Raw genomic sequence first — 55,310 nt, 5'->3', positions numbered from 1 at the left:
CAGTCCCGATACAAAGGCATACCAGCTGACAAGACGCCGGGTGCAGGCATACCTGGTATGGCGGCTGTGCTGCTCGAGCCGTTCTACTGCGTCGAATCCTCGCGCAGCCGCGCCACCGGCGGGGTCGGCATGGGGTTGTCGATCGCGGCCGACATTGCCGCGCGCCATGGCGGCGAGCTGACCCTGAGCAACCGCCCCGAAGGCGGCCTGCCCGCGCGCCTGTCCCTACCGCGCGGCTGACGCCGCCAGCGTGACGTACTGCGAGCCGCGCTGCCCGTGCGTGAAGTCGAGCGGGAAATCGCCCACGTCCACGCGCCCCTGCAGTGCCCGCCGCATCTCGGCCGCGCCGCTGCCGCGCAGGCCGGCCAGCGCGCGCGCCAGCCATGCCGCGCCGATATAGCCGGCCAGCGTGGCCGGCGACGGCGGCTCATCCAGGTATTGCTTCATGCGCGCCACGTGTTCCTTCACCACCCGCAGCGTGGCCTGTTGCGGCCCGGGCGCGACCTGGGTCAGCACCATGCCGCCGTTGTAGCCAGCGCCCAGGATTTCGCGCGCGGCGGTGGCGCTGACCGACGACAGCCCGACCAGGAAACCGTACCAGCCCTGCACCGCCAGCGCGCGGCCCAGTCCGGCGTAGGCGAGGGTATCGCCCGCCACGATCACCGCGCCCGGGCGGGTGGCGGCGATGCGCCGGGCGGCGGCCTCGGGATTGGCGTCGAGCGGCACCGCGCGCGTCCCGGTCTGCGCCTCCAGCCGGGCCAGCGACGGGGCGGCGAAGTCCGGCGCCAGGGCCAGCGCGATGCTGGTCATGCCGTAGCTGCGCAGCTGGCGTACCGCCGCGTCCAGTTCGGCCTGGTAGTCGGCACGGGTGAACCAGACGTTGTCGGCCGTCAGCGCAAGGCCCGACAGCGGCGCCACGATCTGCACGCCGCGCCGGCCCAGCTCGGCCGATGCCGCCAGCGCCGGCAACAGCCGGTCGCCCGGGCCGAACAGCAGCTCGGCGCGGTCGGTATCGGCCAGCGACACCGCCTGCGCCAGCGCGCGGCGCGGGTCGGGATCGGCGTCGCGGACCACGTGCGCGATGCGCACCGGGCCGTTGCCGGCGTTGACGGCGTCGAACATGACCTTGGCCCCGGCCAGGTAGTCGCGCGCAAGGTCGGCTTGTGCGCCGCCGCGGTCGAGCAGGTGGCCGACCACGATCGTGCGGCGCGCCTGCGACAGTGCTGGCCAGGCGGGCAGGGCCAGGGCCGCGCCGGCGGCGGCAAGCAGGCGGCGCCGGTGCCGGGCCGGTGCTGCCAGGTGCCTGCGCAGCGGTAGGTACGGCGGAAACATCGGAGTCTGGTCGGGAGTTGGCATTGCAGGGGGCAGGTGACGCGCGGGCCGGCGGTGGCGCGCAGCGTATCCGCCGCACATGACACCAATGTGACGCCTGCCGCCCGCAGGGTCCAATGCCCGCGCTTGACGGCGGTCAACGCGTCGGCGGCGGTGCGGCCCTACGATGGGCCGTCATACACTCATACCCCCGCGCCCCCATGATCCCGTCTGCCATAACTTCCCCTGCGCCCGACCGCCGCGCGCTGTCCGACTTCCGTGCGCTGGCCGGCCGCATCGACGGCAACGGCCCGCGCTATACCTCGTACCCGACGGCCGACCGCTTCCACAACGGCCCCGACCTGTCGCTGTACCACGACGCACTGGCCGCCTGCCGCGCCGACGCGCCGGCGCCGCTGTCGCTGTACCTGCATATCCCGTTCTGCGAGAACATCTGCTACTACTGCGGCTGCAACAAGATCATCACGCGCGACCATGGCCGCAGCGCCCGCTACGTCAACTACCTGGGCCGCGAAATGGCGCTGGTGGCAGACCGGCTCGGGCCGCGCCGCCAGGTGCTGCAGTCGCACTGGGGCGGGGGCACGCCGACCTTCCTCGACCCCGGCGAGATGCGCCGCGTGATGGCGCTGCTGCATGAGCATTTCGAGCTGGCGGCCGAGGGCGAGCATTCGATCGAGATCGATCCGCGCCGCGTCGACCACGCCCGCATGGCGCTGCTGGCCGAACTGGGCTTCAACCGCGTCAGCCTGGGCGTGCAGGATTTCGATCCCAAGGTCCAGCAGGCCATCCATCGCATCCAGCCCTTCGAAGAGACCCGCGCCGTGGTGGATGCCGCACGCACGCTGGGTTTCCGCTCGGTCAGCCTGGACCTGATCTACGGCCTGCCGCACCAGACCGCGGCGCGCTTTGGCCGCACCATCGATCAGGTGCTGGCGCTGCGCCCCGACCGGCTCTCGGTCTATAGCTACGCGCACCTGCCGCATGTGTTCAAGCCGCAACGCCGCATCGATGAAAACGCCTTGCCGCCCGCCGGCGAGAAGCTCGACATCCTGGTCTCCACCATCGAGCGGCTGAGCGCCGAGGGCTACGTCTACATAGGTATGGACCATTTCGCGCTGCCCGACGACGACCTCGCCGTGGCCCAGCGCGAAGGGCGGCTGCAGCGCAACTTCCAGGGTTACTCAACGCATGCCGGCTACGACCAGGTCGGGCTCGGCATTTCCGCGATCGGCGCGATCGCGGGGCGCTACGTGCAGAATGCGCGCACGCTGGACGAGTACTACGGCGCGCTCGACCACGGCCGCCTGCCGCTGGCGCGCGGCGTGGCGATGAGCGCCGACGACCACCTGCGGCGCGAGATCATCGGCGCCCTGATGTGCAATGGAGTGCTCGATATCCCGGCGCTGGAAGCGCGCCACGGCATCCGCTTCGGCACGGCCTTTGCGCCGGAACTGGCCGACCTCGCCGCGCTGGGCGCGGACGGACTGGTGCAATGCGCGCCGGACCGCATCACCGTGACGCCGCTGGGCCGGCTGCTGGTGCGGCGCGTGGCGATGGTGTTCGACCGCTACCTGCGCGAAGACGCCGCGCGGCCAGCGTCCACGGGTGCCCAGGCCGTTGCCGCCAACGATGGCGCGCAGCCGGTGCGCTTCGTGCCGCGGGCGCGGTACTCGCGCGTGGTGTAGCGGCCGCGCAAGCGGTACGGACGAAAAAAAGCCCGCGCAATGTGCGCGGGCTTTTTGTTTGCAGCAGGCGGACTTACTTGGCGGCGTTGGCCATGTAGTCCGAGGCGGCGATCACGTCGGCGTCCGGGCCGGCGTAGCCACCCTTGGGCGGCATCACGCCCTTGCCCTTGAGCGCAAAGTTGTGGACCGCGTCCATGCCTTCCTTCAGGCGCGGCGCCCAGGCGGCCTTGTCGCCGAACTTGGGCGCACCGGCCACGCCGGCGGCGTGGCAGGCGGCGCAGACCTGCTCGTAGACCTTCTTGCCCACGTCGGCCGAGGCGGCCGGCGCAGCAGCGGGTGCGGCGGCAGCAGCTGCCGGGGCCGCTGCCGAGGGAGCTGCCGGTGCAGGCGCGGCACCGGCGGCCGGAGCGGCGGCTTCAGGGGCTGCGGCAGTCGCCGGCGCGGCGGCAGCCGGGGCAGCCGGTTCCGGGAACTTGGCACCGCCGGCGTCGGCCATGTAGACCACGGCACGGGCCAGTTCGTAGTCGGCGTAGTCGTCCGGCGTGGTGCCGGCACGCGCGGCCATCGCGCCCTTGCCGTTTATCACCGACTTCATCAGGCCGTCAAAGCCCTGGCCGATGCGCGCGGTCCAGTCGCCGGCGTTGGCGTACTTGGGTGCGCCCGCTGCGCCGGTGGCGTGGCACGCGGCGCAGATTTCCTTGTAGACCTGCTCGCCCGTCTTGAAGACGCGCGGCGCGTTGGGATCCTTGATTTCGAGCGAGGCAACCGGCTTGATGCGGTCGTTGACGGCTTCCGCCGTGGTGGCGGCGCCGGCGCTTTCAGTCGAGCCGTGTCCGACAAAGTTGACCAGCAGAATGATCACGATGATCGGCACCAGGAAAGCCGCGATCACAACTGCGATCAGTTGCTTCGGGGTCTTGATGGGAGACTCGTGTTCGTCGTGTTCGTTGTGGACGTCGCTCATACAGAACTCTCAGTTTTGCAGGAAACCTTCTGGCCGCTTACGCTCGGCTTGCTTATTCTGGCCCGGTCTTGGTCACTCGCTGACCGCTGTCCGGCCCCATGCGGACCGCCCGTGCTGGCTGCGGCCCTTGCCTGACTTGGGTCTGTTGCTATTTGCGCGCTGCGGACTGTCTCCCGGACCGGACCTGATTGTCGCCGACAACAAGCCGCGCGGCCTTGACCCCGGTCGACTCATTGCATCGGCGGTGTGGCGGGCACGATTTGACGCAAATAGCTGGCGATTATAGCGCCAAAGGCCCCCCGCCAGTGCCAAAAAGCGGCGGTTGCGAGACGTTCCCTAAAGCCCCTGGCGGGCCCGCATGGACGGCACGGGGCAAACGCGGTATCCTATGCGACTTTCCTGCGGCGGCACTCGCCCGCCGCAACCGCTGTACCCACAAACCGGTTGCAAAACCGTCCTGTGCGCCCGTAGCTCAATGGATAGAGTACTGCCCTCCGAAGGCAGGGGTTGCTGGTTCGATCCCAGCCGGGCGCGCCAAAATTCCTCCCGAAGTTTAGTGCGACGACACTGGCCAGCTTCCGCAGCCCGCGTTCGCCGCTGGCGTGGCCCCAGTTGTCGTTGATGCGCTTGAAGCGGTCGATATCGATCATCAGCATCGACATCGGCGTCTTGTCGCGCAGGCAGTGCTCGTACTCGATGCCGAAGCGCGCCTCGAACTCGCGGCGGTTGGTCAGGCCCGTCAGCGAGTCGGTCTCGGGCAGCGCGCGCAGCGCTTCGCCGCGCGCCAGGCAGTGCGAGAACAGCTTGCCGATGCCCTGCAAGGTGACCCACAACAGCAACGCCAGCGCCAGCGCGCTGGCGGCCAGCACGGCGCTCAGGTGCAACGCAGTGCGCAGCAGCAGGTCGGCGGCGGAGAAGTAGTCGACCAGCGCCAGGGTGCTGTTGCCGATGCGCTGGAACATGATGCGGCTGCCGTCGGCTGCGCGCAGCGTGCCCGAACCGCGCCGGAACATTTCACATCAGCGGGTCAGCACAGCGGGCGCGGCTTTAAATCGCGCCCTGAAAACTCTCAGCACGCACCTCGCCGTGCCGCGCGACAGTGCTGATAGATTCACTCGATCCACGCAATCTCGCGCGGCGGGCCGTGTGCCGCGCTCCCGGAAACCACCATGGCAATTTCGACAACGCCCCTGCGCAAGCTGGGCGGCGTGCTGGCAGCACTGCTGCTCGCCGGCGCAGCAACCTCGGTGTCCGCTGCGCCGCTGAGCCTGCCGGGTTCGCTCCCCAATATGGCCGGGCTTGGCATTGGCTCTACCACCGAGTTTGCCGGCGGCAAGGACCGCATGATCGGCGTGGTGCCGGGCCTGCGTTATGTCACGCCGGGCGGCCGGCTGCTGGAATGGTATGGCCCGTATGCGCAGTTCAACTTTGGCGGGCTAACCGGTTTCCAGTGGGGACCGGCAGTGGGGTTGCGCCTTGGACGCAACGACGTTGACGATCCGGTGGTCTCGCGCCTGCACGAGATCGACACCACGTTCGAGGCCGGCGGCTACGTCGGCTATGAATACCTGAACCAGGGCCGTGTCCCCTGGCGCTTGCGCGGCGGCGTCAACGTGATGACCAATGCCGGCATCATCTACGGCGGCACGCATATCGCTGCAACGGGTTCGCTGTGGGTGCCGCAGCACCCGCGGGTCTATGCGGGAGCCGGCCTGGGCGCGACGTGGGTCAGCGGCAGTTTCAACCGCACCTATTTCGGCGTCACCCCGTCGGATTCGGCGGCCAGCGGCCTGCCTGTCTATAGCCCGGGCGGGGGCCTGGAACAGTTCACCGGCTGGCTGGCGTTGCTCTACCAGTTCGACAAGCACTGGTATGGGGGGCGATGGTGTACGGCCAGCGCCTGACCGGCGATGCCGCCGACAGCCCCATCGTGACCCAGCGCGGCACGCGCAACCAGGTCACTTACGGGGTTGGCATCTGCTATGCGTGGCGGTAGTGCCACCAGCGCTTGCTATGATCCCACCATGACCGACGACCTCGTCATCCCCCATCACGAATACCTGATCACGGCGATCCGGGCGCAGGGTGCGGGCGGCCAGAACATCAACAAGGTGTCCAATGCCGTGCACCTGCGCTATGACGTGCATGCCTCCTCGCTCGCGCCTGACCACAAGGAACGCCTGCTGGCGCTGCACGACCACCGCATCACGCGCGACGGCGTGGTGGTGATCAAGGCGCAGCAGTTCCGCAGCCTCGACCAGAACCGCGACGAAGCGGTGCGGCGGCTGCACGAACTGGTGCGCAGCGTGGCCACGCCGCCGCGCGTGCGCCGTGCCACGCGGCCCACGCTGGCATCCCGCCGGCGCCGGCTGGAATCCAAGAGCCAGCGCAGTCAGGTCAAGGTGCTGCGGGGCCGGGTGGTCGACTAGCGCCGCAGCAGTCCGGCTTCAGGTCCCGGTCTTGAATGCCGCGAGCGCCGGCACGTTGTCGCCGGCATCCGCCTGCGGCGGCCCGAAGCGCGCGCCCGGGCGCCGGTAAGCCGGAAAGAAGCCACCCAGGTCATACAGCGTGGCTTTGTCACCGCCGGACAGCGCCACGTACCGGTCGGGGTTCACCACAAGGCGCTGGGTCCGGTACACATGCGTATCGTGCGAAAAGCCGCGCTTGAACTCATACAGCGAGTCTTTGACCGAACCCAGCCCGCCGCCCAGGTGCAGGTAGCGCAGGCCGTTGGTGCGGCCCCATTCGCGCGCGGCATGGATCACGGTCTTGGTCGGCTGGAGGTGGCGGTACGCCCAGTCCCAGGCGGACAGGTGATATTGCATGATGCCCGTCCCCCGGGCCACGGTGAACAGCGCCGCGCCGAGCATGCAGCCGTCTTCCTCAGCCACGAACAGCAGCAGGTCGTCGCCCAGCGCGCGCACCAGGGTGCGGTAGTACTGCGTGTCGAAGAAGTAGTAGGGCAACGCGCCCAGGCGCGCCATGGTCGCGTTGTACAGCGCGATAAAGCGCGGCAGCCTGGCGAAATCACGGTCCAGGCGTGCGCTCACGCCGGCACGCCGGGCGCGGTTGATGCCCTGCCTGTGGCGCGCCTGCGTTTCGTGCCATAGCTGCTCGGCACTCTTGGTCAGGTCGACGGATACCGTCTCGCCCTGATCCACCACCAGCCCGAGGCGGCTGTCCCAGTCGGCATTGAGCAGTGGGTGCAGGCGGATAAACCACGACACGCAGCCGCACTCGCGCAGCAGCGCGAGCGCCGCGCCCAGTGCCTCCTCGGCAAAGCCGGCCGGGACATCGGTGCTCAACACCGGGCCGCCGTAGCCATAGGCCGAGGTGGCATCCCAGCTGCCGCAGCCAATGGGCCGGCGCACCAGCGGAACCAGCAATTCGTGGGCGCCGTCACGCACCAGCACCGCGGCGGCGCTGCCGTGGTCGCTACGCTCAGCGGCAGTATGCCAGCCAGGCGTGTGGTAGCAATCATGGCGACATCGCGCCAGCGTGTCGCGCCACGCGGGGCTTGTCGGTTCCAGCACGCTCGATCGCATCGAAAACTCCCTGTCAGGTAGCCGGCGCCGCGCCAGAGTCAGGCCGCGGCGCCGGGCATTGCTTGCCCCGGGCTTCAGCGCGCGGATTGCAGCGCGGCAATGCGCTGCTCAATGGGCGGATGGCTCGAGAACAGCGCCATCCACGACTTGCCGCCGGCGATGCCCATCGCCTGCATGTTCTGCGGCAGGCCATCCGGCTCCAGGCCGCCCAGGCGGCGCAGCGCCGCCACCATCGGCGTGGGCGTGCCCATCATGCCGGCCGCGCCCGCATCGGCACGGAACTCGCGGCGGCGCGAGAACCACGCCACGATGATGCTGGCCAGGATGCCGAACACGATCTCGCAGACGATCACCGTGACCATGTAGCCGATGCCAGGGCCGCTCGATTCCTCATCGTTCTTGCGCAGCATCGAATCGACGAAGTAGCCGACCACGCGCGCCAGGAAGATCACGAAGGTGTTGACCACGCCCTGGATCAGCGTCAGCGTGACCATGTCGCCGTTGGCCACGTGCGCGACCTCGTGCGCCAGCACGGCTTCCACTTCTTCATGGGACATCGATTGCAGGAGGCCGGTGGACACCGCTACCAGCGAGCTGTTCCTGGTCGCGCCGGTGGCGAAGGCATTGGGTTCGCCATCGTAGATGGCAACTTCCGGCATCGGCAGGCCGGCGCGCTGCGCCAGCTTTTCGACGGTCTGCACCAGCCACAGCTCGGTGCTGGTGCTGGGATGGGTGATGACCTGCGCGCCGGTCGACCATTTGGCGATGGTCTTGGACATCAGCAGCGAGATAAAGGCGCCACCGAAGCCCATCAGGGCGGCGAACGCCAGCAGCGTGCCCAGGTTCAGGCCATTGGCGGTCAGGAAGCGGTTCACCCCCAGTACGCTGGCGGTGATGCTGAGGACAAGCATGACGGCGAGGTTGGTCGCCAGGAAAAGCAATACGCGTTTCATGTGTATGGAGCAGTGGTGTGTAGGGCGGTACAGCCAGGATGCGGACGGGCCGCAGACGCGCGCCGCACGCTCAGACGCGGCACGCAGGAACAGGCGGGCGCGGCCAGGCCGCGCCGGTGGGACTCAGGCGCTCGGCGGACGCGGCAGCCGCGGCAGGTCGGGTTCGGGCAGCGGGGCGCCGGCATAGCGCGGCGGCCCGGCGCGGCCGCCCCAGGTGGCCAGGCACAACGGAGATGCCGGCAGCAGTTGCTCGGCAAGGTCGGCGCCGGGCTGCCACCGCGGCTCGGCGGCTTCGGAGGCGGGCGACGGCTCGCCCGTTGCGGCAACGCCGGCAGCGTCGTCGTTGCCGATGTTGGCCGCTGGCGCGGCCGACATTTCGCCGGTGGCCACCTCGGCGTGCGCGAACGCCGCCGCCCAGCCCGGCAGGGGCAGGAAGGCCAGCATCATGACCAGCAGGAGTAGCCGGAGGGAGCGCACGAAGGGGGACGGCTTATCGGTAGATGTAGGAGGAATTCTACAGGATGCGGCAAGGCACAGGCGCCGCCCTGCAGGGTCCGTCACACGTCGGCGTCACTCGCTCAATATGTGCCGTATCAGTAACTCCTGCAAGACCTGCCAGACTGGCCTACACTGTCGCCTACCCTGTAGTAGTTACAGGGTAGAAAACGAGGGCCAGGCACCATGCGCATCGGCGAACTCTCCCGTACCAGCGGCTGCGATGTCGAGACCATCCGCTATTACGAACGCGAAGGCCTGCTCGACGCGCCCCGGCGCGAGGCCAACGGCTATCGCCGCTATGACGACGGCCACCTGGTCCAGCTGAATTTCGTGCGCCACTGCCGCTCGCTCGGCATGGGCCTGTCGGATGTGCGGCGGCTGCGCGAGTTCGAGCGCAATCCGTCGCAGGACTGCGACGACATCAATACGCTGCTGGACCGCCAGATCGCGCAGATCCATGCGCAGCGGGTGGCGCTGGAGGCGCTGGAAGGGCAGTTGCGCGCGCTGCGCGAGACCTGCCACCACCACCAGCCCGCCAGTGAATGCGGCATCCTGCAGAACCTGCAGCAGGCCGCCGCCGGCGCGGCCTGCGAATGCCATGCGGGCGCGCACGAGGCCGGGCCTGCTGCCAACGGGTGAGGCGCGCAGGCACGTCGCTGTGCTACGATGGCTGTTCCCGTGATCGCACCGCTGCGGTGCACGGGCCCGGCGGCAGCGCAGCCAGTGAGCGATGTAGTGAGCAACGACTTACACGGCTCGCCTGTTCAGAGAACCATCCGCTGCCCCTTATCCACCCTTCTGCATGACCATGACTGATCGCCTTACGCCGATGCCCGATGCGCCTGTCCGCCTGATGCGGACCGGCCGCGCGCACGCGTGCGCGATCGTCACGGCCAACATCCTGCCCCAGCGCGCCACGCGCGCGGTCTCTCCCCGCCGGATCAGCGCACCGCCTGATTCCGCCCGGTTCCCAGCCTGATTCGTCTCCATAGCGGGGCCCGGGCCGAACCGGGCCCGAGCCAGCGTTTTCAGTTTTCCGGCCGCTGCCGCAAGGCCCGCGCCGGATTCGTTGATGTCCGCGCTGCTGCGCAAACGCCAGACCTGCAAGACCTGACCGCCGCCGCCTGCCATGCTGGCCGGGCCGCGCCAAACCACCTGACTGCCGGAGGACCCGCCATGACGGCCACCAAAACGAATACCGCCACCCTGTACCTGACCGAACTCGACGTGACCCGCCTGGAGCGCATCGCCAGCCGCGCCGGCTCGGCGCAGCTTGAGGACATGCTCGACAGCCTGCTGGCGCGCGCCACCATCGTCGCGCCAGAAGAGATCCCGACCGACGTGGTCACCATGAACACGCGCCTGGTCTGCAACCTGCCGGGCGAGCAGGCCCCGCGCAACTGGACGCTGGTGTACCCCGACGCGGCCGACTTTGATGCCGGCCGGCTGTCGGTGCTGTCGCCGGTGGGCCAGGCGCTGCTGGGCGCGCGCGCCGGCCAGACCGTCAGCTACCGGCTGCCCGACGGCCGCGAGCAGCAGGTGAGTGTCGCCGGGATCGCGTTCCAGCCGGAAGCCAGCGGCCAGTACACGCTTTGAGCCGCATCCCGAGCCAAATCCCGGCCGCCTGAGGCGTGCTGCCGGGGCCACGCAGGCGCGTCCTGCGCCGCGTGTGCCCGGCAATCCATCGACACCATTCATCGGCAAGCCAGACGTTTCACGACTCGCAACGCACCATTCGTCGCAGCGGTATTTCTGCTTGCGCGGACTGTGACTAATCTTCAGTCCGTGCTCGCATCGCAACATAGATTGCAGGGCGGCCGGAGTCTCATCCCGGTCCATACAAGAAAGAACGACGAAATCAGTTGAAGGAGTCCCAAATGATCGCCAGACGTATCCTTGGCGGCGCGCTTGTGTTCGCGGCGGTCGCCGCGTCCGCTGTGGCGTTGGCTGCCCCCGCTGCCAGCAAGGTTGGCAAGTTTGATGTGTACGCCGATGCGCTGAAGGCCGGCAAGTATGATGTGTATACGGACGGCGCCAAGCAAGGCAAGTTCGATACATACACGGACGGAGCCCGCACCGGCCGCTTCGACCCGTACTCGGAAGGCTCGCGCCGCGACGGCAAGTTCGACAGCTTCACCGAAGGCTCGCATAGCTTCAGCGGCGAGATCTCGAAGAAGGACAAGTTCGATACCTTCAGCGAAGGTGCGCACACCTTCACCGGTGATATTGCCGATCGTGCGCTCGACAATTCCCGCACGGGTGACGGCTCGCTGTACGGCTATCGCGTCTGATCCTCGCAGGTCTTCCCAAAGACCTCGTGCGGCCACTGCGGTGGCCGCAAGTTTTCTCTCCCGCCTGCCCGGCTGACCTCCTCCTCCTTCTCTCTTCGCCAGGCAGGCGCTTTTCTCTTCCCTCGGCTCGTGACCGCGTTAGCGCGCAGGCATGCTCCTCATGCCGAAGGCGGCTGCGTGGCGGTCGAGTCGTGTCCGGGCTCCGGCTGCGCGCGCGGCAACCTGCGCGCGATCGCGGCATAGAGCAGCGGCACCGCCAGCGTACCCAGCACCGTCGCACCCAGCATGCCGCCCAGTACGCCGGTGCCGACCGCCTGTTGCGCACCCGCGCCCGGGCCGGTGCTGATTGCCAGCGGCACCACGCCCAGCACAAAGGCCAGCGAGGTCATCACCACCGGCCGCAGGCGCTGGCGCGCCGCGCGCGTGGCGGCCTCCACCGCGCCCATGCCCGCGCCGCTGCGCCGCAACTGCTCGGCATATTCGACGATCAGGATCGCGTTCTTGGCCGCCAGCCCCATGATCACCACCACACCCACCTTGAAGTAGACATCGTTGGGCATGCCGCGCAGCCAGATCGCCGCGGCCGCGCCCATCAGGCCGGTCGGCACGATCGCGATCACCGCCAGCGGCAGGGTCCAGCTTTCATACAGCGCCACCAGGCACAGGAAGATAAACAGCAGTGACAGCGCGAACAGCCACGGCGCCTGCGTGCCGGTCTGCTCCTGCTCGAAGGCGCGCCCGGTCCAGCGCACGTCGTATTCCGGCCCCAGCTCGCGCACCAGTTCGGCCAGCCGCGTCATGGCCGCGCCGGTGGTGTGGCCCGGCGCGACCTCGGCATTGATGCGCACCGAGCTGAAGCCGTCGAAGCGCTCCAGCGTGACCTCGCCGCGCCCCCATTCCAGCGAGGCGAACGCGGCCAGCGACACCATCGCGCCCTGTGCGTTGCGCACGTGCACGCGCGCGAGCTGGTCCGGCTGCATGCGGAACGGCGCGTCGGCCTGCAGGATCACGCGGCGCACGCGGCCCTCGCGCGCGACTTCGTCGATATAGCGCGAGCCCAGCGTGGCCGACAGCGTGTGGTGCACGGTATCGGCATCGACGCCGAAGGCCTCGGCCTTGCGGTAGTCGATTTTCAGGTCCAGCGCCGGCACCGGCTGGCCGGTGGTGGCGCGCACCTCGCCCAGCACCGGGTCCTGCCTGGCGCGCTCAAGCAGTTTGTCGCGCGCGGCGAAGAGCGCCTCGCGCCCCACCGGCTGGCGCGCCACCAGGCGCATGTCCAGGCCGCCGATGCTGCCCAGTTCCGGCAGCGCCGAGCTGTTGTACGCAAACAGCTGCGCCGCGCCGCGGCCTGCCCAGGTTTCCAGCCCGGCCGACAGCCGCTCCAGCACGGCCTGGGCCGTGTGCTTGCGTCCGCGCGCTTTCCAGTCGGTCAGGCCGATAAACAGGCTGGCGCGCTGCTCGCCGCTGCCGCCGCTGGACCAGCCCAGCACGGCAAAGCTCGAATGCACCGGGTAGTGCTGGTCGCGCATCCACTGTTCCAGCCCGGCCACCAGCCGGCGCGTGTCGGCCTGCGTGCTGCCGGCGGGCAGCTCGACATCGACCACGATCTCGCCGGTATCCTCTTCTGGCAGGAAGCCGCTGGGCATCTTCCACAAGGCGTAGCCGCATGCCAGCGTCAACGCCAGGTAGACCGCCAGCCAGCGCAGCCGCCTGCGCTGCAGCGCCTGCACCCAGCCGGCATAGCGCCCGGTGAAGGCGGCAAAGCGCGCATCGAACCAGGCCAGCGGCCCGCGCGCCGGCGCCGCGCTGTGGCGCAGCAGGCTGGCGCACATGGCCGGCGCCAGCGTCAGCGCAAAGAACAGCGAGAATGCGATCGATACCGCCAGCGTCACCGCGAAGTGCCGGTAGATCACGCCCACCGCGCTGCCGAAGAACGCCATCGGCACGAACACCGCGCACAGCACCAGCGTCACCGCCACCAGCGCGCCCGAGACCTCGCGCATCGAGCGCGCCGCGGCCTGCATCGCGCCCACGCCGTCGGTGCGCATGATGCGCTCGACGTTCTCGACCACCACGATGGCGTCGTCCACCAGGATGCCGATCGCCAGCACCACGCCGAACAGCGTGATCACGTTCAGCGACAGCCCCAGCGCATACAGGCACGCGACCGTGCCCAGCAGCGATACCGGCACCACGATGCACGGGATCAGCGTGGCGCGCAGGTTGCCCAGGAACAGGTACAGGATCAGGAATACCAGCACCGTGGCTTCGACCAGCGTCAGCACCACGCGCGAGATCGACGCCTGCACGAAGGTGGCGCCGTCGTAAGAGATTTCATAGCGCACGTCGCCGGGGAAGCCCTTGCTGGCGGCATCGAGCGCGGCGCGCACGGTGCGCGAGGTCTGCAGCACGTTGGCGCCGTCGGCCAGCTTCAGCCCGATCGACGCGGCGTTGCGAGTGTTCAGCGTGGAGCCGTAGCGGTAGTCGCTGGCGGCCAACTCCACCCGCGCCACGTCGCGCAGCAGCACGGCCGAGCCGTCGGTGGCCGCGCGCACCACGATGCGCCCGAACGCCTGCGCATCGCTCATCGGCGCGGGCGGACGCACGATCGCCTGGAACGGCTGGCCCGGCAGCGCCGGCGCGGCGCCCAGCTGGCCGGGGGTCACGTTGCCGTTGCGCGCGCGGATGGCGGCCTCGACCTCGGCCGTGGTCAGGTTGAAGGCGTGCAGCTTGTCGGGATCGAACCAGATCCGCAGCGCGTACTCGGCGCCGTATGGCTCGGCCTTGCCGATGCCGGGCAGGCGGCGCAGCAGCGGCAGCACCGAGCCCGCGGCAAAGTCGCCCAGCGCGGTCTCGTCCAGTTGCCCGCTGTCGGACACCAGCGACACGTACATGAAGGCGCTGCTGCTGGCCTGGTCGACATAGACGCCGCCGCGGCGCACCGCCTCGGGCAGCAAGGGCTCGGCCTGCGCCACGCGGTTGCGCACGTTGACCTGCGCCAGCTGCGGGTCGGTGCCCTGGCGGAAGCCCAGCGTCACCGTGGCGGTGCCGCCCTCGCTGCTGGAATCCAGGTAGAGCAGGCCGGGGATGCCGTGCATCTGCTGCTCCAGCACCGCGGTGACGCGGTCCTCCACCGTGCGCGCTGACGCACCCGGGTAATCGGCATAGACGATCACCGTGGGCGGCGCCACCGCCGGGTACTGGGCGATGGGGATGCGGTTCAGGGCCACCAGGCCCGCTACCACGGTCAGGATGGCCAGCACCCAGGCAAACGCCGGGCGCTTCAGGAAAAACGACGCCATGTCAGGTCAGGGCTGGCACGGGCGCACGGCAAGTGAAGATCGGCCGTGGCTCCGGTGCGGTTGGAACGGAACGGCTTGGGTGTGGAGACGCCGCAAGGCTTAGCGGCAAGAGGCGTCGAGTCGCGGCAAAGCCGGGCCGATGTTGCTGATGGTGCAGATCTGGCCGCGTGTCGGGTCGCCTGTCGGTCAGGGGGCGCGTGGCCCGCAGACCGGGGCCGGCGTGCACCGCGGCGCTTGCAGGGGTCCTGAGGGGAGAACCCGGCGCTGCGGCAGGAAGGATCGGTGAGGATCGACGCCGGCGACTGGCCGTCGCAATGCGGCCTTGCCGGCGATTATAGACAGGGAACAAAGTCCGGGCAACGCAAACATCACATTGTCGGCACCCTTCCCACGTCGGGGGTGGAGCCTGCGCTTACAGGTCGCGCGAGGCGAAGGTATCGCACTTGCGGATATCGCCGGACTCGATGCCGCGGCGCAGCCAGCGCACGCGCTGCTCGCTGGAGCCGTGGGTAAAGGCCTCCGGCACGACATAGCCCTGCGACTGGCGCTGCAGCCGGTCGTCGCCGATCGCGGCGGCGGCCTTCAGGCCTTCTTCGATATCGCCGGGCTCCAGCAATTGCTGGTTGGCGCGCTGCGCGGTGGCGGCCCAGACACCTGCCAGGCAGTCGGCCTGCAGTTCCATGCGCACCGAGAGCTGGTTGGCCTGCGCCTCGCCCATGCGGCGGCGCGCGCTGTCGACCTTGTCCGATACGCCCAGCAGGTTCTGCACATGGTGGCCGATCTCGTGCGCGATCACATAGGCCTGGGCAAAGTCGCCGCTGGCGCCGAAGCGCTGGCGCAGCTCGTCATAGAAGGCCAGGTCGATATAGACCTTCTGGTCGCCGGGGCAGTAGAACGGACCCATCGCCGACTGGCCGGTGCCGCATGCCGTGGGTGTGGCGCCCGAGAACAGCACCAGCGTGGGGGGCGCATAGCGGCGGTTCAGCTGGGCTTCAAAGATGTGTTGCCAGGTGCGCTCGGTATTGCCCAGCACCTTGCGCGTGAACACCGTCATCTGATCCGTCGCCGGCGGGCGGTTCGCCTGCTGCTGTTGCTGCTGCGGGCCGGAGCCCTGCAGCACCGAGGCGCCCTGCATGATCAGCATCGGGTCGATGCCGAAGAAATAGGACGCCGCCAGCGCGACGATGACCGTGCCGATGCCGATGGTCTTGCCGCCGACACCGCCGAATCCGCCGCGGCGGTCTTCAACGTGCTGGCTTTCGGCTTCGTCATCTAGGCGCATGGGGGACTCCGGGGGGGAGGGGAAATTGCGGGGTGGGAGGATGGCAAGCAGTATAGCAATCCGGTGTCAGCTGCTGTTTTCGGTGCCGGACACCAGGCCCAAACAAAAAAACACCACCCACTCGCCCTGGAGACGGGCAACGCAGGCGGTGTGCGGCAAAACAAAGAAACCGGGTCTGCACCCGGTTCCGTCATGACGCGAACGTTCCGGGACGGGAACGCAAGCAGCGCGGTCAGGCCAAGGCGGCCTCGCGCGCAGCCGGTGCGGTTGCCACCGCGCTGGCGCCAACTTCAGCCACGCGCAGCAGGTTGGTGGTCCCGCCTTGCCCGAACGGCATCCCCGCGGCGATGGTGATCTGGTCGCCAGGCACGGCATAACCTTCGGCCACCGCCGCGCGCGTGGCGGCTTCGACCATTTCATCCACGCTCTGCACATCCGGGCTCACGGTGGAGTGGACGCCCCAGGCAATGGCCAGGCGGCGCGCGATTTCCAGGTTTGGCGTGATGCTGACGATCGGTGCGCACGGCCGCTCGCGCGCGGCGCGCAGCGCGGTGGCGCCCGAGGACGTGTAGGTCACGGTCGCGACGGCGCCGATGATCTGCGTGACTTCGCGCAGCGCCGCGCAGATCGCATCCTGGCGCGTGTTCAGCGGGGTCTCGTGCTGGGCGTCGAGCAGGTTGCGGTACAGCGGGTCGCGTTCCACCTCGGTGACGATGCGGTTCATCATCGACACCGCCGGCACCGGGTAGCGGCCGTTGGCCGACTCGGCCGACAGCATCACCGCGTCGGCGCCTTCATAGATGGCGCTGGCCACGTCCGACGCTTCGGCGCGGGTCGGCACCGGCGAGTCGATCATCGATTCCAGCATCTGCGTGGCGATCACCACCGGCTTGCCCAGCTGGCGGCACACGCGCAGGATGCGCTTCTGCACGCCGGGCACGCGCTCGGGCGGCAGTTCCACGCCGAGGTCGCCGCGCGCCACCATCACGGAATCGGACACGCGCACGATCTCTTCGAGCTGCTGCAGCGCGGCCGGCTTCTCGATCTTGGACAGGATGCCGGCACGGGTACCGACGATCTCGCGCGCTTCGACGATGTCGGACGGGCGCTGCACGAACGACAGGCCGATCCAGTCAGCGCCCAGCGACAGCGCGAAGTCCATGTCCTTGCGGTCCTTCTCGGTCAGCGCGGGGATGGGGATCACGGCGTCGGGCACGTTCACGCCCTTGCGGTCGGACAGCGTGCCGTTGTTGACCACGCGCGTGGTGATGGTGCCGGTGGTCACCGCCTCGATCGACAGGCGTACCTTGCCGTCGTCGATCAGCAGCGACTGGCCCGGCTGCGCGGCGGCGAACAGTTCGGGGTGCGGCAGGTAGACGCGGGTGCCGTCGCCCGGGGTGGGATCGCTGTCGAGCACGAACACATCGCCCGCGCGCACCGCGACCTTGCCGGCGGCGAAGGTGCCGATGCGCAGCTTCGGGCCCTGCAGGTCGGCCAGGATCGCGATCGGGCGGCCGGTTTCGGCCTCGATCTTGCGCACGGCATCGTAGCGCGCGCGGTGGTCTTCGTGCGTGCCGTGGCTGAAGTTCAGCCGGAACACGTCGGCGCCCGCCTCGAACAGTTCGCGGATTACCGCGATGTCGGTGCTTGCGGGTCCAAGCGTGGCAACGATCTTCGCTTTGCGCTGGCGTCTCATGATGTCTCCTCTTCCATTCGCGGACGGCGCGCCATGTGGCGCGCCGGGTAATGCTGTTCAGGTGAACGACTGCTTCGGTATGGCGGTACTGCGCTGACGACTGCAGGACCTACACAATCAGGATGGCGCGGAAGTCATTCACATTGGTGCGGGTCGGGCCGGTGACGATCAGGTCGCCCACGCCGGCAAAGAAGCCGTAGCCGTCGTTGTTGTCCAGGTGCGCGCGCGCCGACAGACCGCGCGCGGCGGCGTGGGTCAGGGTGTCGGGCGAGAGCAGCGCGCCGGCGTTGTCCTCGGAGCCGTCGATGCCGTCGGTGTCGCCGGCAATTGCGTGCACGCCGGCCAGGCCGTCGAGCGCCACCGCCAGGGCCAGCAGGAACTCGGCATTGCGCCCGCCGCGGCCCTTGCCGCGCACGGTCACGGTGGTCTCGCCGCCGGACAGGATTACGCAGGGCTTGCTGAAGGGCTGGCCGCGCTGCGCCACCTGGCGCGCGATGGCAGCGTGCACTTCGGCCACTTCGCGGGCTTCGCCTTCGATGCAGTCGGACAGGATGTGGGCCTCGTAGCCCAGTTCACGCGCGCGCGCGGCCGCGGCTTCCAGCGATTGCTGCGCGGTGGCCAGCGTCACGTTGCGGTGGCCTTCGAAGCGGGCATCGCCGGGCTTGGGCGTTTCGCCGGCGCCGCTCTCCAGGTGGGCGCGCACGTTGGCGGGGACTTCAATGCCGTACTTGGCGATGACGGCCAGCGCGTCGGCGCAGGTGGTCGCGTCGGGCAGCGTCGGGCCGCTTGCGATCAGGGTCGGGTCATCGCCGGGGATATCGGAAATCAGCAGGGTCTCGACGCGGGCCGGGGCGCAGTGCAGCGCCAGGCGTCCGCCCTTGAGCGCGGACAGGTGCTTGCGCACGCAGTTCATTTCGCCGATGCTCGCGCCGCTCTTGAGCAGCGCCTTGTTCACGGCCTGCTTGTCGGCCAGCGTCAGGCCCGGCGCGGGCGCGGCCAGCAGCGCGGAGCCGCCGCCGGAAATCAGGCACAGCACCAGGTCGTCGGCGGTCAGGCCCTGCACCAGTTCCACCATGCGCTGCGCGGCGCGCTGGCCGGCTTCGTCGGGAACGGGATGCGCGGCTTCGACCACTTCAATGCGCTGGCAATCGGCGCCATGGCCGTAGCGCGTCACCACCAGGCCCGACAGCTCGCCTTGCCAGTTCGCCTCGACCGCCTGCGCCATCGCGGCAGCGGCCTTGCCGGCGCCGATCACCACCGTGCGGCCCTTGGGCGGCGTGGGCAGGTGCGGCGGCAGGCAATGGCTGGCGCTGACGGAGGCGACCGCGGTGTCGAACAGGTCGCGCAACAGCGCGCGCGCGTCGGACTGTGCGGGATGCGCTGCGGCGCGCTGGGGCGAGAGCAGGGCGGCTTGAGGTTCGGTGGCGAGCATGAAAAGTCCTGGTGCTGACGGGGAAAGCTAGTCGTCCCCGCAGGGCGGGGACGACGTGGTTGCTGCTTACTTGGCGATCTGGTGGTTAGACATGATCTCGATCGCGCGGCACAGGGCCGAATGGTCCTGCTTGCCCAGGCCGTTGGCGGCGCAGGTGTTGAACAGCTCCTGCGCGGTGGCGGTGTTGGGCAGTGCCACGCCCAGTGCCTTGGCACCCTGCAGCGCCAGGTTCAGGTCCTTCTGGTGCAGTTCGATGCGGAAACCCGGGTCGAAGGTGCGCTTGACCATGCGCTCGCCGTGCACTTCCAGGATGCGCGAAGCCGCAAAGCCGCCCATCAGCGCCTGGCGCACCTTGGCCGGATCGGCGCCGGCCTTGGAGGCGAACAGCAGGGCTTCGGACACGGCCTGGATGTTCAGCGCGACGATGATCTGGTTGGCCACCTTGGTGGTCTGGCCGTCACCGTTGCCACCGACCAGCGTGACGTTCTTGCCCATCAGGTCGAACAGCGGCTTGACCTGGTCATAGGCTTCCTGCGGGCCGCCGACCATGATCGTCAGCGAAGCAGCCTTGGCGCCCACTTCACCGCCCGACACCGGAGCGTCCAGGTACGAGGCGCCCAGCTTGTTGATGCGCGCGGCGAAGTCCTTGGTGGCGATCGGCGAGATCGAGCTCATGTCGACCACGATCTTGCTGTGGCTGGCTTCCTTGCCGGCAGCCTTGAACGCGGCGGCCACGCCCTTTTCGCTGAACAGAACGGCTTCCACGTGCGGGGTGTCCGGCACCATGATGACGATGATGTCGGCACGCTTGGCGACTTCCTCGGCGCTGGTGCAGACGGTCACGCCTGCATCGACCAGCGCTTGCGGGGCCGGGTTGACGTCATGCACGAACAGCGTGTGGCCGGCGGCGCGCAGGTGGCCCGCCATCGGTGCGCCCATGATGCCCAGGCCGATGAAGCCGACGTTGCGTTGGTTTGCCATGTTGATGTCTCCTTGAATGAGATTAAGTCTGTCTTGGTTGGCGTAGGTGGTAACCCGTTACTGCACGCCGTGCTCGGCGCGCCAGCCCAGGCCGGCTTCGGTGGTGGTCTTCGGCTTGTACTCGCAGCCGATCCAGCCGTTGTAGCCGATCTCGTCCAGGAACTTGAACAGGAAGCGGTAGTTCAGCTCGCCGGTCCCCGGTTCATTGCGGCCCGGGTTGTCGGCCAGCTGCACGTGCTTGATCTTCGGCAGGTTGGCCTTGATGGTGTTGGCGATCTCGCCTTCCATCCGCTGCATGTGGTAGATGTCGTACTGCACGTACAGGTTGGGCGCATTGACCTGGTTGATCAGGTCCACCGCCTGCTGCGTGCGCGACAGGAAGAAGCCGGGGATGTCGAAGGTGTTGATCGGCTCGACCAGCAGGTCGATATGCTCAGCGGCGAGCGCGCTGGCGGCGAAGCGCAGGTTTTCCACCAGCGTTTCCTGGGCCTGCTCGCGCTTGACGTTCTGCGGCTGGATGCCGACCAGGCAGTTCAGCTGGCGCACGCCCAGCACCTTGGCGTACTTGATGGCCTCGCCCACGCCGTCCTGGAACTCGCCGACGCGGTCCGGGTGGCAGGCAATGCCGCGCTCGCCCGCTTCCCACTTGCCGGCGGGCAGGTTGTGCAGCACCAGGTCCAGCTGGAAGCGGTTCAGGCGGTCAGCGATCTGGTCCGCATGGAAGGCATAGGGGAAGAGGAATTCCACGCCGCGGAAGCCCGCGCGCGCGGCGGCTTCGAAGCGGTCGAGAAAACCGACTTCGTTGAACAGCATGGTGAGGTTGGCCGCAAGTTTAGTCATGAGTCTCTCCGGTTTAGTTGTGTTGTCGTTCTGCCGGTGCAGAACCGGTGATGCAGGGGCGCTGGATTTGCGCGGGCCGTGGCCCGCGCTTCCATGTTGGAATGGTGCCGCTTACGCCGTTTCCACTTCTTCCTTCAGGATCGCTTCCTCGATGTCCTCGAGGTCTTCGATCGGCTCGAATTCGTTGACGTTGTCGATCTCGGTGCCCATCGCGATATTGGTCACGCGCTCCAGGATCACCTCGACCACCACCGGCACCGAGAACTCGGCCATCAGGTCGCGCGCTTCGGCGAAGGCCGGGGCGATGTCTTCCGGCTTGAACACGCGGATCGCCTTGCAGCCCAGGCCCTCGACCACCTTGACGTGGTCCACGCCGTAGCCGTTCAGTTCAGGCGAGTTGACGTTGTCGAAGGCCAGCTGCACGCAGTAGTCCATCTCGAAGTTGCGCTGCGCCTGGCGGATCAGGCCGAGGTAGGAGTTGTTCACCACCACGTGGATGTACGGCACCTTGAACTGCGCGGCCACGGCCAGTTCTTCGATCATGAACTGGAAGTCGTAGTCGCCCGAGATCGCCACCACATCCGAATCCGGCGAGGCGGTCTTCACGCCGATCGCGGCCGGGATGGTCCAGCCCAGCGGGCCGGCCTGGCCGCAGTTGATCCAGTGGCGCGGCTCGTTGACCGACAGGAACTGGGCCGCGGCGATCTGCGACAGGCCGATGGTGCTGACATAACGCACGTCGCGCGGGAAGTACTGGTTCATCTCGCGGTACACGCGCTGCGGCTTGACCGGCACGTTGTCGAAATCGCTCTTGCGCTGCATGGTGCGGCGGCGCTTCTGCACGTCGGCCACCCACGACTTGCGGCACGGCAGGCGGCCGGCCATCTTCATTTCGCGGGCAACTTCAACGAACAGTTCCAGCGCGGCCTTGGCGTCCGACACGATGCCCAGGTCAGGTCCGAACACACGGCCGATCTGGGTGGGTTCGATATCGACGTGCACGAACTTGCGGCCCTTGGTGTAGACATCGACGCTGCCGGTGTGGCGGTTGGCCCAGCGGTTGCCGATGCCCATCACGAAGTCCGAAGCCAGCAGCGTGGCGTTGCCGTAGCGGTGCGAGGTCTGCAGGCCGACCATGCCGGCTTGCAGCGGGTGGTCGTCGGCCAGCACGCCCCAGCCCATCAGGGTCGGCACCACTGGCACGTTGACCAGTTCAGCGAACTCGACCAGCAGATCCGCCGCGTCGGCGTTGATCACGCCGCCGCCGCACACGATCAGCGGGCGCTCGGCCGCGTTCAGCATCGAGATGGCCTTCTCGATCTGGGCGCGCGAGGCTGCCGGCTTGTACGGCTGCAGCGACTGGTAGGTGTCGACATCGAATTCGATCTCGGCCACCTGCACATCGAACGGCAGGTCGATCAGCACCGGACCCGGGCGGCCCGAACGCATGATGTGGAAGGCTTGCTGGAACACTTGCGGCACCAGGGCCGGCTCGCGCACGGTCACGGCCCACTTGGTCACGGGCTTGGCGATCGACTCGATATCGACGGCCTGGAAGTCTTCCTTGTACAGGCGGGCGCGCGGGGCCTGGCCGGTAATGCAGAGGATGGGGATCGAATCGGCCCAGGCCGAGTACAGGCCGGTGATCATGTCGGTGCCGGCGGGGCCCGAGGTGCCGACGCAGACGCCGATGTTGCCCGGCTCGGCACGGGTGTAGCCTTCGGCCATGTGCGAGGCGCCCTCGACGTGGCGGGCCAGCACGTGGTTGATGTTGCCCGACTTGCGCATTGCCGAGTAGAACGGGTTGATGGCCGCGCCCGGCACGCCGAATGCCGTGGTCACGCCTTCCTTCTCCAGCACGGCGATTGCCGCGTCGATTGCTCTCATCTTTGCCATGATCTTGTCTCCAGTGATGGTGTGAATTCCGTTGGAGTCGATCCTATTCCCGCAGGCGGGGTGGGATAAACAGAAGGGAGATCAGTTGATTCGATACCTGGGGTACGCAATATCGCCTTGGAAGCCAGATCGGACGGTCGGCGGGGGTACGCCGGGGTACGCAATTGGATATGTGGTGTGACGGTGCGGGCACGCAGCGCAGCGGTGGGTACGGGGCCGCGCCGGCCGGCCGCCGCAGCGCAGTGCGGCAAAATGGCGGGATTCCTCGCCATCCGGGCCGACCATGTATTCCAGGCTGCCGTCTACTTACGAACTGCTTGAAGCGCTTGCCGCCGTCCCGCCCGGGCCGGCCGCCTACCCTCCGGCGCCGGGCGGCCGCCTCGGGCGCGCGCTGTGGGTGGGCTTTATCGCGGCGCTGGTCGCGACCATCCTGAGTGGCGCGGCCCTGGCCGTCTGGCGGCTGTGGCTGAAGCACCCGGTGCCGCCGTGGTCGCTGCGGACCTTCGAGGCGCTGCTGGCCTTGTCGGCCGCCTGTTACGTCGGCGCCGGACTCACGCGCGCCGGCACCGTGCTGGCCACGCTGCGCCATCCGCTGCGCTGGCAGGCCGCCGAGATGGACCGCCACAGCGTGGCCGAGGATGCGCTGCTGCGCCGGTTGGCGCGCATCCCGCCACAGCAGCTGCAGGCGCGCCAGCGGCGTGTGGTGTTGCAACTGCGGTTGTGGGAAGGTGCTGCGCGCACCCTGGCAGGGCTGCTGGCACTGGCGCCGGCCGCGGCCGTGGTGGCGGCACTGCCGCGCCAGCAGGCCATGGCCGGGACGCTGCTGTGGCTCTACGGCGTGATGGTGGTGACCGGCGCGGCCTGCTACCTGTACCTGCACGTGCAATGCAGCCGGCCGCTGCGGCGGCTGGCCCATGTGCTGGGCGAAGCGGCCGAGATGAACGCGCAGGTCAGGGCGCGGGCGGCTCCGGCCGCCTGATTCCGCACCGGCTTGGGGTGACGCGGCATGCCCCTGGCAGCGGCCCTGACGCGGCCGTATGCGGATGCCGCGATCCTGCCCATCAGCCGCGCAGTGATGCCACATCCCCGGGGATGCCGCACAATGGCGCCCGGGAGACGAATATCCGATGGACAAACTCAAGCAAATCGAAGCCTTTATCGCCGTGGTGGAGCACGGCAGCATGGCGGCCGCGGCGCTCACGCAGAACGTGACGCCGGTGATGATCGGCCGCCGCATCAACGCGCTGGAAGCCCGCATCGGCGTCAAGCTGCTGCACCGGTCCACGCGCCGCATCGCCGTGACCGAGCAGGGCGCGGTGTTCATGGAGCAGTGCAAGAAGGCGCTGGCCGACCTGGACCGCGCCGAGATGCTGATCGCCGAAGGCAAGCACAAGGCCACCGGCCACCTGATCGTTTCGGCACCGGCGGCGTTCGGGCGCAAGCACGTGGCACCGCACGCGCCGGCGTTCCTCTCGGCCAACCCGGAAGTGCAGATCTCGTTCAACCTGACCGACCGCGTGGTCGACCTGGTGCGCGAAGGCTATGACGTCGGCATCCGCATCGGCGGCGCCATCGACCCGAACTTTGTCGCGATCAAGCTGGCCTCGAACAAGCGCGTGGTGTGCGGCACGCCGGCGTACTTCGCCAGGTACGGCGTGCCGCAGACGCTGGACGACCTGGCCCAGCACAACTGCCTGGCGTTCAACCTGCAGGGCGGCCAGCAGCGCGGCTGGTACTTCAGCCAGAACGGCAAGACCGTGACCGTGCGCGTCAACGGCAACCTGGACTGCAACGACGGCGAGCTGCTGCACCGCTGGACCGGCGAGGGCCTGGGCCTGGGCTGGCGCTCGACCTGGGAGATCCTGCCGCAGCTGGAAAGCGGCGAGCTGATCACGGTGCTGGACGAATACGCGCTGCCGGCCTACGACATCCTTGCCGTGTACCCGCAGCAGCGGCCGGTGCCGGCCAAGATCCGTTTCTTCATCGAGCACCTGAAGGCGCAGTTCGCGCGCCCGGGCTACTGGATGGACACGGCGGGCGGCAACTGAGGCCGCCGCCGAGCGCGATGCCGATCACAGCCTGGCTGGCCGACCTGGTGGTCATCGTGCACGGGCTGTTTATCCTGTTCGTGGTGGCGGGCGGCCTGCTGGTGTTGCGCTGGCCGCGTGTCGCATGGCTGCACCTGCCGGCGGCGGTGTGGGGCGTGCTGATCGAATGGTCCGGCTGGATCTGCCCGCTGACGCCGCTGGAAAACATGCTGCGCCGGGCCGCGGGACAGGCGGGCTACAGCGGCGGTTTTGTCGAGCGCTACCTGTTGCCGCTGATCTATCCGGCCGGGCTCACGCCCGCGGTGCAGCTGTGGCTCGGCGCGGTGGTGCTGGTGGTCAACGTGGTGGTCTATGCGTTGTGGTGGCGCCGCCGGCGAGCCGCGCGGCACCACCACTGAGCGGCTTGCTTCAGCCCGCCGGCTCGAAGCGCGGCGCGCGCTTCTGCATATTGGCCAGCACTGCCTCGCGCTGGTTGGGTGAGCCGACCAGCCGGTCCTGCTCGTCGGACTCGGCCTGCAGGATGGCGGCATTGTCGCCGCGCTCCACCACCGCCATCAGGCGCTTGGCCGCGCGGATCGCATCCGGGTTCTTCTGTGCCACCTGGCGCGCGGCTTCCAGCGCCGCGGCGCGCGGGTCGTCGGCGAGGTAGGTGCCCAGGCCCAGTTCGCAGGCTTCGGTGCCGCTCAGCACGCGCGCGCTGTAGATCAGCTCGCGCAGCACGTCGGGGCGCACCAGGCCGCGCGTGAGCACCATGCCGGCCATGTCGGGCACCAGCCCCCACTTCATTTCCATGACCGACAGCCTGGTATCGGGCGCGACGTAGCGTACGTCAGCGCCCAGCGCCACCTGCAGCCCGCCGCCGAAAGCCACGCCGTGGACCGCGGCGAAGACCGGCACCGGCAGTTCGCGCCAGACCATGCACGCGTACTGCGGCCGATTGGACATGCCGTTGGTACGCTTGCCGAGGCGGCCCGCGCCGATGCTGTCGTTGTGGGATTCGCCGCCACCGCCCGACAACATGCCCGCCATGCGGCCCATGTCCAGCCCCGCGCAGAAGGCGCGGCCCTCGCCTGACAGGACCACGGCGCGCAGGTCGGGCATGCGCGCCAGTTGCTCGCCGGTCTCGATCAGCGCGTCGAACATGGCCTGGTCGAGCGCGTTCATCTTGTCGGGGCGGTTCAGGCGGACGTCGGCGACGCCGTCTTCGATGGTGACGAGGATACGTTCGTTGCTGCTGGCGCTCATGCGCTGGCTCCTTGTGATGCGGGTTCTCAACGGCCCTTGAACTGGGGCTTGCGCTTCTCCATGAAGGCGGCTACGCCTTCCTTGCAGTCATCGCTGCGGCTGGCGCGCGACTGCAGCGTGGCTTCCACTTCGAGCTGCGCGGCCAGGTCGTTGTCGAAGCTCTGGTTGAGGGCTTCCTTGATCATGCCGTAGGCCATGGTCGGCATGGTGGCCAGGTGGCGGGCCAGCTTGCCGGCCTCGTCCTGCAGCGCGTCGTCGGCGTGGACCTTCCACACCAGGCCGATGCGCTGGGCCTCCTCGGCATCGATCTTCTCGGCCAGGATGGCCAGCGCGCGGGCGCGCATCTCGCCGGCATAGCGCGGCACGAAGTAGGTGCTGCCGGCGTCCGGGACCAGGCCGATCTTGGAGAAGGCCTGCAGGAAGCTGGCCGAGCGGGCCGCCAGCACCACGTCGCCCGCCAGCGCCAGGCTCATGCCGGCACCGGCGGCCACGCCGTTGACCGCGGTGACGACCGGCTTGGGCATCTGGCGCAGCGCCATGATGATCGGGTGGTAGCGCTCGCGCAGCAGCGTGCCGGAATCGGAGATGCCATCCTTGCCGCGCGCGGCAAGGTCGGCGCCGGCGCAGAAGCCGCGCCCCGCGCCGGTGATCAGCACGGCGCGCACGCCGGCATCGCCGGCGGCGCGCTCAACGCCCTCGCGCAGCTCGCGCATCAGGTCGCCGTTCATCGCGTTGAGCACGTCCGGGCGGTTCAGGGTCAGCGTGGCCACGCCTTCGCTGGCTTGATAGAGGACGGATGCCGTCATGGGTGGTTCTCCTTGTTGCTTGGTCGTGGTTCGGTGCGGGTGCGGAAACTTACTGCGGCTTCTTCAGCGCGTCGGCGGAGGCGTCGCCCAGCTTGCTGCCGCCGTCGCAGTCGAGGATGGTGCCGGTGACGTAGTGCGCGTTGTCGCTGCTCAGGTACATCGCGGCATCGGCGATATCGTCCTTGGTGCCGTAGTCGCGCAGCGCCAGGCGGGCCTTGTAGCGCGCCTCCATCTCGGCCGTGGGCGCCAGCCGCGCCATGCCTTCGGTGTCGGCGATCGGGCCGGGCGAGATGCCGTTCACGCGCACGCCGGCCGGGCCCCATTCCATCGCCAGGCACTTGATCAGCATGTTGATGCCGGCCTTGGCGGCGCAGGCATGGGCCTGGAACATCATGGCGTTGACCGCCTGCGGCGCGGTGATCGCGATCAGCGACGCACCCGGCTTGGCCAGGTGGTCGAAGCTGGCGCGGAACACGTTGAAGGTGCCGAGCAGGTCGATATCGACCACCGTCTTGAAGGCATTGGCCGACATGCCGACCACGGGCGCGAGGAAGTTGCCCGCGGCGCCGGAGATCACCACGTCGATCGGTCCCAGTTTGTCCTGGGCGCGTGCGAAGGCCGCTTCCACTGCGGCATAGTCGCGCACGTCGGCGGCCATGCCGATGGCGGTGCCGCCGGCCGCGGTGATGGTGTCGGCGGCGGCCTGGATGCGCTCGGCGGTGCGGCTGATCAGCGCCAGCTTCGCCCCGGCGCGCGCGAAGCCGTGCGCGATGCCGAGGTTGATGCCAGAGGAGGCGCCGGCGACGAATACGGTCTTGCCGGCAAAGGCGTCGGGGCGGAAGGCACTGGGCATGGGAAGTCCTCTCGATCGATGGTCATGCGATGCGGGCCGCGATCCGGCGTCAGGCAGGACCGTGGCGTTGTGAAATGCAGGGGAGAGCTAGCGCCGGCGGCGTGGCTGCAGCGCAGGTATCGCGCGATGGCGCATGACGGTCTCCATGTTTCTGTTCTGGTGTGCGTCCGCCCCGGATCCTGCGGGGGGCGGCGCCAGCCTCTGGCTCGGGCCTCCGGCATCCTAACCCGAAGCCGGGATTCGATCTCGCGTATTGCCGGCAATGCCGGCCACCGCGGACGCAACAATGGCGGCGCCGGGAATGCCTTCCGGGCGCTGCAACTAGCTGGCGGGAAAGGAAAAAACGGGTGCGGGACTGCGTCGCGGCCAGGCGGCGGGACAGGGCGCCATTCCGCAGCGCAAAACCCAGTCCTCAGAAAAAAGAAAGCCCGCACACCGTTGCAGCGTGCGGGCGGCCTTCCGACGATGAGGTGCCGGAAGGCAGAGTGCTCATGAAGTGCGCCCCCGCGTCTTCATGGCGGGGTCAAGTGTGCGCGCGGGCGGCAGTGGCCGCTTTGACTCACGTCAAGCAGACGCCTACGCGAGCAGCGCGGTCACCAGGTCCTTGCCGCGCGACACCGGCGCGGTTTCCTCGAAATGCAGCGCACCTTCCACGTGGCCCAGGTGGTCCACCATCAGCGTGACGGCCCGCTCGACATCGCCGGCACGGGCGGCCTCGATGAATTCGCGGTGCTCGTCCGACGAGCAGGCCGCGTCGCGGCGCGACTGGTACAGCATGGTGATGACCGCGCTGCGCGTCGACAGCTCGCGCATCATCTCGGTCAGCACGCCGTTGCCGACCACCTCGGCCAGCACGATATGGAAGTCGCCCAGCAGCCGGGTGCGCACCTGCGCATCGTTGCCACCCAGCGCCTTGCGTTCGGCCGCCAGGTGGCGGTCGATGCGCTTGTAGTCGGCCGGGGTCGCCTTGGCAACGAACTCGCGCGCCAGCGCCGCTTCCAGGATGCGGCGCACCGCGAAGACCTCGCGCGCCTCCTCGGCGCTGGGCTTGGCCACGAAGGCACCCTTGTCGGGCACGATCTGGATGACCTTGTCCTTGGACAGCATCAGCAGCGCCGCGCGCACCTTGGTGCGGCTGACGCGGTAGACACTGGCCAGGGCCTCCTCGCGCAGCTTGGTGCCGGGCGGCAGGCGGTGCGAAACGATGGCCGCGACAATGTCTTCGGCGATCGCTTCGGCGGTCATGTCAGGATCGATATGCTCGGGCATGGCAGCGCACTTGCGCAGGGGCTGCGCGGTTGGGGAGATGGCATGATTCTATCGCCCCGGCGCAGGGACCGGAGAACCGGCGGTAACGCCGTCCTCCGCCATCGCGGCCAGGCCAGCATCCAGGTCGGTCGCCTCGATGGCGCCGTTGAGCACGCCATGGGCCCGTTCGCGGTCGATATCCTTCTCCCAGGCGGCCACCACCACGGTCGCCACGCAGTTGCCGATCAGGTTGCCCAGTGCACGCGCGATGCCGATGAACCAGTCCACCGACAGCACCAGCACCAGCCCGATGGCGGGAATCGCCGGGTGTGCCGACAGCGTCGCGGCCAGGATCACGATGGCCGAGCCGGGGATGCCGTGCGCGCCCTTGGAGGTGACCAGCGCCACCGCCAGGATGCCGAGCAGGTCGCCCATCGCCAGCGGCGTGTTGGTCGCCTGCGCGATAAAAACCGCGGCCAGCGTCAGGTAGATCGAGAACGCATCCAGGTTGAACGAGTAGCCGGTCGGGATCACCAGGCCCACCACCGACTTCTTGATGCCCATGAACTCCAGCTTCTTCATCACCTGCGGCAGCACGCTGTCGGACGAGGCCGTGCCCAGCACCACCAGCAGCTCGGCGCGCAGGTAGCGGATCAGCTTGATCACCGAGAAGCCGCACACGCGCATGATGGTGCCCAGCACCACCAGCACGAACACGATCACCGCGCCGTAGAACAGGAATACCAGGAAGCCGAGCTGCTTGAGCGAGCCGATGCCGTACTTGCCCACGGTGAAGGCCACCGCGCCCAGCACGCCCAGCGGCGCCAGCTTGATGATGAAGCCCATCATCTTGAACAGCGTATGCGAGAAGGTGTCGATCAGCCTGACCAGCGGCCGGCCCGGCTCACCCACCAGAGACAGCGCGCAGCCGAACAGGATCGACACCAGCAGCACCTGCAGCACGTCGCCGTTGGCAAAGGCGCCGAACACGGTATTGGGGATCAGCTTGAGCAGGAAGTCGACCGTGCCCTGGTCCTTCACCTTGGTCGCGTTGTCGATAAATCCGGCGATGGCCGACGCATCGAGCGAACGCGGGTCGACATTCATGCCGACGCCGGGCTGAAACACATAGGCCAGCAGGATGCCCAGCGCCAGCGCGATGGTGGTGACGATCTCGAAGTACACCACCGCCTTGATGCCGACGCGGCCGACCTTCTTCAGCTCGCCGGCGCCGCAGATGCCGGCCACCACCACGCAGAACACGATCGGGCCGATCAGCATCTTGATCAGCTTGATAAAGGCATCGCCAAGCGGCTTGAGCTTGGCGGCGAATTCAGGGAATGCCAGGCCGAGTGCCGTGCCAATTACCAGGGCAATCAGCACCTGGCCAAACAGCGAACGGGTGAAGCGGATGTGCAAACGGGGCTGGGGGGCGCCGGGGCGGGGCTGCGAGGGAACTGCATGCTGCATGGTTGTCTCCGTACCGGGCCGGTCCGGCGCCTGTCCATTGGCTGGCGCTGGCTGGCCCATCTGATCCAGGAATCACCGGCGGCCCCGTACTGCTCTACTGGCGGGTGGCTGCCGGCCTTACGTTCCGTGCTGGCTTCCGGGTCGGGAGCGCGCCACTTCGCGGATGGCCCCCCTGTTGAGGCGGAATCCACGCAATCGCCTGTCCGGACCGGATTGTCCGCGGCAAATTGTCTGAACGTGGAAGCGAATATAGTGCATATCATTTTTGTATGCAATTTTTGAATTCACTGTGCTAACATGAATCGCACAGAATAGAGCTTCGGCCCGGGCGCCACGCCCGCGCCGGCAGGCCTTGCGGCAGACGCCGGCGGGTCTTGCCGGACCACCCGCCGCGGCGTTCACGCACTTCCAGCAGGAGACAACGCATGGCAGCAAATCCGTCGCCGTCCGCCGCAGAGACTGGCACGCGCATCATGGCCTGGGCCGACGCCCTGGCCGTCCACACCGAGCAGCCCGGCATGCTCACCCGTACCTACCTGACCGAGGCCCACCACGGCGCCGCCGCGCAGCTGACCGAATGGATGCAGCAGGCCGGCATGACGGTGCGGCGCGACGCCGCCGGCAACGTGATCGGCCGCTATGAGGGCACCTCGCCCGATGCGCCGGCGCTGCTGACGGGCTCGCACTTCGACACCGTGCGCGACGGCGGCCGCTATGACGGCAACCTCGGCGTGATCCTGCCGATCGCGTGCGTGGCCGAATGGAACCGCCAGGGCAAGCGCTTCCCGTTTGCGATCGAGGTGGTCGGCTTTGCCGAGGAAGAGGGCGTGCGCTTCAAGGCCACGCTGCTGGGCAGCCGCGCCATCGCCGGCACCTTCGACAACAACGTGCTGGACAACGTCGACGACAGCGGCAAGACCATGCGCCAGGTGATGCGCGAGGCCGGTTTCGACGCCACTGCCTTGCCCGCCGCCAGGCATGACAGCAGCAAGGTCGCGGCCTTCATCGAAGTCCACATCGAACAAGGTCCGGTGCTGCTCAATGAAAACCTGCCGGTGGGCGTGGTGACCGCAATCTCCGGCGCCACCCGCTTTATCGTCGAGCTCGAAGGCCTGGCCGGCCACGCCGGCACGGTGCCGATGGACATGCGCCGCGACGCCGCCATGGCCGGGGCCGAGATCGGCCTGTATATCGAGAAGCGCTGCGGCGGCAAGCCGGGCCTGGTCGGCACGGTCGGCCAGTTCAACGTGCCCAACGGCGCCGCCAACGTGGTGCCGGGCCGCGCCGTGTTCTCCATCGACATCCGCGCCGGCGCTGACGCCGAGCGCGAGGCCGCCGTCAACGACGTGCTGGCCGAGATCGAGCGCGTGTGCGCGCGCCGCAACGTGCGCACGCAGGTGCGCAAGACCCATGAGGCCAAGAGTGTTCCCTGCGCCCCGTGGCTGCAAGAGCAATGGGCCGCCGCGATTGCCCGCCAGGGCGTGCCGGTGCGCCACCTGCCGTCGGGCGCCGGCCACGACGCCATGGCCATTGCCGCCATCGCCGACGTCGCCATGCTGTTCGTGCGCTGCGGCAACGGCGGCATCAGCCACCATCCCACCGAAACCATGACCGCCGAGGACGCCGCCCTGTCCGCGCGCGTGTTCAGCGATTTCGTCGAGCACTTCCGCCTGCCGCAGTAAGCCAGCGCAGATTCCCCGGAACCCACCCGAACCCCTCCGTAGTTGAGAGAACAAGTCATGACCGCACGAGACAATATGAACCCCACTGAAACCACGCTGACGCAGTTCATCGACCAGCACCGTCCGGAACAGGAAGCCTTCCTGGCCGAACTGGTCAAGGTGCCCTCGGACAACCCCGCAGGCGACTGCGACGCCCATGGCAAGCGCGCCAAGGAACTGCTGGAGGGCCTGGGCTTCACGGTGGAGGCGCACAAGGTGCCGGACGAGCTGGTGAAGGCAGCCGGCATGATCAGCGCCACCAACCTGATCGTGCGCAAGCAGTTCGGCACGGGCGGCCCGACCATCGCCATGAACGCCCACGGCGACGTGGTGCCCCCGGGCCTGGGCTGGACCAAGGACCCGTACGGCGGTGAAGTGGCCGACAGCGAGCACGGCCCGGTCATGTACGGCCGCGGCGTGGCGGTATCCAAATCTGACTTCGCCACCTACACCTACGCCGTGCTGGCGCTGATGGAAGCAGAGAAGCAGGGCGCCAGGATCAACGGCGCGGTCGAGCTGCAGTTCACCTATGACGAGGAAACCGGCGGCGACATCGGTCCCAAGTTCCTGCTCGACAACAACCTGAGCAAGGCCGACTACGCCATCTCGGCCGGCTTCTCGTACGGCATCACCTCGTCCCACAACGGCTGCCTGCACGTCGAAGTGACGGTCAAGGGCAAGCAGGGCCACGCCGCCATGCCGCATACGGGCGTGGATGCGATCGAAGCCGCCACCCACATCCTGCAAGCCATCTACGGCCTGCGCGCCGAGCTGGCCACGCGCAAGTCGAAGGTGCCGGGCATCGACACCGCCACGCTGAACGTCGGCCTGATCAAGGGCGGCATCAATACCAACGTGGTGCCTGACCTGGTGACCTTCCGCGTCGACCGCCGCATGATCCCCGAGGAAATCGGCTTCGACGCCGAAGGCGAGATCCGCGCCGTGGTGGAAAAGGCCGCCAAGGACCGTCCGGGCATCGAAGTGAAGGTCGAGCGCATCATCCTGGCCGAGCCGCTGTCGGAACTGCCGGGCGTGGAAAAGCTGATCGGCGCGCTGAAGAGCCGTGCCGAGTCCGTATTCGGCGTGGAGATCCCGGTGCAAGGCGTGCCGCTCTACACCGACGCGCGCCACTACACCAAGCGCGGCATCCCGACCGTGCTGTACGGCGCCGGCCCGCGCACGCTGATGGAAGCCCGCGGCCATAACTCGGACGAGAACCTGCGCCTGAACGACCTGAACCGCGCGACCAAGGTGGTGGCGCTGGCGCTGTCGGACCTGATGAAGTAAGTCATTTCGATTGAGCCGGACCGCCAACAGGCAGTCGGCCAACGCAAAAGCGCCACGGAGACCCCGTGGCGCTTTGCTTTCTTGTTCTCAAGCTTTCCGCAATATCGCGGCACACCACGCGGCGGACTCTGCTTCCACCTGCTCATTCGGAATGCCGATGCCGGCACGCATCGAAGCCCTGCCTTCCTCAATCATCTGCTGGAAAAGGACCTCCTCGTCGCGTGCCTGCCGGCGCCGCGCCAGATACTCGCGCACCAGCGCTTCAGCAACCTGCGAGGTGGTAAGGCGCCCAGCCGCGGCCTCGGCTATGAATGCGTCACGTAATTGCGGGTTCAGCGTGAGAATGAACGGGGCTTCTTCCGACACCAGCATGTCCAATGTCCTTGTAATGACGAAGAATAGGCATTGTCGATACCAGGGCACCTGCGCGACTATGGGACACGTCTGAACTTGCCGCGGCCGATTCCTCCTACGCCGGCAGCGTCGTCGCCCCCACCCCCAGCACCCGCTGCATCAGCACCGTATCGATCCATTGCCCGTGCTTGAACCCCACCGCTTCCAGCCGGCCGACGGTGCGGAAGCCCAGGCGCTCATGCACGGCCAGCGAACCGGCGCCTTCGCCGCCGGCGGTGCAGGCGATCACGGCGACCATCTGGCGCCAGGGACCGGTCTCGCAGCGGGCGACCAGTTCGGCCAGCAGGGCCTGGCCCAGGCCCTCGCCGACGCGGCGGTGGTCGATATAGATCGAATCCTCGATGGCAAAGCGGTAGGCGCTGCGCGCGCGGTAGGACGATGCATAGGCATAGCCCAGCACCTCGCCGTCGCGCACGGCGACCAGGTAGGGCAGGCCCTTGCGGTGGACTTCGGCAAAACGCAGCTGCATCTCGTCCAGGCTCGGCGGCGTTTCCTCGAACGAGGCGCGGCCGTGCAGCACATGGTGCGCGTAGATGGCGTGGATGGCAGGAACGTCGGCGGGTGTGGCGTCGCGCAGGGTGAAGGGTTTGCGCGTGCCGGCGGACGGCGTCGTGGCGGAAACGGTAGTGGAAGTCATCGGGAATGGCGCCCTATGCAAGGACTTGGGGCAACGCAGGATGCGTGCCGGCCACTTGCACCAGCGTGATGCTGCGCGAGGGCCGGTGTCTTGTATATAGTGCGGATTGATTTGCACCGCATTAGTGCCAACGCCCCGGGGCGGGGCACGGCAACGACAAGAAAGGACCCTGCCATGATCACCATCTACCACAACCCCCGCTGCTCCAAGTCGCGCGAAACGCTCGCCCTGGTCCAGGCCGCCAGCGAGCGGCTGGGCGAACCGGTGGAAATCGTGGAATACCTGAAAGAGCCGCCGTCGCTGGCCACGCTGCGCCAGTTGCACACCATGCTGGGCGTGCCGGTACGCGAGATGCTGCGCGACAACGAAGCGCCGTACGCCGATCTGGGCCTGGCCGATCCTGGCCTGACCGAGGCCGAGCTGCTGGCCGCCGTGGCCGACAACCCGATCCTGCTGCAGCGTCCGGTGGTGGTGCGCAACCGCCGCGCCGCGATCGGCCGGCCGCCCGAGAACGTGGCGCCGCTGCTGGCCTGAGCCAGCCCATGCACGGCACCAAATAAAACCGGCCCCCACGTGGTGGGGGCCGGCCGGTGCTTGAGGCAAACAGCTTCAGGCGGGTCGTCTAATGAACACCCAGCCAGTGCATGGCCTCCTGACCGAAAGCGATGGCCGCCAGTACGACCAGTAGCACCACCAGCGTCACCGTGCTGACGTATAGCGTGGCCTTGGCGACTTCGGCGTCCTCATCCGAGGTGTGGCGATGGGTGATAGGTGTGGCGCCCCGCGTGGCATGCGGCCAATGGATCCGGCCGGCCAGGTCTCTCAAGTGCAGGTCGGTATGAAAACGCATGATCGACACCTCCTCGGCAGGCGCCGCGCGATCCGGGCAACATGGCTCAAACGGCATATGGCGTGGCTGCGCAAGTGCGCCGGATAGTCTGTGGCTCGTTTCGCCCGGTACGCCATATCCGCTTCTACTATAGGCGCGCTGGCGTGGGATGCGAACGCAAAGCCTGCAAGGGGCGTGCCGCCGTGGCTGCCGCGGCGCAGCAACCGTTCAGGGCTGCCCGGACGAAGGTGAGGGCTCGCTAGCGTCCGCTGCGGCATCGGACGCCAGGCTGGCCAGTGCGGCCTCGCGCTCACGCAGCGTAGCGAGCATGTTGCAGAACAGCGCACCCTGTTCGAGCGCATCGTCCAGCGCCACATGGGTGTGCGGCAGCGGATCCATCCAGGCGGCCGGGAAGGCCGCCTTGACGGTCTTGCGGTAGGGGCGCCCGGTCAGCGCAAAGCCCAGCGTCTTGATGTCGAGGGCGGCCCAGCCAAAGGGCGAGCGCCCGGCGAACCGCATCATGTACCAGAACATCCAGGTGAAATCGAAGCCGGCCGGAAAGGCCACGAAGACCGGCTTGCCGGGCAGGCTCTCGACCCATTCGACATAGCGGACCATGGCGTCCTCGGGGCGCTGCAGGTCGCGCCGGCAGGCGCTCCAGGCTTCGGGCTGGGTTTGCCACCACTGCATCTGCACCGGGTGGCCGGCGGCGCCGGGCAGGGTCTCGAGGTTGGCGGAGAACGTGCCCACCACGGTCTTGTCCGCCAGCATTGCCGCGGACGCGAACGACAGCATCGAATGCGGGCCCGGGATCGGGCCGTCGGCTTCCACGTCGGTGCTGACGTAGATCTCCGGGCGGGTGTCGGGCACCTGTCGCTTGGCCACGGCCTCAGCCCACGTCGGTCAGGTGATCGGCCACGAACGGGTTGTTGCGGCGTTCCTCGCCGAAGGTGGAGACCGGGCCGTGCCCGGGAATGAAAGTCACGTCCTCGCCCAGCGGCCACAGCCGCGTGCGGATCGAGCGGATCAGATCGGCATGGTTGCCGCGCGGGAAGTCGGTGCGGCCGATCGAGCCGGCGAACAGCACGTCGCCCACCACCGCCAGCCGGTTGGCGCGCGAGAAGAACACCACGTGGCCGGGCGTGTGGCCGGGGCAGTGGTAGACCTCCAGCGTCTCGTTGCCGAACTGCACGGTGTCGCCGTTCTCCAGCCAGCGGTCTGGCTCGAAGCTCTCGGCGTGGCCGAAGCCGAAGCGGCGCGTCTGCTCGGGCAGCTGCTCGATCCAGAAGCGCTCGTCCTGCTGCGGGCCTTCGATGGGGATATCCAGCTCGCGCGCGAGCGCTGCGGCGCCGGCGCAGTGATCGACATGGCCATGCGTCAGGAAGATCTTTTCCAGCGTGACGCCTTGCTCCCTGACCGCCTCACGGATGCGATCCAGGTCGCCGCCGGGATCGCAGACCGCGGCGCGGCCGGTGCTTTCATCGATCAGCAGCGAACAGTTTTGCTGGAAGGGCGTGACGGGAATGAGCAGGGCTTTCATGGACGATTTCTTGTGCGCCGGGCGCCTTCTGGCCGGGCGCCACGGAGTGGCCCGCACGGACGGCGGGCGGTGCCCAGCATTGTAGCGCCGGGCGGCGATTCACCGCCCGCGATGCAAGTCGTGTGCTTTATGCATTACCCGCGCGAAAGCCCCGTCTCGGGCGGGAATCCCTTGCCACAAGCGGGATTCCGGGCAGATAGGTCATGATCGTGCGAAATCGCACAGATTTCGTAACAAAATGAAAGAGATAGTCGTAAAGAGTCAATGTTAGACTGCCGCCCATGTTACGGATCTCCGCTCTCGTTAAGCGCTGGCAACGGCTGGCCAAGCTCGGCGCATGCACCGCATGTGCCGTGGTGCTGGCCGCCTGTGCCACGCCCCCTGAAGGCGACAACGCAAGCAACGACAACGCTGGCGCCGTGCCCACGCGCGCGGCAAAGAACGGCAAGGCCGGCAAGACCGATCGCACCGACGCAGACAACAAGTCCGCGCGCGCCTCGGGCGGCGGCAGCTGGAACCTGTTCGGCTATGACGCGGATGAAGGCCGCAGCGGCAGCTCGCTGGACGGCCTGCGCGCCGACATCGGCACGTTCGAGCAGCGCGGCGTTTCGTCCTGGTACGGCAAGGGCTTCCATGGCCGCAAGACCGCCAACGGCGAACGCTTCGACATGCGCGCCATGACCGCCGCCCATCCGACGCTGCCGCTCGACAGCTGGGTGCTGGTGCGCAACCTGCGCAACAACAAGGTTGCAGTGCTGCGCATCAATGACCGCGGGCCATACCACGGCAACCGCGTGCTGGACGTGTCCTACGGCGCCGCGCGCCGCCTGGGCTTTGTCGAACGCGGCGCCACCAACGTCGAAATCCGCCGCCTGACGCGCACCGAAGTGGCCGCGCTGGGTCCGCAGATCGATGCCGGCGGCACCGAGGCCGGCGACGGCAGCGGCGACGACGACGTATCCGTGCCGGAACTGGCCAACTCGCTGGCGCCCGCCAAGGCGCGCAAGTCGACCAAGGCCGGCGGCAAGACCGTCAAGCGCACACGGCGCTGACCAGGGCAGCGCCGCCGCATGCCGCCGCGCGCTGACACCTCTGCTTTACCTTCCTCCTCCCGATCCCGGGATCACGCACGCACCGCGTCAGTCCTCTGCCTGCCCCGCGCGCTGCGCCAGCGCCAGCTGGTAGAGCGCATCGGTGCCGGCGCCGGTGATGGCGGCCGCCAGCTTGGCGGCGCGCTTGGCCGGCAGTTCCGCCAGCAGCAGCGCCAGCACGCGCTGGGCCTCGGCATCCGGCAAGCCATCCGCGGCAGTTGCGGCGCCAGCGCCTTCCACCACCAGCACGAATTCCCCCTTGGCCCGGTTCGGGTCGGCGGCCAGCCAGGCCGGCGCCTGCGCCACGGGCAGCACAGCGATGTCCTCGAACAGCTTGGTCAGTTCACGCCCGACCAGCAGCCGGCGCTCGCCTGGCAGGCCCGCGGCCAGCGCGGCCAGCGTGTCGGCAATGCGGTGCGGCGCCTCGTAGCAGACCCAGGCGTGGTCCAGCGCCGCCAGCCGGGCGATGGCCTCGGTGCGCGCCTTGGGCTTGCTGGGCAGGAAGCCGACAAAGGTGAAGCGGCCTTCGCCGGCATCGAGCATGTCGCCCGCCACCGACAGCGCGGCCACCGCGGCACTGGGGCCGGGCAGTGGCACCACCGGATGGCCGGCGGCGCGCACCGCCTCGACCAGGCGCGCACCCGGGTCGGAGATGCCCGGCGTGCCGGCGTCGGAGACGTAGGCGATGCGCTCGCCGGCCGCCAGGCGCGCCGCGATGCGGCCCGCGGCCTCGCGCTCGTTGTGCTCGTGCACGGCCACCAGCGGCCGCTGCAGGCCCACGCGCGACAGCAGCTGGCCGGTATTGCGGGTGTCTTCGCAGGCCACGGCGTCGGCCAGGCCGAGCACATGCAGCGCGCGCAGCGACAGGTCGGCGACGTTGCCGATGGGCGTGGCCACGACATAAAGGGTGCCGGCCGGGTAGGACTGGCTGGCCGCCAGGGAGATCCAGTCACTCATGCTTGAGAACTTCCGTTGATGCCATCATTCAAATCCACCACGCAGTTGCAAAACACACAGCTACGCGGTGCGCAGGCGGAGGACCGGGCCCTGGCACACCTGCGGCGCCAGGGCCTGGAGCCCGTGGTGCGCAATTATCGCTGCAAAGGCGGCGAGATCGATCTGGTCATGCGCGCGCCGGACGGCACGCTGGTGTTCGTTGAGGTGCGCCAGCGCAGCGGCCGGGGCTTCGGCGGCGCGGCCGCCAGCGTCACGCCGGCCAAGCAGCGGCGCGTGCTGCTGGCAGCAGCGCACTACCTGGCCACGCTGGCGCAGGTGCCGCCGTGCCGCTTCGACGTGGTGGCCCTGGAACCCGGCCGGCTGGACTGGCTGCAGCATGCCTTTGACCAGGATGCCGCCGGGGCTGGTTCATAATGCGCGGCAGACCCTAAGGTACGATCCGCGGATCGCAATGGCAACAACAAGGCCCCAGAGCCATGAGTATCGACAGTATCCAGCAACAGTTTCTAGACAGCGCCGAGACCAAGCGACAGGCCGCGGCGGTGATGGCCCCCTATATCGACGCCGCCGTGGAACGCATGGTCGGCGCGCTGACCAGCGGCAACAAGATCCTGGCCTGCGGCAACGGCGGCTCCGCAGCCGATGCGCAGCACTTTGCCGCCGAACTGGTCGGGCGCTTCGAGCGCGAGCGCCCCGGCCTGGCCGCGATCGCGCTGACCACCGACAGCTCGATCCTGACCGCGATCGGCAACGACTATGACTTCAGCAAGGTGTTTTCCAAGCAGGTCGAGGCGCTGGGCCAGCCCGGCGACATCCTGCTGGCGCTTTCCACCTCGGGCAATTCTGCCAACGTGATCGCCGCCATCGAAGCCGCGCGCCAGCGCGAGATGGCCGTGGTTGCGCTGACCGGCAAGGGTGGCGGCACCATCGCCGGCCTGCTCGATGAATTCGATATCCACCTGTGCGTGCCGAGCGAGCGCACCGCGCGCATCCAGGAAGTGCACCTGCTGACCCTGCATTGCCTGTGCGACGGCATCGACGAGGCACTGCTCGGGGAAGCCTGATGCTGCCTTCCTCCCATTCCCAACATCCAGCCACAGCAAGGACCGCATGACGAACCTGCCCACTACGCAAGCCCCCCGGAACGGCGCCGGCGCGCGCCATCCTTCCCGCACCGCCGGCCTTGGCCGCGCCAGCCTGGCCGCGGCGGCCGTGCTGGTCTGCGCCACCCAGCTCGCCGGCTGCTTCCCCGTGATCGCCGGCGCCATGGGGACCGGCGTGGCCATGGCCACCGACCGCCGCCCGGCCGCCACCCAGACCGTGGACCGCGGCCTGCAGCTCGAGGCCGAGAACACCATCAACTCGCGCTACCGCGGCCAGGCCCGCGTCAACGTGACCGTGTTCAACCGCAAGGTGCTGCTGACCGGCGAAGCCAGCAACGACACCGTCAAGCAGCAGGTCGAGCAGTATGTGCGTGGCCTGCAGAATGCGCGCGTGGTGATCAATGAGCTCGAGGTCGTCAACTCGCCGGGCTTCATGACCCAGAGCCAGGACGCCTACCTGACCAGCAAGGTCAAGACCCTGCTGATGACCGCCGACGGCGTGCCGTCCAACTCGATCAAGGTCACCACCGAGAAGAGCGTGGTCTACCTGCTGGGCGTGGTCACCGCCGCCGAGGGCGACCGCGCCACCGACGTGGCGCGCAATGCCTCGGGCGTGACCAAGGTGGTCAAGGCCTTCGACTACGTCAACGACACCGAGCGCGCGCGCCTGGACTCGGCTTCCACCTCGCAGAACCCGTCGTTCGACGGCAATGTCGGCACGCCGGCGCCGGTGCAGTCGGTGCCGGGCGTGGGCGGTCCGATCGATGCGCCGGCCGGGGCCGCCACGGGCACCACCGCGACCACCAGCCCGGTCGCCGCACCGGTGACTTCGCCGGTGACGCTGCCGCCGGGCCGCAACCTGCCCTGAGCACGCGCCCGGCCCAGCTTCCCGGGCCGGTTCCGACGGCGTCCGCTCATGCGGACGCCGTTTGTCCTTCTGCGGTTTTCACCGCACACGGTCCCTGCCCGATGTGCTACGGTAGCCACGCCGGCCGCCCCCAAGCGGAACCCAGCGCCGGCCCTACACGGAGCGAGACCATGACAATCTTCCCCCGGCCCGCTGTGTTGCTGCGGCTGGCGCTGCTGGCCGCGGCGCTGTGCGGCGCCCAGCCGGCGCTGTCGGCAGACAGCGCCGCCCCTGCCACCGATGCCGCGCTGCGTGCGCGCAGCCAGGCCGCCGCCTGCACCAGCTGCCACGGCCCTGCCGGGCGCGCGCCGGCGGGCAGCACGATCCCGCCGCTGGCCGGCCGCCCGCAGGCGGAACTGGCCGCGCAGATGCAGGCCTTCAAGGCCGGCACGCGGCCGGCCACGGTGATGCACCAGATTGCCAAGGGTTACAGCGACGACCAGATCGCGGCCATCACGGCGTGGTTCGCCGCGGTGCGCTGACAGCGGGGACTACCATGCAAAGACGAAGCTTCCTGGGCGCCGCGGGCGCCGCAGTACTGGGTTCGGTCGGGGTCGGGTCGGCACGCGCCGCGGCGCCGGCCAGGGTGGTGGTGGTGGGTGGTGGCTACGGCGGCGCCACCGCCGCGCGCTACCTGCGCGAGTGGAGCGGCCAGGCGATCGAGGTCACGCTGGTCGAACCCAATCCGGCCTTTATCTCCTGCCCGCTGTCGAACCTGGTGCTCGGCGGCAGCCGGCAGCTGGCGGACCTGACCTTGCCGTACGACGCGCTGGTGCGCCGCCACGGCGTGCGGCTGGTGCGCGATACCGCCGTGGCCATCGACCCGGCCAAACGGACCGTGCGCCTCGCGGGCGGCGCCACGCTGCCCTACGACCGCCTGCTGCTGTCGCCCGGCGTCGAAATGATGAGCGATGCGCTGCCCGGGCTGAAGCAGCCCGGCGGCGACCAGGTCCTGCACGCCTGGAAGGCGGGCCCGCAGACCGTTGCGCTGCGCCGCCAGCTGGAGGCCATGCCGGACGGCGGCACCTATGCCATCAGCGTCCCGCTGGCGCCCTACCGCTGCCCGCCGGGACCCTACGAGCGCGCCTGCCAGGTGGCGTACTACTTCAGGCAGCACAAGCCGCGCAGCAAGGTGCTGATCCTGGACGCCAACCCCGACATCACCTCCAAGGCCGGGCTGTTCCGCAAGGTGTGGGCGTCGCAGTACCCGGGCATGGTGGAATACCGGCCGCAGTTCAACGCGGTGGATGTGGACCCCGCCACGCGCACGCTCAAGTTCGAGGTGCAGGACGACGAGCGTGCCGACGTGCTCAACGTGCTGCCACCCCAGCGCGCCGGTGCGATCGCGGTGTCGGCGGGGCTGGCCACGGCCAATGGCAAGTGGTGCGAGGTGGACTTCGTCACCTTCGAGTCGCGCGCCGCGGCCAATATCCACGTGATCGGCGATGCCATCCAGATCGCGCCGCTGATGCCCAAGTCGGGCCATATGGCCAACCAGCATGGCAAGGTCGCGGCCGCGGCCATGGTCGCGCTGCTGTCGGGCCGGGCACCCGACCCGCAGCCGCTCTACAACAACACCTGCTACAGCTTCACCTCCGACCGCGAGGCGGTGCACGTGGCCAGCGTGCATCGCTATGACGCGGCGCAGAAGACCATGGTCACGGTGCCGGGATCGGGCGGGCTGTCGGAGGCGCCGAACCAGCTCGAAGGCGACTACGCACTGGCATGGGCCAAGGGCATTTGGGCGGAGATGCTGGGGTAGGTGCAGGGCGGGCCATGCCCCGAAGGCCGGGGGCTGCTACCCTACGGGTTTTGTCCGGCACTGTGCCGGGCCGCGCCCCCAGCCCCCTCATGCAAGCCAGAGACCGTCTACTCGCCCTCGCCATCGTCTGCGTCTGGGGCGTCAACTTCGTCGTCATCAAGGTTGGCCTGGCGGACATGCCGCCGATGCTGCTGGGTGCGCTGCGCTTCCTGCTGGTGGCGTTCCCGGCGATCTTCTTCGTGCCGCGCCCGCGCGTGCCGTGGCGGCTGCTGCTGGCCTACGGCGTCACCATCAGCCTGGGCCAGTTCGCCTTCCTGTTCTACGCCATGGCGGTCGGCATGCCGGCCGGCCTGGCCTCGCTGGTGCTGCAGTCGCAGGCCTTCTTCACGCTGGCCATTGCGGCGCTGTGGCTGGGCGAGCCGGTGCGCTGGCACAACATCGCGGGCATGGCGGTGGCGGCGGGCGGGCTGGCCCTGATCGGGGCCGGTGCCGGCAGCGCCGGCGGCATGAGCGTGGCGGGCTTCGTGCTGACGCTGTGCGCGGCGTTCTGCTGGGCCAGCGGCAATATCGTCAGCAAGAAGATCGGCCCGGTCGACCTGCTGGGGCTGGTGATCTGGGGCGCGCTGATCCCGATCGTGCCGTTCGCCTTGCTGTCGCTGTGGGTCGAGGGCCCGGCGCGCATCGTGCAGAGCGTCACCCATGTGTCGGGCATGGCCGTGTTCGCCGTGGCCTACCTGGCCTTTGCGGCGACGGTGTTCGGCTACACCATGTGGGGCCGGCTGCTGACGCGCTACCCGGCCAGCCAGGTGGCGCCGCTGACGCTGCTGGTGCCGGTGGTGGGGCTGGTGTCGGCGCATGTGCTGCTGGGCGAGGACCTGTCCGGCGCGCAGTGGGCGGGCGCGGCAGTGGTAATGGCCGGGCTGCTGCTCAATGTGTTCGGCCAGCGCCTGTGGGCGGGCAGGGCGCTGGCGCGCCGCTGATCCTCCCGCCGCACTTATGCTGTGCTGCATCAGTGGGTAAACACTATATGCGCATTCACGCATATACGAATATATTGGATGCCATGGAAGAGCTGGATCGCGTATTCGAAAAGGTATCGGGCTACTTCAGCCTGTTGGCGGAGCCGACGCGGCTGAAGATCCTGCACGCCTTGTGCGATGGCGAGAAGCCGGTCAGCACGGTGGTCGAGACGGTGGGTTCGTCGCAGACCAATGTGTCGCGGCATCTCAACGCGATGTACCGCTCGGGCGTGCTGTCGCGCCGCAAGGAGGCGAACCTGGTGTTCTACGCCATTGCGGACGAAAGCGTGATCGAGCTGTGCCGCACGGTCTGCGTGCAGGTGGCGAGCCGGCTGGAGGACAGCGCCTTGCCCTCCGGCGTGGTCGACCGCTTCATGGCACAGCCGGCACCCGAAGCCCCGGCGCGCAGGCGGCGCACCGCAGGCTAGCTCAGCTCTTCCGGTAAACGGATCGCTGCCGCACCCGCTGCAGCGGCCCGATAACAGGCACGCCGACCGGTCCAAGGGCCGTGGCGAGCGCGCCGGAGGAGACCGATTTGCAGGAACGGAACCGGCCCGGGCGCATCGTGCCCGCGCCCGAGCACTTCGTCAGCGCATCGCTGCAGCAGGACATCGGCCGGCACGGCCTGGACGCGCCGCGGCGCGACTTCCTGCGCAAGAGCTTCCTGGGCGCGGCCGCGGGGATTGCCGCCGCCACGGCGGGCCGCCAGGCACTGGCAGCCGACGGCGATCCCGCCATCGTGCAGCCGCAGCCGTGGGCCACCTCGCTCGGCCAGCCGGTGGCTGCACGCCCGTACGGGCAGCCCTCCGTGCATGAGAAAAACCTGGTGCGGCGCGAGTCGCCGGGCCTGACGCGCGTCTCCGCCGCTTCGGTGGCCTTCGCGCCGCTGCAGGGCTTCTTCGGCATCATCACCCCCAACGGCCTGCATTTCGAGCGCCACCACCAGGGCTGGCACGATATCGACCCGGCCCGCCACCGCCTGATGCTCAACGGCCTGGTGCGCACGCCGCGCGTCTACACCATGGACGACCTGATGCGCCTGCCGGCGGTGTCGCGCATGCATTTCATCGAATGCGGCGCCAACACCGGCATGGAATGGGGCAACGTGGCCGTGCCCACGGTGCAGTACACCCACGGCATGCTGTCGTGCTGCGAGTTCACCGGCGTGCCGCTGCGGGTGCTGCTGGACGATGCCGGCGCCGACCTGCGCCGCGGCCGCTACCTGCTGGCCGAAGGCGGCGATGGCTCGTCGATGACGCGCACCATCCCGATGGAGCTGGCCGACGAGATCATCGTCGCCTGGGGCATGAACGGCGAGATGCTGCGCCCCGAGAACGGCTATCCGCTGCGGCTGGTGGTGCCGGGCGTGCAGGGGGTGTCGTGGGTCAAGTGGCTGCGCCGGCTGGAGCTGGGCGACCAGCCCTGGAATGCGAAGGACGAGACCATCCACTACGTGGACATGATGCCGGACGGCAAGCTGCGCCAGTACACCTCGATCCAGGAGTGCAAGTCGGTCATCACCACGCCTTCGGGCGGGCAGCAGATGGTGGGCAAGGGCTTCTACAACATCAGCGGGCTGGCGTGGTCGGGGCGCGGGCGCATCAGGCGTGTCGATGTCTCGACCGACGGCGGGCGCAACTGGCGCAGTGCGCGGCTGGAGGCGCCGGTGCTGTCCAAGTGCCTGACGCGCTTCAACCTGGACTGGGTCTGGGACGGCGGCCCCGCCATCCTGCAAAGCCGCGCCATCGACGACACCGGCTATGTGCAGCCGAAGCTGGGGCAGCTGCGCGCGGTGCGCGGCACGCGCTCGATCTACCACAACAACGCTATCCAGAGCTGGCAGGTGGCGGCAGGCGGCGAGGTGTCCAATGTCCATGTGGGCTGAACTCAGGACCGCCGCCGCCCTGGTGCTGGCAGCCGTCAGCGCCGCCCCGGCGTGGGCGGGCACGGCCGACGCGCGTGCGGCACTTGGCCGCACCGCCACGCCCGCCGAAGTCGCCGCGTGGGACATCGACGTGCGCCCGGACTTCCAGGGCCTGCCCAGGGGCAGCGGCACGGTGGCGCAGGGGCAGAAGGTCTGGGACGGCAAGTGCGCGTCGTGCCACGGCGACTTCGGCGAATCCAACGAGGTGTTCACGCCGCTGGTCGGCGGCACCACCGCCGAAGACATCAGGCGCGGCCGCGTGGCCGGCATGACCGGCAACCAGCCGTACCGCACCACGCTGATGAAGGTCAGCACCGTCAGCACGCTGTGGGACTACATCCACCGCGCCATGCCGTGGAACGCGCCCAAGAGCCTGAGCGTGGGCGACGTCTACGCGGTCACCGCCTATATGCTGCACCTGGGCGAGGTCGTCCCGGCCGACTTCACGCTGTCCGACGCCAATATCGCCGAGATCCAGCGGCGCATGCCCAACCGCGACGGCATGACCACCGGCCACGGCCTGTGGCCGGGGCGCGGCCGCCCGGACACGCGCAATACGGCCTGCATGAAGGATTGCGCCGGCAAGGTGGCGATTACCTCGTCGATACCGGATTATGCCCGCGATGCCCATGGCGAACTGGCGCAGCAGCAGCGGAGCTTCGGCCCGGTGCGCGGCGTGGCCGCGGGCAATACCGTATCTAAAAGTGCTGCATCAGCTCCTTCGGAGCCGGCCGCGCCGGGCGCGCGGCTCACCAGCCAGTACCAGTGCATGGCCTGCCATGCGATGGACCGCAAGCTGGTTGGGCCGTCCTTTGCCGACATCGCCGGCAAGTACAAGGGCCAGGACGCGCATGGCGCGCTGGCGCGCAAGGTCAAGGCAGGCGGGCAGGGCGCATGGGGCAGCGTGCCGATGCCGGCGCAGCCACAGATCCCGGATTCCGACGTGCAGGCCATGGTGGGCTGGATTCTTGAGGCAAAATAGCGGACTGGCCACCGCAGTGCCCCCGGGCGGCGGCCAGTGTGTGCCGCGAAGCCATTGCAGTACGGCCCAGCGGCCTTTGCCGTCCCCACGGCTTTACAGAGCTTGGAGAGCTTAACAATGAAGCAGTTTGTCATCGCAGCGCTGATGCTCGGCGCCGCCGCATCGGCCCACGCGGTCGATGCCGCCAAGGCACAGGAGATCGCCAACAAGAACGCCTGCATGGGTTGCCACCAGGTCGACAAGAAGCTGGTCGGACCTTCCTACAAGGAAGTGGCCGCCAAGTACAAGGGCGACAAGAACGCCCTGGCGACGCTGACCAAGAAGGTCAAGAGCGGTGGCTCGGGCGTCTGGGGCCCGGTGCCGATGCCCGCGAATGCGGCGCTCAACGACGCCGACCTGAAGACCGTGGTCGAGTGGGTGCTGGCTGGCGCCCCCGCCAAGTAAGCCTTACCGACCAGGCGGGCAGTCCGCCGATGCACCAGGCCGGGCGGTGAATGCCGCGCGGCCAGGCCAGACCAGCGGCCGGCCATGTACCGGCCGCATGAAGCAGATCCCCGAAGCGGTCATCGACCGACTGGAACGGAGTAGCCGGAGAGCAGAAACATGAATTCCAAACGACGAGAAGTGCTGCGGGTCACCGCTGTCCTGTCGCTGATGGCCGCCACCGGCCTGATCAGCGAGGCGCAGGCGGCCGAGTGGAACAAGAACGCCTTTGACGGCAAGAGCGTTGCCGACGTGATCAAGGCGCTCGGCGGCAGCGGTACCGAGAAAAGCACCGCCATCACCTTCACCGCCCCCGATATCGCCGAGAACGGTGCCGTGGTGCCGGTGGCCGTGACCAGCACCATCCCGGATACCGAGCAGATCGCGATCCTGGTGGAAAAGAACCCCAACACGCTGGCCGCCGACTTCATCATCCCGGCCGGCACCGAGCCGTTCGTCTCCACGCGCGTGAAGATGGGCCAGACCTCGGTCGTGCATGCCGCGGTCAAGGCCGGCGGCAAGTGGTACGTGGCATCGAAGGAAATCAAGGTCACGCTGGGCGGCTGCGGCGGCTGACGCCGCGCCCCGGATCGAGATTCCCAAACTGCAACAGGAGAAACACATGGCAGACCCGATGCGCGTACGCGCCACCGAAAACGGCGGCGTGGTTGACGTCAAGATTCTGATGAAGCACGACATGGAAACCGGCCAGCGCAAGGACGCATCCGGCAAGGCCGTGCCGGCCTGGCATATCCAGACCGTGACCGCCCAGTGCAAGGGCAAGGAAGTGTTCCGCGCCCAGTTCGGCCCGGCGGTGTCGAAGGACCCGTTCCTGAACTTCAAGTTCAAGGGCGGCGCCAAGGGCGACAAGGTCGCAGTGACCTGGATCGACAACAAGGGCGACAAGCGCACCGACGAAGCGACCATCGCCTGACAGCCGTTCCGCGGCCGGCAGGCCATGCCGTCCTCTGCTAAGGTTCGGGACGGATGCCGGGACTGGCCCGGCGGGAAGGAACAACATGCGGCGAGCATTTATTCGAGCATCGGCGGCACTGGCCGCCATCGGCCTGTCGGCAAAAGCCGCGGCCCAGGCCGCGCCGGCTGCGGGCAAGGGCGGGCGCATCAAGGTGGTGTACCAGCTGTCGGAAGGCATCGACCAGGCGGTGCGCGCGATGGGCAACCTGCGCAACCACCTGAACGGCGCGCCGGGAACGAAGATCGTGGTGGTGGCGTTCGGCTACGGCATCGATTTCCTGGTCGAAGGCGCCAAGGATGCGCGCGGCAACACCTTTGACGGCCCGGTGGGCGCGCTGGCCTCGGCCGGGGTGGAGTTCCGCGTGTGCCGCAACACGCTGACCGCACGCAAGATTGCGGAATCGAGCCTGTTGATGGAAGCCAAAGTGGTACCGGCCGGCGTGGTCGAGATTGCGCGCCTGCAGGCCGAAGAAGGCTACGCCTATATCAAGCCCTGAGCCGGGCGGCGTAGCTTCCGGCAACAAGAGAGAGAACGGCCCGCCACGGTGCGAGGCCGCGAGGAGAAGCCCCATGAACACCATCCGAAGCCTGGCCCGGCGCGCCGCGCTGGCCGCGGCGGCCACCGCTGCGGTGGCCTCAGCTGCCGCCGTGCATGCGCAGGGCAGCACCGCCGACGAAATCGCCAAGTACCGCCAGATGCTGGCCGAAGGCAATCCCGCCGAATTGTGGGAAGCCGCAGGCGAAGAACTGTGGAAGAAGCCGGCCGGCCCGAAGAACGCCTCGCTGGAACAATGCGACCTGGGCAAGGGCCCGGGCGTGACCAAGGGCGCCTACGCCGAGCTGCCGCGCTACTTCAAGGACGCCGGCAAGGTGATGGACCTGGAGCAGCGGCTCGCCTACTGCCGCATGACGCTGCAGGGGCTGACCAGGGAAGAGGCAACGAAGAACCCGTTCTCGTCGTCGGGCAAGCCGTCCGAGATCGAGCGCCTGGTGGCCTACCTGACCGGCGAGTCGCGCGGCGTGAAGATGAACGTGCAGCTCGGCCATCCCGAAGAAAAGCGCACCTATGCGCTGGGCGAGAAGATGTTCTTCTACCGCGGCGGCGCCTATGACTTTGCCTGCGCCACCTGCCATGCGGTGGACGGCCAGCGCATCCGCCTGCAGGACCTGCCCAACCTGCTGACCGACAAGGGCGCGCAGGCGGCCTACACCACCTGGCCCGCCTACCGCGTCTCGCAGGGCGAGGTCCGCACCATGCAGCACCGCCTGTACGACTGCCTGCGCCAGCAGCGCTTTCCCGAACCCGCCTATGGCTCGGACGTGATCACCGCGCTGACCATGTTCCTGGCGAAGAACGCCAACGGCGGGACCTACGACGGTCCGGCGATGAAGCGCTGACCAGTACGGGAGAGACAACATGCAACGACAACACCAGGCACTGGCCATCGCGGCCCTGGCCACCCTGCTGGCAAGCGGCGCCCACGCGCAGGACAGCGCCAAGGCCCGCGCGCCCAAGGGCAAGCCCGCCGCCGTCAGCGGTGCCGATATGAAGCACCTGATCGAGGACTCGTTCTCGTCGCGCGGGCCGGTCACGGTCGAGGGCGTGCTCAACCAGGACGGCATGCAGCAGGCCTGCAGCCAGTACCCGGACCGCACCAAGGTGCCGGCAAAGCTTGCCAAGAAGATCGAAGCGGCCGAGCTCAAGCAGGTGAAATACCCCGCCGAAGACAAATGGCTGGGCGACTGGAAGGAAGGCGAAAAGGTCGCCCAGAACGGCCGCGGCATGCAGTTCACCGACCAGGTCGGCGGCACCAACGGCGGCAATTGCTACGCCTGCCACCAGATGACCAAGGCCGAGATCTCGTTCGGCAATATCGGCCCGTCGCTGTACCAGTACGGCAAGCTGCGCGGCAACTCGCAGGAAGTCATCAAGTACACCTGGGGCAAGATCTGGGACTCCAGCGCCTACGCCGCCTGCTCCAACATGCCGCGCTTTGGCCACAAGGGCATCCTGACCGAGGCCCAGATCCGCGACGTGATGGCGCTGCTGCTCGACCCGGCCTCGCCGGTCAACCAGTAAGGCCGATGCGCGCGCCTGCCGTGCTGCTGCGCTGGCTGCTGGCCTTCAGCCTGACCGGCGCCGCAGCTGGCGCGGCAGCGCTGGAGGTCGGCGACACCGTGCGCCTGCCCGACGTGCGCACGCTCGACGGACGCACGCTCAGCGCTGGCGCGCTGGCCGGCAAGCCGCTGGTGGTCGAATACTGGGCCTCGTGGTGCCCGTTCTGCGCGATGCAGAACCCGCGCCTTCAGAAGCTTTACGAACGCACGCGCGGCACGCCGCTGCAGGTGCTGACCATCAGCATCGACAAGGATCCGCGCGAGGCTGCCGACTACATGAAGAAGCGCGGCTACACCTTCCCGGCGACGATGGATTCGCTCGAGCTGCAGGCCGTGTTCGGCAAGCGCAAGGGACTGCCGGAGCTGTACGTGATCGACGCGCGCGGCCGCGTGGCGCAGAAGGAAGTGGGCGAAATGCTTGAAGACGACGTGGCGGCGCTGGAGCGGTACGCGCGGCCATAGTTTTGCGATGGCGGACGCCCGCGCCAGGGCCGACCGCCAGCGCCAATTCCAGGAAGAGACATGAACCGACGCGAGTTCCTGCAGGTGCTGGCCATTGCCGGCGCCGGCGGCATGACGTTCCCCCATCAAGACGCGCACGCCGCGCAGGCCGCCGAGGCCATGTACGACCTGCCGCGCTTCGGCAACGTCCACCTGCTGCATTTCACCGACTGCCATGCGCAGCTGCGGCCGGTGTATTTCCGCGAGCCCAACGTCAACCTGGGCATCGGCGACTATGCCGGCAAGCCGCCGCACCTGGTCGGCGACGCGCTGCTGCGCCAGTACGGCATCCGCCCCGGCACGCCGCAGGCGCATGCGTTCACCTACCTGGATTTCAACGAGGCCGCGCGCCGCTATGGCAAGGTCGGCGGGTTTGCGCACCTGGCCACGCTGGTGAAACGGCTGAAGGCGGACCGGCCGGGCGCCTTGCTGCTCGATGGCGGTGATACCTGGCAGGGCTCGGCCACCGCGCTATGGACCAAGGGCCAGGACATGGTCGACGCCGCGCTGGCGCTGGGCGTGGACGTGATGACGCCGCACTGGGAGATGACCCTGGGCGCGGACCGCGTCAAGGAGATCGTCGACACGGACTTCAAGGGCAAGGTCGCCTTCCTGGCGCAGAACGTCAAGACCAACGATTTCGGCGATCCGGTGTTCGATCCGTACGTGATCCGCGAGATCAACGGCGTGCCGGTGGCCATCATCGGCCAGGCGTTCCCGTACACGCCCATCGCCAACCCGCGCTACTTCGTGCCGGACTGGACCTTCGGCATCCAGGAAGAGAACCTGCAGCAGGTCATCGACGCAGCGCGCGGCAAGGGCGCGCAGGCGGTGGTGCTGCTGTCCCACAACGGCATGGATGTGGACTTGAAGCTGGCCTCGCGCGTGCGCGGGCTCGATGCCATCCTGGGCGGCCATACCCATGACGGCATGCCCGCGCCGGTGCCGGTGAAGAATGCCGGCGGCACCACGCTGGTGACCAATGCCGGCTCCAACGGCAAGTTCCTCGGCGTGCTGGACTTTGATGTGAAGGGCGGCAAGGTCGCGGACTTTCGCTACCGGCTGCTGCCGGTGTTCGCCAACTACCTGCCGGCCGATCCCGCCATGGACGCGCTGATCAGGAAGGTACGCGCGCCCTATGAGCAAAAACTGGGCGAAGTGCTGGCCGTCAACCGCGGCCTGCTGTACCGCCGCGGCAATTTCAATGGCACCTTCGACCAGCTGATCCTGGACGGCCTGATGCAGGCCCAGGGCGCGCAGATCGCGTTCTCGCCGGGCTTCCGCTGGGGCACCACGCTGCTGCCGGGCGAGGCCATCACCATGGAACACCTGATGGACCAGACCGCCATCACCTACCCGTACACCACGGTGACGCAGATGAGCGGCGAGACCATCAAGACCATCCTGGAAGACGTGGCCGACAACCTGTTCAACCCCGACCCGTACTACCAGCAGGGCGGCGACATGGTGCGCGTGGGCGGGCTGCAGTACACCATCGATCCGACCGCCGGCATGGGCAAGCGCATCAGCGACATGCGCCTGGCCGGCAAGCCGCTGGAAGCCGGCAAGACCTACAAGGTGGCGGGCTGGGCCCCGGTGGCCGAAGAGGCGCGCCAGGCCGGCGGCGCGCCGATCTGGGACGTGATGGCGCAGTGGCTGCGCAGCACCAGGGAAGTCAGCGCCCGCCCGCTGAACCTGCCGCGCGTGCGCGGCATGGACGGCAATCCGGGCATGGCCGTCTGATGTTGTGCGGCCCCGTCACGCGCCGCGCAGAGGATTGAAGGGCGCTGCGGTATTACGCTACAATCAACCGCCACGGGCCGATAGCTCAGCTGGGAGAGCGCTGCGTTCGCAATGCAGAGGTCGGGAGTTCGATCCTCCTTCGGTCCACCAGGATTCGCCTTATAAAACAACGCACTACGTCTAGCGATGTAGTGCGTTGTTTTGCTTTGAAGAGCGTCTTTTTGCACATCGCGTGTGGCAAATTTGTGGCATTCAACCAACGTGCCACGCCGGACGCAGTGCATGACACTGCGCAACACTGCTGATAGACTTTGCGTGCCCGACAAGCGCGGGCATCTGCATCTGACACCGTGATCTCACACCCCCAAGGCCGGGCTTCGGTGTCGCCCAGGTCAACTACCGGCCAACTGCGCTTGCGTGCGGTTGGCTCGATGACTCAAGAGCCCCGTTTGCACTGCGGGCTCGACTCGACATCGTGATTTCACACACTCAAGGCCGGGCCCCGGTGTCGCCCTGGTCAATCACCGAGTAGTCCAACGGCGCTACTGCTCGATGACCCTAGCCGGCTTACTGGGTTATCGAAATGGGACAGCCTTCTGTCGCAGCAATTCCGGCCGCTCTACTGACGGTCGATCAACTGGCGAAATGCCTCCACAAGTCGGTTGCTAGCGTTCGCAGTGACGCGACGCGCAATCCACGATCCCTTCCTCCGATTTGCCGGCTGCCTGGTACGAAGCGACTGCTTTGGCGACTCGAGGACGTTGAGCACTGGCTTGCCCAGCATGTTGCGCTATCCAGCACCAGCCAAGAGTCCTCGACACATACTCGACAGCTGCCGAGACGTGGTCGTCCAACCAAGGCCGAACAGATTGCCAAGCAGCGAACACAGGCTTCGCTTACTTCGGCAGGGCGTGGTTCGGCTACCGCGAGGGGGTGAGCGATGGCCCTTGCTGGTACTGAGGTCGAAACGCATGTGCAGGGCAAAAAGCGAGATTCTCTTGCGTTCATTCATCAGATGGCTGCCGACGCAGTCGTGCGCATTGCGGCGAAAAAAGAGCAGGAGGCGGCTTCGCCGAAGCGACTCTTCTTGCCAGGCCTTGACGACTTCATGCGGGCCATGCCGAACCACATAGCTCGGTCAAGCCTGTTCGCGCCGGTCGGGAATGGAATGAAGTCACTTTACAAGGACGCTGTACTCGAGAGCCGCGCAGATGCCCGAATCATTTTTTCTGGTGAGCAACTCGACGAGTCGCAGGCTGACGTTTGGATGCAGGCTATGCATGAAGCCTCAAAAGTCCCGCTCGGGGAGCCCGTCACCATCACCCGAAAGCGGTTTCTGGAGTCAATCGGGCGCCATGTTGGCAACTGGGAATACGATTGGTTGTACCGAACGATGCGTGCGCTGAGTTTTGCCATGCTAACGATAGAGGTGCGCTCAGGCGACACGGTAAAGCTGAAAATCGGCACGACACCAAAGAGTGATGCTCTGCACATGATTGATGGCTTGGCCTTCGATCCGGAGACGGATGAATACAAGTTGCGTATTGATCCACGATGGCACGCGATGTATAGCAATCGGGAGTGGGCCAGAATCGACTGGAGCAAGCGTATGCAGTTTGCGCAGGGACAGCACATGGCAAAGGCTCTGCAGCGTCTAGTGGCGACCTCGAACGAGACTACGCAGAGACACCAGCTAGAGTGGCTAAAGCGCAAGCTTGCGTACACAAGTCCGATGCGGAAATTTAGGCGATCTCTCAAGGCGACAATGCTCGAGCTGGAACGCCTGAAGATTGTGGCCGGAGGGCGAATCGAGCGTAGCACTAAAGGGAAAGAGCAAGCCGTATGGACGAAGCTCTAGTCGTCGGGATCGCGTTCCACCTTTGGGGTAGTGTCCCGCCCTCGGGGTAGCGTTCCGGCTCTATCGGGGTAGCGTTCCTCCATATCGGGGTTGCGTTCCGTACTTTCGGGGTTGCGTTCCAGGGCGGCGGTCAGAAGCCAAGCGGCTACAGGCTTTCCACGTCGTCCGCAGCCCTCTACCTTCTTTCTACTTATCTCTACCTACCTTGATCTGTGGATCAGTCTGCCACACGCGCATAAGGCGGAGCGCGTCGCGGTATGGCGGCCCTATTTGTTCAACGCCAAGAAAGATGACGGCTTGCCATGCGTCATCTGTCACAGCGTTATTTTGCGCATCCTGCCAGGTTACAAAAGCAGACCTTGTCTTTCGCGGAGTCGCAAGAGCACTAACTTCGTGCGGACAACCGATCGACACGGCGATTGGCGCAGATGGCAAGCCAAGCGGCCATGTGTCCTTTTGAAGGACCTCGGGCTAAGCATCTGACGGATCTCTCTCTCCTCCCGGAGGCGTTCAGCCAAGTGTCTGCGAGGAATGGTCATTGAGGTTCAGTAAAGACGTAGCAAAGCATCAACAAAGTATGGATGCCGAAGGCGAGAAAGAAAGAACAAAGATGGTCTAGGAGCGGCAATGATTCTACTCCGCTTGAGATGCTGGGCTGAACCGCCCCGGATTTTGAGGAGGCTCCAATCTTTGAGAGAATGGAGCCATGAGGAAGTCAGTGAAGTTTTCCCCCGAGGTCCGCGAGCGCGCCGTGCGCATGGTGTTCGAGCATCGTGGCGAGCACGAATCGCAGTGGGCTGCCGTGGTGTCGATCGCAGCAAAGATCGGCAGTACTCCGCAGACCTTGTTGAATTGGGTTCGCCAGCATGAGCGTGACAGCGGCCAGCGCGCGGGCACAACCACGGCAGAAGCCCAACGCATCAAGGATTTGGAGCGCGAGGTTCGCGAACTGCGCAAGGCCAACGAGATCCTGAAGCTGGCCAGTGCGTTTTTCGCCCAGGCGGAGCTCGACCGCCGATTCAAGTCTTGAGGGACTTCATCGACGAGTACCGAGGCACCCTCGGGGTCGAGCCGATCTGCAGGGTGCTGCAG

General features: G+C 67.9%; 53 protein-coding genes, 2 tRNA genes, 4 pseudogenes and 1 other annotated feature. Of the genes and pseudogenes, 35 read left to right on the top strand and 24 right to left on the bottom strand.

Annotated features, from left to right (window positions below; all coding sequences use genetic code 11):
* Positions 1–45: 45 nt before the first annotated feature.
* Positions 46–240: pseudogene (locus C265_RS20885) on the top strand (ATP-binding protein); the annotation flags it as partial.
* Here C265_RS20885 and C265_RS20880 read toward each other — a convergent pair.
* Entirely contained in the window at positions 226–1,356 is a 1,131-nt protein-coding gene (locus tag C265_RS20880; RefSeq protein WP_037024928.1) for an ABC transporter substrate-binding protein, read from the bottom strand. The pseudogene C265_RS20885 and the gene C265_RS20880 overlap by 15 nt on opposite strands.
* Positions 1,357–1,532: 176 nt before the next feature.
* On the opposite strand from C265_RS20880, the gene hemN reads away from it, so the two are divergent.
* Positions 1,533–3,017, top strand: a complete 1,485-nt coding sequence (hemN, locus tag C265_RS20875) for an oxygen-independent coproporphyrinogen III oxidase (RefSeq protein ID WP_010812163.1) — start codon at positions 1,533–1,535, stop codon at positions 3,015–3,017.
* Between the two features lie 73 nt (positions 3,018–3,090).
* Here the strand turns inward: hemN and C265_RS20870 are convergent, their stop codons facing one another.
* On the bottom strand, positions 3,091–3,981 hold the full coding sequence (locus C265_RS20870; protein WP_010812162.1) for a cytochrome c5 family protein: 891 nt from the start codon (positions 3,979–3,981) through the stop codon (positions 3,091–3,093).
* 461 nt (positions 3,982–4,442) lie between these two features.
* On the opposite strand from C265_RS20870, the gene C265_RS20865 reads away from it, so the two are divergent.
* Positions 4,443–4,518, top strand: a tRNA-Arg gene (locus C265_RS20865).
* A gap of 77 nt (positions 4,519–4,595) precedes the next feature.
* On the opposite strand, the pseudogene C265_RS33220 reads toward C265_RS20865, so the two are convergent.
* Positions 4,596–4,943 (bottom strand): annotated as a pseudogene (locus C265_RS33220) (diguanylate cyclase domain-containing protein); the annotation flags it as partial.
* 207 nt (positions 4,944–5,150) lie between these two features.
* Here C265_RS33220 and C265_RS20855 point away from each other — a divergent pair.
* Positions 5,151–5,977: pseudogene (locus C265_RS20855) on the top strand (MipA/OmpV family protein).
* A 28-nt stretch (positions 5,978–6,005) separates the two neighbouring features.
* Entirely contained in the window at positions 6,006–6,410 is a 405-nt protein-coding gene (gene arfB / locus C265_RS20850; protein WP_010812161.1) for an alternative ribosome rescue aminoacyl-tRNA hydrolase ArfB, read from the top strand.
* Between the two features lie 18 nt (positions 6,411–6,428).
* On the opposite strand, the gene C265_RS20845 is transcribed toward arfB, so the two are convergent.
* From C265_RS20845 to C265_RS20835, 3 genes are all read right to left on the bottom strand, one after another.
* Complete coding sequence (locus tag C265_RS20845) at positions 6,429–7,514, bottom strand: GNAT family N-acetyltransferase (RefSeq protein ID WP_231881366.1); 1,086 nt, start codon at positions 7,512–7,514, stop codon at positions 6,429–6,431.
* Positions 7,515–7,600: 86 nt separating this feature from the next.
* Entirely contained in the window at positions 7,601–8,479 is an 879-nt protein-coding gene (gene htpX / locus C265_RS20840) for a protease HtpX (protein WP_010812159.1), read from the bottom strand.
* 123 nt (positions 8,480–8,602) lie between these two features.
* Positions 8,603–8,956, bottom strand: a complete 354-nt coding sequence (locus tag C265_RS20835) for a hypothetical protein (protein WP_246840233.1) — start codon at positions 8,954–8,956, stop codon at positions 8,603–8,605.
* Between the two features lie 204 nt (positions 8,957–9,160).
* Here C265_RS20835 and C265_RS20830 point away from each other — a divergent pair, with 204 nt between their 5' ends.
* From C265_RS20830 to C265_RS20815, 3 genes are all read left to right on the top strand, one after another.
* On the top strand, positions 9,161–9,616 hold the full coding sequence (locus C265_RS20830) for a Cd(II)/Pb(II)-responsive transcriptional regulator (RefSeq protein ID WP_010812157.1): 456 nt from the start codon (positions 9,161–9,163) through the stop codon (positions 9,614–9,616).
* Between the two features lie 537 nt (positions 9,617–10,153).
* Positions 10,154–10,573 carry a nucleoside diphosphate kinase regulator gene (rnk, locus tag C265_RS20820; protein WP_010812155.1) on the top strand — a complete coding sequence of 140 codons (420 nt, stop codon included), beginning with the start codon at positions 10,154–10,156 and terminating at the stop codon, positions 10,571–10,573.
* Between the two features lie 281 nt (positions 10,574–10,854).
* Positions 10,855–11,268 carry a hypothetical protein gene (locus C265_RS20815; protein ID WP_010812154.1) on the top strand — a complete coding sequence of 138 codons (414 nt, stop codon included), beginning with the start codon at positions 10,855–10,857 and terminating at the stop codon, positions 11,266–11,268.
* Positions 11,269–11,426: 158 nt separating this feature from the next.
* Here the strand turns inward: C265_RS20815 and C265_RS20810 are convergent, their stop codons facing one another.
* The 7 genes from C265_RS20810 to gcl all read right to left on the bottom strand — a co-directional run bounded on the left by C265_RS20810 (position 11,427) and on the right by gcl (position 22,697).
* Positions 11,427–14,570, bottom strand: a complete 3,144-nt coding sequence (locus tag C265_RS20810) for a multidrug efflux RND transporter permease subunit (protein ID WP_010812153.1) — start codon at positions 14,568–14,570, stop codon at positions 11,427–11,429.
* A gap of 412 nt (positions 14,571–14,982) precedes the next feature.
* Positions 14,983–15,852: a neutral zinc metallopeptidase gene (locus tag C265_RS20805; RefSeq protein WP_010812152.1), complete on the bottom strand. Its 870-nt coding sequence runs from the start codon at positions 15,850–15,852 to the stop codon at positions 14,983–14,985.
* A 232-nt stretch (positions 15,853–16,084) separates the two neighbouring features.
* Positions 16,085–17,548 carry a pyruvate kinase gene (gene pyk, locus C265_RS20800; protein ID WP_010812151.1) on the bottom strand — a complete coding sequence of 488 codons (1,464 nt, stop codon included), beginning with the start codon at positions 17,546–17,548 and terminating at the stop codon, positions 16,085–16,087.
* 109 nt (positions 17,549–17,657) lie between these two features.
* Positions 17,658–18,980: a glycerate kinase gene (locus tag C265_RS20795; RefSeq protein ID WP_010812150.1), complete on the bottom strand. Its 1,323-nt coding sequence runs from the start codon at positions 18,978–18,980 to the stop codon at positions 17,658–17,660.
* Positions 18,981–19,046: 66 nt separating this feature from the next.
* Entirely contained in the window at positions 19,047–19,961 is a 915-nt protein-coding gene (gene glxR, locus C265_RS20790; RefSeq protein WP_010812149.1) for a 2-hydroxy-3-oxopropionate reductase, read from the bottom strand.
* A 57-nt stretch (positions 19,962–20,018) separates the two neighbouring features.
* Positions 20,019–20,801 (bottom strand): hydroxypyruvate isomerase, encoded by a 783-nt coding sequence (gene hyi, locus C265_RS20785; RefSeq protein WP_010812148.1) that lies wholly within the window; start codon positions 20,799–20,801, stop codon positions 20,019–20,021.
* A 111-nt stretch (positions 20,802–20,912) separates the two neighbouring features.
* Complete coding sequence (gcl, locus tag C265_RS20780; protein WP_010812147.1) at positions 20,913–22,697, bottom strand: glyoxylate carboligase; 1,785 nt, start codon at positions 22,695–22,697, stop codon at positions 20,913–20,915.
* A 283-nt stretch (positions 22,698–22,980) separates the two neighbouring features.
* Between gcl and C265_RS20775 the strand changes: the two genes are divergently transcribed.
* The 3 genes from C265_RS20775 (at position 22,981) to C265_RS20765 (ending at position 25,143) form a co-directional block, all read left to right on the top strand.
* On the top strand, positions 22,981–23,676 hold the full coding sequence (locus C265_RS20775; RefSeq protein ID WP_010812146.1) for a hypothetical protein: 696 nt from the start codon (positions 22,981–22,983) through the stop codon (positions 23,674–23,676).
* Between the two features lie 148 nt (positions 23,677–23,824).
* Positions 23,825–24,745, top strand: coding sequence for a LysR family transcriptional regulator (locus tag C265_RS20770; protein ID WP_010812145.1), 921 nt, complete (start codon positions 23,825–23,827; stop codon positions 24,743–24,745).
* Between the two features lie 17 nt (positions 24,746–24,762).
* Positions 24,763–25,143, top strand: coding sequence for a DUF2784 domain-containing protein (locus C265_RS20765; protein ID WP_010812144.1), 381 nt, complete (start codon positions 24,763–24,765; stop codon positions 25,141–25,143).
* 10 nt (positions 25,144–25,153) lie between these two features.
* Here C265_RS20765 and C265_RS20760 read toward each other — a convergent pair whose 3' ends face one another.
* From C265_RS20760 to C265_RS20740, 5 genes are all read right to left on the bottom strand, one after another.
* Positions 25,154–25,990 carry a crotonase/enoyl-CoA hydratase family protein gene (locus C265_RS20760; protein WP_010812143.1) on the bottom strand — a complete coding sequence of 279 codons (837 nt, stop codon included), beginning with the start codon at positions 25,988–25,990 and terminating at the stop codon, positions 25,154–25,156.
* 26 nt (positions 25,991–26,016) lie between these two features.
* Positions 26,017–26,796, bottom strand: a complete 780-nt coding sequence (locus C265_RS20755) for an enoyl-CoA hydratase-related protein (RefSeq protein WP_010812142.1) — start codon at positions 26,794–26,796, stop codon at positions 26,017–26,019.
* Positions 26,797–26,845: 49 nt separating this feature from the next.
* Positions 26,846–27,649 (bottom strand): SDR family oxidoreductase, encoded by an 804-nt coding sequence (locus C265_RS20750; RefSeq protein WP_010812141.1) that lies wholly within the window; start codon positions 27,647–27,649, stop codon positions 26,846–26,848.
* Between the two features lie 576 nt (positions 27,650–28,225).
* A complete protein-coding gene (locus C265_RS20745; protein WP_010812140.1) occupies positions 28,226–28,918 on the bottom strand; it encodes a GntR family transcriptional regulator in 693 nt (230 codons plus the stop codon).
* 48 nt (positions 28,919–28,966) lie between these two features.
* On the bottom strand, positions 28,967–30,367 hold the full coding sequence (locus tag C265_RS20740; protein ID WP_010812139.1) for a C4-dicarboxylate transporter DctA: 1,401 nt from the start codon (positions 30,365–30,367) through the stop codon (positions 28,967–28,969).
* 425 nt (positions 30,368–30,792) lie between these two features.
* On the opposite strand from C265_RS20740, the gene C265_RS20735 reads away from it, so the two are divergent.
* On the top strand, positions 30,793–32,049 hold the full coding sequence (locus C265_RS20735; RefSeq protein ID WP_010812138.1) for an allantoate amidohydrolase: 1,257 nt from the start codon (positions 30,793–30,795) through the stop codon (positions 32,047–32,049).
* Positions 32,050–32,106: 57 nt separating this feature from the next.
* Entirely contained in the window at positions 32,107–33,375 is a 1,269-nt protein-coding gene (locus tag C265_RS20730; RefSeq protein ID WP_010812137.1) for a M20/M25/M40 family metallo-hydrolase, read from the top strand.
* 87 nt (positions 33,376–33,462) lie between these two features.
* Here C265_RS20730 and C265_RS20725 read toward each other — a convergent pair whose 3' ends face one another.
* Both C265_RS20725 and C265_RS20720 read right to left on the bottom strand, forming a co-directional pair.
* Complete coding sequence (locus C265_RS20725) at positions 33,463–33,747, bottom strand: hypothetical protein (RefSeq protein ID WP_010812136.1); 285 nt, start codon at positions 33,745–33,747, stop codon at positions 33,463–33,465.
* 97 nt (positions 33,748–33,844) lie between these two features.
* Positions 33,845–34,426: a GNAT family N-acetyltransferase gene (locus C265_RS20720; RefSeq protein WP_010812135.1), complete on the bottom strand. Its 582-nt coding sequence runs from the start codon at positions 34,424–34,426 to the stop codon at positions 33,845–33,847.
* 174 nt (positions 34,427–34,600) lie between these two features.
* Here C265_RS20720 and arsC point away from each other — a divergent pair, with 174 nt between their 5' ends.
* The gene (arsC, locus tag C265_RS20715) at positions 34,601–34,960 is read left to right on the top strand and encodes an arsenate reductase (glutaredoxin) (RefSeq protein ID WP_010812134.1); all 360 of its coding nucleotides are present in this window, start codon (positions 34,601–34,603) and stop codon (positions 34,958–34,960) included.
* An 88-nt stretch (positions 34,961–35,048) separates the two neighbouring features.
* Here the strand turns inward: arsC and C265_RS20710 are convergent, their stop codons facing one another.
* The 3 genes from C265_RS20710 to C265_RS20700 all read right to left on the bottom strand — a co-directional run bounded on the left by C265_RS20710 (position 35,049) and on the right by C265_RS20700 (position 36,795).
* Positions 35,049–35,276 carry a hypothetical protein gene (locus tag C265_RS20710; protein WP_010812133.1) on the bottom strand — a complete coding sequence of 76 codons (228 nt, stop codon included), beginning with the start codon at positions 35,274–35,276 and terminating at the stop codon, positions 35,049–35,051.
* 207 nt (positions 35,277–35,483) lie between these two features.
* Positions 35,484–36,140, bottom strand: coding sequence for a hypothetical protein (locus C265_RS20705; RefSeq protein ID WP_010812132.1), 657 nt, complete (start codon positions 36,138–36,140; stop codon positions 35,484–35,486).
* Between the two features lie 4 nt (positions 36,141–36,144).
* Complete coding sequence (locus C265_RS20700; protein ID WP_010812131.1) at positions 36,145–36,795, bottom strand: MBL fold metallo-hydrolase; 651 nt, start codon at positions 36,793–36,795, stop codon at positions 36,145–36,147.
* A gap of 281 nt (positions 36,796–37,076) precedes the next feature.
* On the opposite strand from C265_RS20700, the gene C265_RS20695 reads away from it, so the two are divergent.
* Positions 37,077–37,847 carry a septal ring lytic transglycosylase RlpA family protein gene (locus C265_RS20695; RefSeq protein ID WP_176844251.1) on the top strand — a complete coding sequence of 257 codons (771 nt, stop codon included), beginning with the start codon at positions 37,077–37,079 and terminating at the stop codon, positions 37,845–37,847.
* A gap of 87 nt (positions 37,848–37,934) precedes the next feature.
* Here the strand turns inward: C265_RS20695 and rsmI are convergent, their stop codons facing one another.
* Positions 37,935–38,843 carry a 16S rRNA (cytidine(1402)-2'-O)-methyltransferase gene (gene rsmI / locus C265_RS20690; protein ID WP_010812129.1) on the bottom strand — a complete coding sequence of 303 codons (909 nt, stop codon included), beginning with the start codon at positions 38,841–38,843 and terminating at the stop codon, positions 37,935–37,937.
* Positions 38,844–38,861: 18 nt separating this feature from the next.
* Here rsmI and C265_RS20685 point away from each other — a divergent pair, with 18 nt between their 5' ends.
* From C265_RS20685 to C265_RS20590, 20 genes and pseudogenes are all read left to right on the top strand, one after another.
* On the top strand, positions 38,862–39,257 hold the full coding sequence (locus tag C265_RS20685) for a YraN family protein (RefSeq protein WP_010812128.1): 396 nt from the start codon (positions 38,862–38,864) through the stop codon (positions 39,255–39,257).
* A 62-nt stretch (positions 39,258–39,319) separates the two neighbouring features.
* The gene (locus C265_RS20680) at positions 39,320–39,907 is read left to right on the top strand and encodes a phosphoheptose isomerase (RefSeq protein ID WP_010812127.1); all 588 of its coding nucleotides are present in this window, start codon (positions 39,320–39,322) and stop codon (positions 39,905–39,907) included.
* Between the two features lie 46 nt (positions 39,908–39,953).
* The gene (locus tag C265_RS20675) at positions 39,954–40,814 is read left to right on the top strand and encodes a BON domain-containing protein (protein ID WP_010812126.1); all 861 of its coding nucleotides are present in this window, start codon (positions 39,954–39,956) and stop codon (positions 40,812–40,814) included.
* A gap of 170 nt (positions 40,815–40,984) precedes the next feature.
* Positions 40,985–41,335 carry a c-type cytochrome gene (locus C265_RS20670; RefSeq protein WP_010812125.1) on the top strand — a complete coding sequence of 117 codons (351 nt, stop codon included), beginning with the start codon at positions 40,985–40,987 and terminating at the stop codon, positions 41,333–41,335.
* A 14-nt stretch (positions 41,336–41,349) separates the two neighbouring features.
* Positions 41,350–42,615, top strand: a complete 1,266-nt coding sequence (locus tag C265_RS20665) for an NAD(P)/FAD-dependent oxidoreductase (protein WP_011616200.1) — start codon at positions 41,350–41,352, stop codon at positions 42,613–42,615.
* Positions 42,616–42,704: 89 nt separating this feature from the next.
* Complete coding sequence (locus C265_RS20660) at positions 42,705–43,595, top strand: O-acetylserine/cysteine exporter (protein ID WP_010812123.1); 891 nt, start codon at positions 42,705–42,707, stop codon at positions 43,593–43,595.
* Between the two features lie 47 nt (positions 43,596–43,642).
* Positions 43,643–44,062, top strand: a complete 420-nt coding sequence (locus tag C265_RS20655; protein ID WP_011616199.1) for a metalloregulator ArsR/SmtB family transcription factor — start codon at positions 43,643–43,645, stop codon at positions 44,060–44,062.
* A 107-nt stretch (positions 44,063–44,169) separates the two neighbouring features.
* Complete coding sequence (gene soxC, locus C265_RS20650) at positions 44,170–45,519, top strand: sulfite dehydrogenase (RefSeq protein ID WP_010812121.1); 1,350 nt, start codon at positions 44,170–44,172, stop codon at positions 45,517–45,519.
* Positions 45,503–46,540 (top strand): c-type cytochrome, encoded by a 1,038-nt coding sequence (locus C265_RS20645; RefSeq protein WP_011616197.1) that lies wholly within the window; start codon positions 45,503–45,505, stop codon positions 46,538–46,540. The genes soxC and C265_RS20645 overlap by 17 nt, the downstream gene beginning before the upstream one ends.
* A gap of 117 nt (positions 46,541–46,657) precedes the next feature.
* The gene (locus tag C265_RS20640) at positions 46,658–46,984 is read left to right on the top strand and encodes a c-type cytochrome (RefSeq protein WP_010812119.1); all 327 of its coding nucleotides are present in this window, start codon (positions 46,658–46,660) and stop codon (positions 46,982–46,984) included.
* A gap of 159 nt (positions 46,985–47,143) precedes the next feature.
* Positions 47,144–47,599 (top strand): thiosulfate oxidation carrier protein SoxY, encoded by a 456-nt coding sequence (soxY, locus tag C265_RS20635; RefSeq protein ID WP_010812118.1) that lies wholly within the window; start codon positions 47,144–47,146, stop codon positions 47,597–47,599.
* A gap of 46 nt (positions 47,600–47,645) precedes the next feature.
* On the top strand, positions 47,646–47,957 hold the full coding sequence (gene soxZ, locus C265_RS20630) for a thiosulfate oxidation carrier complex protein SoxZ (RefSeq protein ID WP_010812117.1): 312 nt from the start codon (positions 47,646–47,648) through the stop codon (positions 47,955–47,957).
* Between the two features lie 85 nt (positions 47,958–48,042).
* Complete coding sequence (locus tag C265_RS20625) at positions 48,043–48,495, top strand: DsrE family protein (RefSeq protein WP_010812116.1); 453 nt, start codon at positions 48,043–48,045, stop codon at positions 48,493–48,495.
* A gap of 73 nt (positions 48,496–48,568) precedes the next feature.
* Positions 48,569–49,396, top strand: a complete 828-nt coding sequence (soxA, locus tag C265_RS20620; RefSeq protein WP_010812115.1) for a sulfur oxidation c-type cytochrome SoxA — start codon at positions 48,569–48,571, stop codon at positions 49,394–49,396.
* Between the two features lie 19 nt (positions 49,397–49,415).
* Positions 49,416–50,078 (top strand): sulfur oxidation c-type cytochrome SoxX, encoded by a 663-nt coding sequence (gene soxX / locus C265_RS20615; protein ID WP_010812114.1) that lies wholly within the window; start codon positions 49,416–49,418, stop codon positions 50,076–50,078.
* A 5-nt stretch (positions 50,079–50,083) separates the two neighbouring features.
* Positions 50,084–50,578 carry a TlpA disulfide reductase family protein gene (locus C265_RS20610; protein WP_010812113.1) on the top strand — a complete coding sequence of 165 codons (495 nt, stop codon included), beginning with the start codon at positions 50,084–50,086 and terminating at the stop codon, positions 50,576–50,578.
* 60 nt (positions 50,579–50,638) lie between these two features.
* Complete coding sequence (soxB, locus tag C265_RS20605; RefSeq protein ID WP_010812112.1) at positions 50,639–52,360, top strand: thiosulfohydrolase SoxB; 1,722 nt, start codon at positions 50,639–50,641, stop codon at positions 52,358–52,360.
* 74 nt (positions 52,361–52,434) lie between these two features.
* A tRNA-Ala gene (locus tag C265_RS20600) sits at positions 52,435–52,510 on the top strand.
* A 790-nt stretch (positions 52,511–53,300) separates the two neighbouring features.
* Positions 53,301–54,218, top strand: a complete 918-nt coding sequence (gene trfA, locus C265_RS20595) for a plasmid replication initiator TrfA (protein ID WP_010812110.1) — start codon at positions 53,301–53,303, stop codon at positions 54,216–54,218.
* Between the two features lie 706 nt (positions 54,219–54,924).
* Positions 54,925–55,310, top strand: a pseudogene (locus C265_RS20590) (transposase); the annotation flags it as partial.
* Positions 55,203–55,310 (top strand) — a sequence feature (AL1L pseudoknot). This feature is flagged as partial in the annotation. It overlaps the preceding pseudogene by 108 nt.

This window comes from Cupriavidus sp. GA3-3 (assembly GCF_000389805.1).
GTDB lineage: Bacteria > Pseudomonadota > Gammaproteobacteria > Burkholderiales > Burkholderiaceae > Cupriavidus > Cupriavidus necator_D.
Note: the sequence above shows the minus strand (reverse complement) of the source record. Positions and strands in the feature narration are given on the sequence as shown.

Coding starts and splice junctions, on each gene's coding strand:
- C265_RS20880 (WP_037024928.1), bottom strand. CDS start 1,356: ATGCCAACTCCCGACCAGACTCCGATGTTTCCGCCGTACCTACCGCTG.
- hemN (WP_010812163.1), top strand. CDS start 1,533: ATGATCCCGTCTGCCATAACTTCCCCTGCGCCCGACCGCCGCGCGCTG.
- C265_RS20870 (WP_010812162.1), bottom strand. CDS start 3,981: ATGAGCGACGTCCACAACGAACACGACGAACACGAGTCTCCCATCAAG.
- arfB (WP_010812161.1), top strand. CDS start 6,006: ATGACCGACGACCTCGTCATCCCCCATCACGAATACCTGATCACGGCG.
- htpX (WP_010812159.1), bottom strand. CDS start 8,479: ATGAAACGCGTATTGCTTTTCCTGGCGACCAACCTCGCCGTCATGCTT.
- C265_RS20830 (WP_010812157.1), top strand. CDS start 9,161: ATGCGCATCGGCGAACTCTCCCGTACCAGCGGCTGCGATGTCGAGACC.
- rnk (WP_010812155.1), top strand. CDS start 10,154: ATGACGGCCACCAAAACGAATACCGCCACCCTGTACCTGACCGAACTC.
- C265_RS20815 (WP_010812154.1), top strand. CDS start 10,855: ATGATCGCCAGACGTATCCTTGGCGGCGCGCTTGTGTTCGCGGCGGTC.
- C265_RS20810 (WP_010812153.1), bottom strand. CDS start 14,570: ATGGCGTCGTTTTTCCTGAAGCGCCCGGCGTTTGCCTGGGTGCTGGCC.
- C265_RS20805 (WP_010812152.1), bottom strand. CDS start 15,852: ATGCGCCTAGATGACGAAGCCGAAAGCCAGCACGTTGAAGACCGCCGC.
- pyk (WP_010812151.1), bottom strand. CDS start 17,548: ATGAGACGCCAGCGCAAAGCGAAGATCGTTGCCACGCTTGGACCCGCA.
- C265_RS20795 (WP_010812150.1), bottom strand. CDS start 18,980: ATGCTCGCCACCGAACCTCAAGCCGCCCTGCTCTCGCCCCAGCGCGCC.
- glxR (WP_010812149.1), bottom strand. CDS start 19,961: ATGGCAAACCAACGCAACGTCGGCTTCATCGGCCTGGGCATCATGGGC.
- hyi (WP_010812148.1), bottom strand. CDS start 20,801: ATGACTAAACTTGCGGCCAACCTCACCATGCTGTTCAACGAAGTCGGT.
- gcl (WP_010812147.1), bottom strand. CDS start 22,697: ATGGCAAAGATGAGAGCAATCGACGCGGCAATCGCCGTGCTGGAGAAG.
- C265_RS20775 (WP_010812146.1), top strand. CDS start 22,981: ATGTATTCCAGGCTGCCGTCTACTTACGAACTGCTTGAAGCGCTTGCC.
- C265_RS20770 (WP_010812145.1), top strand. CDS start 23,825: ATGGACAAACTCAAGCAAATCGAAGCCTTTATCGCCGTGGTGGAGCAC.
- C265_RS20765 (WP_010812144.1), top strand. CDS start 24,763: ATGCCGATCACAGCCTGGCTGGCCGACCTGGTGGTCATCGTGCACGGG.
- C265_RS20760 (WP_010812143.1), bottom strand. CDS start 25,990: ATGAGCGCCAGCAGCAACGAACGTATCCTCGTCACCATCGAAGACGGC.
- C265_RS20755 (WP_010812142.1), bottom strand. CDS start 26,796: ATGACGGCATCCGTCCTCTATCAAGCCAGCGAAGGCGTGGCCACGCTG.
- C265_RS20750 (WP_010812141.1), bottom strand. CDS start 27,649: ATGCCCAGTGCCTTCCGCCCCGACGCCTTTGCCGGCAAGACCGTATTC.
- C265_RS20745 (WP_010812140.1), bottom strand. CDS start 28,918: ATGCCCGAGCATATCGATCCTGACATGACCGCCGAAGCGATCGCCGAA.
- C265_RS20740 (WP_010812139.1), bottom strand. CDS start 30,367: ATGCAGCATGCAGTTCCCTCGCAGCCCCGCCCCGGCGCCCCCCAGCCC.
- C265_RS20735 (WP_010812138.1), top strand. CDS start 30,793: ATGGCAGCAAATCCGTCGCCGTCCGCCGCAGAGACTGGCACGCGCATC.
- C265_RS20730 (WP_010812137.1), top strand. CDS start 32,107: ATGACCGCACGAGACAATATGAACCCCACTGAAACCACGCTGACGCAG.
- C265_RS20725 (WP_010812136.1), bottom strand. CDS start 33,747: ATGCTGGTGTCGGAAGAAGCCCCGTTCATTCTCACGCTGAACCCGCAA.
- C265_RS20720 (WP_010812135.1), bottom strand. CDS start 34,426: ATGACTTCCACTACCGTTTCCGCCACGACGCCGTCCGCCGGCACGCGC.
- arsC (WP_010812134.1), top strand. CDS start 34,601: ATGATCACCATCTACCACAACCCCCGCTGCTCCAAGTCGCGCGAAACG.
- C265_RS20710 (WP_010812133.1), bottom strand. CDS start 35,276: ATGCGTTTTCATACCGACCTGCACTTGAGAGACCTGGCCGGCCGGATC.
- C265_RS20700 (WP_010812131.1), bottom strand. CDS start 36,795: ATGAAAGCCCTGCTCATTCCCGTCACGCCCTTCCAGCAAAACTGTTCG.
- C265_RS20695 (WP_176844251.1), top strand. CDS start 37,077: ATGTTACGGATCTCCGCTCTCGTTAAGCGCTGGCAACGGCTGGCCAAG.
- rsmI (WP_010812129.1), bottom strand. CDS start 38,843: ATGAGTGACTGGATCTCCCTGGCGGCCAGCCAGTCCTACCCGGCCGGC.
- C265_RS20685 (WP_010812128.1), top strand. CDS start 38,862: ATGCCATCATTCAAATCCACCACGCAGTTGCAAAACACACAGCTACGC.
- C265_RS20680 (WP_010812127.1), top strand. CDS start 39,320: ATGAGTATCGACAGTATCCAGCAACAGTTTCTAGACAGCGCCGAGACC.
- C265_RS20675 (WP_010812126.1), top strand. CDS start 39,954: ATGACGAACCTGCCCACTACGCAAGCCCCCCGGAACGGCGCCGGCGCG.
- C265_RS20670 (WP_010812125.1), top strand. CDS start 40,985: ATGACAATCTTCCCCCGGCCCGCTGTGTTGCTGCGGCTGGCGCTGCTG.
- C265_RS20665 (WP_011616200.1), top strand. CDS start 41,350: ATGCAAAGACGAAGCTTCCTGGGCGCCGCGGGCGCCGCAGTACTGGGT.
- C265_RS20660 (WP_010812123.1), top strand. CDS start 42,705: ATGCAAGCCAGAGACCGTCTACTCGCCCTCGCCATCGTCTGCGTCTGG.
- C265_RS20655 (WP_011616199.1), top strand. CDS start 43,643: ATGCGCATTCACGCATATACGAATATATTGGATGCCATGGAAGAGCTG.
- C265_RS20645 (WP_011616197.1), top strand. CDS start 45,503: ATGTCCATGTGGGCTGAACTCAGGACCGCCGCCGCCCTGGTGCTGGCA.
- C265_RS20640 (WP_010812119.1), top strand. CDS start 46,658: ATGAAGCAGTTTGTCATCGCAGCGCTGATGCTCGGCGCCGCCGCATCG.
- soxY (WP_010812118.1), top strand. CDS start 47,144: ATGAATTCCAAACGACGAGAAGTGCTGCGGGTCACCGCTGTCCTGTCG.
- soxZ (WP_010812117.1), top strand. CDS start 47,646: ATGGCAGACCCGATGCGCGTACGCGCCACCGAAAACGGCGGCGTGGTT.
- C265_RS20625 (WP_010812116.1), top strand. CDS start 48,043: ATGCGGCGAGCATTTATTCGAGCATCGGCGGCACTGGCCGCCATCGGC.
- soxA (WP_010812115.1), top strand. CDS start 48,569: ATGAACACCATCCGAAGCCTGGCCCGGCGCGCCGCGCTGGCCGCGGCG.
- soxX (WP_010812114.1), top strand. CDS start 49,416: ATGCAACGACAACACCAGGCACTGGCCATCGCGGCCCTGGCCACCCTG.
- C265_RS20610 (WP_010812113.1), top strand. CDS start 50,084: ATGCGCGCGCCTGCCGTGCTGCTGCGCTGGCTGCTGGCCTTCAGCCTG.
- soxB (WP_010812112.1), top strand. CDS start 50,639: ATGAACCGACGCGAGTTCCTGCAGGTGCTGGCCATTGCCGGCGCCGGC.
- trfA (WP_010812110.1), top strand. CDS start 53,301: ATGGCCCTTGCTGGTACTGAGGTCGAAACGCATGTGCAGGGCAAAAAG.